Genomic DNA, 57671 nt, shown 5'->3' on the forward strand with positions numbered 1-57671 from the left:
TTGGAGCTGACAGATGGGTTTAAGACGGTAAAACAGGGCTCAAAGCTTAAGACAGGCATTGTTTGCGACAAGTTTAAGGAAACACAGCAAATGCACCTTCTCTTTGCCCACGATGGGACACCTCTGGCCGATGAAGAGAACGTGTATGCTGCGATGGTTTTGAAAACGCTGCTTGGAAGTGGTATGAGTTCGGTCTTGTTTGAACAAATCAGGGAGAAAAAAGCATTGGTCTACGATATCAGTGTATCCCACCTTCAAAGCAAAGAATGGGGAGTGTTCTTGATATACGCCGCAACCTCCACTGAAAATGCTCCAAAACTCGTTGATGAACTCTACTCACTTTTGAAGAATTTCAAACTCAACAAAAAAGTTTTCGATTACGGAAAAAAGCGTCTATTAGGGTACCTTGAGCTTCTGACCGAGAGCACGTCTTCGCTCATTTCACTCTATACACAGTATCTGGCAAACGATGTACAGGCAAAGAGCGTAGACGAGATTATAGAGCGTGTGAAGACTGTTAGTGAAAAAGATGTGGAAAGAGTTTTCGAAAAGATGATAGCGGGGCAGTGGTCACTTGCCTACGTAACACCTGAACAAGAGCTGCAAGTTGGGCTCCCAGATATTTGTGTTTAGGCATAGACACATCACAAGCACTGGAGGTGCTTAAAATGGGCGATTTTGCAAACTTGACGAATTTTGACAATTTGACACCTCGCCAAATCGTTGCAGAACTTGATAAGTACATCATCGGACAGTACGAGGCAAAAAAGGCTGTTGCGATAGCGATAAGAAACAGAATTAGAAGGCAAAGACTCCCAGAAGAATGGAAAAAAGAGGTCATACCGAAAAATATTCTCCTCATCGGTCCAACTGGTGTTGGTAAGACCGAGATTGCAAGAAGGCTTGCACAATTATCTGGTTCACCATTTTTGAAAGTTGAAGCGACGAAGTTCACAGAAGTGGGATACGTCGGCAAGAATGTGGATTCGATGATAAGGGATTTGGTAGAGATAGCTGTGAACATGGTGAAACAAGAGAAGATTAAAGAAGTTGAGCCAAAGGTGAAAGATTTGGTCGAAGAGCGTATATTGGAAGCATTGGTACCGAGCAAAAAGCAAAGTATACCATTTGCAAATATCTTCGGATTCCAAGCAGCATTTCAAGGTCAACAGGAACAGCAAGAAGAGATAGACGTTCGCAGAAAGAGGGCAGAGCTAAGGGAAAAACTAAAAAACGGCGAGTTGGAAGATATGGAAATCGAGCTTGACATCGAAGTTAACCAGCCCGGCGTAGGTTTCGTTGGAATGCCGGATATGGAAGACATGGGTATCGATTTTTCGCAGATACTTGGAAATATACTGCCAAAGCAGAAGAAAAGGCGGAGAATGAAGGTCTCAGAAGCAAGAAGGATACTTGCTCCTATTGAGTCGGAAAAGCTCATTGATATGGATGAAGTCGTTCAAAAAGCACTCGTTTTAGCGCAGGAACGCGGAATCATATTTATAGACGAGCTCGATAAGATAGCGGCAACCGGACAAGGTCATGGACCCGATGTCTCAAGACAAGGTGTCCAAAGGGACTTGTTGCCTATTGTCGAGGGGACGACGGTAACAACAAGATACGGACCCGTTAGGACAGATTATATTCTCTTCATAGGTGCTGGTGCATTCCATATGTCCAAACCTTCAGATCTCATTCCAGAGCTCCAAGGAAGGTTCCCGATAAGGGTGGAATTGGAACCTCTCAAAGAAGAAGACTTTGTAAGGATACTTACAGAGCCGGAAAATGCACTGCTGAAACAATACAAGGCACTGCTTTACACGGAAGGAATAGAACTAGACTTCACCGAAGATGCGATAAGAGAAATCGCAAAGATAGCGTACAAGCTTAATGAAAAGATGGAAAACATAGGTGCTAGGAGACTCTACACCGTCGTCGAAAAGCTCCTCGAAGACATTATGTTCGAAGCACCCGACGTAGAGAAGAAGGTAGTTATAAACAAAGAATACGTCAACAAAAAGCTGAGCGGCATAGTCGAAGATGAGAACGCAGCAGCTTACATCCTTTGATGAGCTTAAAATATACTTGAGGGGTGGGATTGATGGCACGCATTAAGGCAAGTCGGGTAAAAGAAAGTCTCTTAGCGTATTTGTTTTTGCTTCCATCACTTGTTGTGCTTGGTATCTTTACATTCTGGCCCATCGGCTTTTCATTCGTGCTGAGCTTTTTCAAATGGGACTTCAGAAATATGAAGAACCCGTATTTTTACGGATTTGGAAATTACAAGGAGATTTTGAAATTCGACTATCCGGTGAAGTTCCCGTTCTACAAAGGACTGATTTACAGCGCTCTTTACATAGTGCTCTCTATTTTGCTCTTGATGGTTATCTTTTCGTTTGTTGAGATGATTAACAAGAGAAAGTTGGAATGGAGAAAGTTGCTATTAATAGCTTCATACATTCTAGTTCTTGTTGGCTATGGATTTACAAGAGCACAACTTTCTACAGGAAGGTTGGTTGTTTCGCTAATCGTTTCAGCTGGTTTGCTGGCTTTGTTCTTGCGAGCAAGGCTAGTCAGTTCAAAAACGCTCGCAGACCATGCATGGATTGGATTTGCAATATGGCTTGTTACCTACGTGCTCTTTGAATTTAAATTCACAGGGGCTTTCAACGGCCAAAGCTACGGCATTGTGGACTTTTTGATCGATGCGGCCGAGAAGAACTTGTTCTTTAAAGCGTTAGTGAACACAACATATTACGTGATTCTCACAGTCCCAATCGGATTAAGCCTTTCTTTACTAATTGCGCTTCTTTTGAACAGTATAGAGCGGTTTAAGGCCTTCTTCAGAACGGTCTTTTTCATACCATTCGTCACTTCGGTTGTTGCAGTCTCGCTAATTTGGAAGTGGATTTTCAACGATGATGTCGGTTTGCTCAACTACATACTCGTTTCTATGGGATTGGAGCCTGTGAAGTGGTTAAAGGACGCGAAATGGACGATACCGACCGTCAGTATAGTCTCTATTTGGAGGCATGTTGGGTATAACGCAATGATCTTCTTAGCCGGCTTGCAGAATATTGATACGTTTTACTACGAAGCTGCCGATGTGGACGGTGCGAATAGTATGCAGAAGTTCTTGAAGATCACATGGCCCTTACTCTCACCGACCACGTTCTTTTTGCTTATAGTCTCCGTTATAGGTGCGTTTAAGGTCTTCCAAGAGGTCTTCACCCTCTACGATGGTCTACCGGGACCTTACGGCAACAGCGGTATGACGATGGTTTACTATGTATTCGATTTGTTCTACCGCCAGCAGAGGATGGGAATCGCAAGTGCGGCGGCGTATCTGCTCTTTTTAGTGATTCTTGTCTTTACATTCATTCAGTACAGGGTCGGCGACAAAGTCGTCGAATACGTCAGCTGACGCTTCGAGGGGGAACGGTGTATGAGAGAATTGAAAAAGCTTATAATATACCTACTTTTATTACTTGGTACAGTTATTATGATCGCCCCTTTCGCTTGGATGGTGGTCACTTCTTTCAAGCTGCCTTCCGAGGTTAACACATGGCCACCGAGATGGACGACGAAGTCTTTTGCGTCAAGCAGAGACGTTAGAGTTGTCCCTTCAACAGGATCAGTATCGACCGTAAAAGGTTTGAGTTTGCGAGAAGCACTTTCATTTGTTGCGAAAAAAAGCACGGGTCTGAACTTAGTTGTTAACGACGATCCGTTTTACAGAGGAACCTTAACGATTCCATTCAAGGGAACGAAGTACTCGAAAGGTGTTTCACAAGAGGAATTCAACGATTTCCTATCGCAGATATCACTTCCGAGTGACTTTAAAGCCGATGCGAATAATCCGGAACAGTTTTTCGAAAATCTCTTGCTTTTCTACAAGACCGGTTCCAGTCCGTACTTCAAAAGGGACGTTTTTGTCGACAATTTGGTCGGCTCGCTCGATTCTTTAGCCGATATCGTAGATACTATCCTCACATTCGGAGTCGACAGGATAAGCGATGAAAACGAGAAGGCCAGGTTCGAGAAATTTTTGGACGATGCTCTCAAAAACATCGAGGTGCTTAAGGCAGAAGTCGGAAAATACAAAGCTGGGACAGAACTTGTTCTAACCGACGAGGAGATAGATTCAATAAGGGATATTTTGAATAAGTACGATTTTAGATATCCACGCATAAACGAAGCGAGCGAGAATTACAATAACGCGGTCAGCAACGGTGTTGGGAAGTACGTTGAAAACATAAACTTCTATGTAAAGGCCAAGGATTACTTCTCAAAGGTGCAAAATGAGGTAAGTGATTCTGACATAATTGCTGTTCCACTCAGCAAACAAGAGCGCGTGGAGTTGCTGATAGAGCGTGTCCAAGACCTTAAAGATAAAGCTTTACTCGAACAGATTATAAGAAAAACAGCTCTGAAAAACGCTGTTGAGGAATTCGCTAAAAAGCTTGATGAGGAAGTTGCAACGAAATTTAACGTGAAAAGTCAAGACTTGTCGACGCTTAAGACACTTTTGGGTAACCTAATCAATATCGCTGCAGAAAACGGGTTAGATGCTCAGGCTTTGCTGAATGAGTCTTACGAAACCTTTATTAACGCCATAGAGTCACATGTGGGATTCAATCTATCGTACTCAGCCACAAAGTCCAAACTTGATGCGTACGCCGGAGAGATAACTAACGCAGAAGAATTATTCAGAACAGTTGCACTCAACTCACTTGAACTGCAAACTTTTAGGGCTATATACGAGCAAACGGTCTACGCCTGGCGCGTTGTATCGGCTCCGAAATTTGTTAAAGACGTTCTGGTAAAAGAAGGCAAGAACATTGAAATCATCCTTGATGGTGTACATCCGGTCTATTTCGTTGACGATGGTATTAAGACAGTCCATTTGAAATTTAGCGCCGGCGATGTGTTTAAGAACGTATTTCAGAACTATGTGAACGCTTGGAATGCAGCTCCATTTGGAAGGTACTACTTCAATACGGTCTTTATCGCAGCGGTTACGACGATTCTGGAAATCGTGGTCTCAGCTATGGCGGCATATGCGTTCTCTTGGATGAACTTCCCAGGCAAAGGCATAATATTTAGCATATTCCTCGCAACGATGATGGTTCCCGGGGAAGTCTTGCTTGTGCCAAATTTCATCACAATTACGAAGTTCGGATGGATCGATACGTACTACGCACTTATTGTTCCATGGATCGTCAGCGTCTTTTCGATCTTTCTTATGCGTCAGCATTTCATGAGTATACCTTCAGAACTCTTCGATGCTGCGAAGATCGATGGTTCGTCGCATTGGAGGTTCCTATGGCAGATAGTCGTACCGCTAAGCAAACCTGTGATCATTACGAGCGCACTCCTCAAGTTCGTCGGCAGCTGGAATGCGTTCTTGTGGGTATTGATAGTGACAAACAGTCCGAAGTATAGAACTCTGACAGTTGGGTTGCAGGCTTTCAGTTCGGAAGTAGGTACGCTGTACAACATGCTGATGGCTGCGGCAACGTTCAGTATACTGCCTGTTGTCATTATCTTCCTGTTCGCTCAGAAGTACTTCGTTAGAGGCATCGCAAGAACCGGTCTAAAGTAATACAAAGCCTGCGAAGGAATCGAAGAAATAAACAAGTGATTTTAGATAAATCGAACATACAAATTGCCCCAGGATTGAGTTCTTCCTGGGGTAATTTTTAAAATAGATAGTTCAAAAAACGAACAAATCGTGATAGCATTTTATTGGTAGGCATTTTCAAAGGGGGACGGAGAATTAGATGTCTGACGAAAAAGTGGACAAGACAAAGGGAAGCTATTCAGAAATACCGAAATTGAAGAGCTATTCGAGGACGATGAGGTTATCGGTCGTGGAAGGAGCACTTTACACATTGGCATTCAACGCAACGCAGGGGTTCGTGTACTCTACACTGGCACTATACTTCAATTTCGACCCTGTGCTTATTTCCGTTTTAGCAGTGCTGCCCGCTTCTTCCCAGTTGATTCAGTATTTCACACCAGTAATATACAAAATCATACCTTCCAGAAAAAAAGCGATTTTCTGGCTTGCTTTTATCGCAAGGTCGAGTTTTGTAATCATACCGCTTTCTTTGGTAACGGGTGTTAGGAATAAAATCATCGTAGCACTACCATTTATCGTATTTAGTATCTTAAACAGCTTGGTGGGAAGCCTCTGGACCTCAGCGATGAAACAGATCGTTCCTGAGCAAACGAGGAACAAGTACTTCGGAATGAGAAATACCGTGGCTACTTTTGCCGGATTGGTTGCTTGGGTTTCTTATTCTATGATACTTCAGTACCTCGAACGAAAAACTGCACTTTTGCTTATTTATCTTGCTTCTTCTTTGGTTTTCCTCTATACCGCCTATCTTCTGTACTTGCACGAAATCCCGGAAACTAGTGTTGCGGAATACGGATTGACGATGCCGCTGAGGACTTTGAAAAATAAGAAATTTAGAAATTTTATCGTCTTTGTTTTTATATGGAATTTTGCAATACAATTTGCAGGACCTTTCTTCAGCTACTTCGAAGTATCACAACTGAAGGTGCCGTATTCGTTCCTTGGAGTGTTGAATATCATAAACTCTTTGCTTGCGATGTTTTTCTACACATTTTATGGTAAAGTTGCCGAGAACGTTGGGGAAAAGAACATGATTAGGTACGGAATCACGGTGGTGTTAGCCATACCATTTCTTTATTCGATGATGACTCCCAACAATTACAAGTACTTACTCATCATAGACGTGATTATTGCCGCGATGGGATGGAGTGCGATAAATCTTGCGTACTTCACATTACTTTTGAAGCTGGCACAGGAACCAAGCGAAATATACATATCCATGCATTCGTTCGTTGCTGGTATTTCTTCACTCATCGCTTCTTATCTTGGTGGACTCACCTTGAATGCAATAAAAGATTGGCGGTTCTTCGGGCTTACGGGATACAATGTGATGTTCATGTTGGCCTTTGTGTTAAGAATAATTGCTTTAATTTCGTTTGTGAGGCTCGATTTTGGGATGGAAGGTCATAGACCTTTGAAATTTGTGGAAATTGGTCAGGTCTTTTTGAGAAGGTCGAGAGATTAGCAAAGTCAAGAAGATAGAGCACATGTTTGGAAAGGGTGAGAGGTGGAACTGAGATGAGCATTTTAAATGAAATGACTAACTCTGGAAAGGTTAATGGTACGTTTGTCACGGTTGGTGTGTTCGATGGTGTGCACAAAGGACATGCTAAGATACTCTCAAGACTTTCGCAACTCTCCGAGGAAAATAACGCCCAGGCAAAGATTTACACTATATTGTACCCGATGGAGTACTACGTTGGGAAATTCGAAGGTTTAATAGCATCTATTGAGGATAGATTGGAACTACTCTCCATTTATGGAGAAGTGCAGATATTGGAATTACCGCAGATCAAAGACCAATCACCAGAGGATTTTTTTGAAGAAATTTCGGCTGGAGCCAAAGGTATTGTTGTTGGCCACGATTTCAGATTTGGTAAGGACGGAAGAGGAGATGTGGAATTACTTGATAAGCTCTGTAAAGAAAAGGGGCTAAAGCTGGAGGTTATACCTCCAGTCGTTGTAGACGGAGTAAGGGTTAGTAGTAGTTACATCAGGAAGATGATAAAAGCAGGGCAGGTGAAGGATGTCAAAAGGTTTCTGGGAAGGAATTATTCCATACATGGAGTTGTGTACAAAGACAAACAAATCGGAAGAAAGCTTGGCTTCCCAACTGCAAATGTGAAAAGGCCTGAACTACATTTAGTAGAGCCCGCGACGGGTGTTTATTTTGTAAAAGTCTATACTCCCAAACAGTACTACGGATTGATGAATGTAGGATTCCGACCCACAATAGAACACTCAAGGAAGATAAAATACGAAGTCTACATCCTTGATTTTTCAGACGATTTGTACGGGAAAGAGATACGTGTGGAGTTTTTAGAATATCTGAGGCCGGAGATTAAATTCGATACTTTAACTCAACTCATTGAGCAGATGAAAAATGACGAGAAGACTGCAAGGAGGTTGATAAAAGAGTATGAGAAAAAAGATGCAAAAAGCATCTGAACTCGATTGCAAAGATGTTAATAGGATCGCCGAGTTGATAATAGATAGATTTCCACGGCAGCATGAAGAGAAGGACCCTTTTAGGGTTCTTATCACAACGATCCTCAGTCAGCGGAGCCGTGATGAAAACACGGAAATCTCAGCTAGGAACCTTTTCCGTGTTTACAAGAATGTATCGCAGTTGGCGAATGCAAAACCAGAGGAACTCTACGAACTCATCAAGCCGTCTGGATTGTATCGGGAAAAGGCAGAAAGGATAGTTGCCGTTTCAAGGTTGATATTAGAAAAATACGGTGGAAAGGTCCCACATAATTTGGAAGAGTTGGTTTCACTACCGGGGGTTGGTAGAAAGACCGCGAACATTGTTCTGCACGTGAGTTTTGGTCAACCTGCTCTTGCGGTTGATACTCACGTTCATAGGATATCCAATCGCTTGGGGTGGGTTAACACAAAAACTCCGGAGCAAACGGAAGAAGCACTCAAAAAGATACTGGACCCCGATTTGTGGGGTCCAGTCAATGGTTCTATGGTTGAATTTGGTAAACAAATTTGTCGACCGATTTCGCCTAAGTGTGAATTGTGCTTCTTGACAGAGTGTTGTAGATATTTTAAAGAAAAGCCGAAATGATAAGCAAATATCCTTTTACTTTCTCTGAGTGAATGCCTGTGCCATGAATGCACCTTGGGCTTGTAGTTTTGATAATGCGCTTTCGAGCGATGAGTACTTTGCCCAGAGTTGCTGTTCTTTCTTCTCAAGGTATTCCATCATCGTGACCATGCGTTTAGAAAGGATGCGCTTTTCTCTTTCAAGCCTTCCACTAACACCAGCCACGGTGTCTATTTCACCGTTGAATTTTGTAAGGTTAAAGCTGTATTCTTTGAGCTGGATACCTAATCCTTTGTAGGTGTCGTTGTTGCCAAAGAATTTCCAAACTGCATCTGGTCCGTTTTCATCGATGAATTTCTTCAGTTTGTCTTCGTTTAACGTAATCCTACCTTTCATCGTGTTTTCAAAACTCTTACCTACGTCGCCAGATTCGATACCTAAATCTGCCAATTTCTTTCCATCAATTGTGGTTGTTAAGAAACTTCTGAATTTGTCGAAAATGCGTCTCAAGAAGGAATCATCCTTCAGCAGGCCTTGCAATTTTTCGTCTTCGTTCATCTGATCAGGTGATTTGTTTGTAACTTTCTTTTCCGTTAGCTTGGTGTAGAGGAAATCGGTGAGTTCATTCCATTTGTTGACAAAGTCTTTGACACGTTCGACGATCTTGTCTTTGTCTGTTCCAACTGTGACGATAGCACTACCTATCGCTGATAGATTTAAAGTCACGCCGTTGTAAGTTAGTGAATTTGATTTCGATGTGATTTCTTCTATATAACCATTAAACGTAACTTTCACATTGGCAAGTTGGCCAAGTGTGAAAGTGGAATTGGTATCATCGAGTTTTAAAACACCTAACAAACCGCTATCGCCCTCAACGGATATTAGGTTATCTCCTGTCGTCTTGCTTGTAAGTACTATCTGACCTGACTTATCGTCATAGGTTGCGTATACATCGGTTATGGTGTTGTTGATTTTCTGAATGATCGTTTGCAGTGTATCTGAAGGTTTCAACGTGATTTCTTTTCCATTTATCTTTATTGTTGCATCCGAAGTAACTCCAAGGCTTGAAAGAGTCTTGAACGTAGAGTAAACGCCTATATCACCGCTGCTTTCAAGCACGAAATTTGTTCCCGCCTGTTTCAAGCTTGCATCGTTCAATCTGAAGACGAACGTGAAGTTTCCGGATGCGTTGGAGATCTGGAATGCTTTATTTGATTCGATTTTAAGTTTGCCATCCTGGAATACGATGTTGGCAATTGCTCCCAAGTCGGTGAACGCTTGCTCTAGTTTTCCGATGATGTCGTTAATCGTGTCAGAGTGCGAAACGGTAATTTGTTGTTCTTGAGAACCAACTTTGATCTTGACTACAGAGTTATCAACCGGCGCATATCGTGTATCGATACTTGCAAATGTATCGGTCGGTTGGATTTCTCTTCCCAGCTTTCCGCTTTTGAAGAGACTATTCGTTGCAAGTGATACTACATCAACAGAATACGCACCATCTAAAGCGGATGGTGCAGCACTTGCGTTAAGTACGTTTGTGGCAGACGAAGTTGCGGTTTTCGGAATTAAGTTTGCCTGCAATGAAAAATCTGAGATGTAGTTATAAAACTCGCGGATTTTTGAAGAAACTTTTTGATACGCCTTCTGGAGATTGGCGTACTGTGTGTACTTATCGTTAAGCCTTTGGAGTGGTGCAGCCTCCAGTTCCATAAGTTTTTCTATGATCGATTGTGTATCAAGACCACTTACAGCGCCACCAACCTGCAGTCTTGAGGACCGCTGATATCTGTAATTTATGTTGTTGGCTATGCTTGAAAGGTCCATAACCTCACACCCTTTCGTCCATCAGTACCCCCAGGAGTTCTTGGATGTTCTTTGCAAGTTTAAGAGCGAGTTCTGGAGGAATTTGGCGAAGAACTTCCCCTGTTTCAGGGTCTTTGATTTTGATCACAACCATGTTCGTATCTCTGTCGATTTTAAACTCTGCTTCCCCTCTAAAAATCTTCTTCAGCTTCTCGAAGTTTTCCTTAAACATGTCGAGTTCTTCGACTCTATCCTTTCCTATACGCAGGGTATCATGTGTCTCATTTCTTCCGTGGCTGTGTTCTCCTACAGCGGGATTAACAACTGTTGCCGCGTTGTTTTGCACTTGATTTTTGTTGATAAAATCCTGTTCAACTACCGTTCTTCCTACGCCAACCCCTTTAATCCCATCCATAGCTCACCACTCCGTGATGAAAGTATAGTTAGAATATCCCTATTTATTATCGTCACTCTTTTCTTTTTCTTTAATCGAATCTAAAAGTTGTGCGATCCGCACGGTTGCTTCGATACCTTTGTCTTCTTTGAACCTGAGTTCAGGTGCTACGTACATTCTGATGCTTTTCGCTACGTATGTTCTAAAGTAACCTTTTTTTGAGTCCAGGTATTCCACAACTTCCCTTCTCTTTGATTCATCGCCAAGGACACTAACGTAAATATCCGCGTACCTTTTGTCTTTAGAGACTTCTACTCTCGAGAACGTGATTAACGACCTCACAGTTTCTATGTACGGATCTTTCATCTCCATTAACGCTTCTGATAAAACCTTTCTCAGTTCCGATTCAAGCATTTTAAGCTTGTATTCCTGCTTCATCCTGAACACCTCCGTAGATCATGTCTCTGGACCTTTCAAATACTCTTTCTAATTCGTGGAACATTACCTTCAAATCCCCTGGTTTCATCCCCAAAACGTTGAAAGTTAATGGATCAAGGTAAGGCGAACCGTAAGACAGAGAATAACCTGGCATAAATATGTTAGAAAAGACGTTTGCAAGGTGGACAATGCAAATCATCTCTATGTATGGCGAATCTGGGTTAAGTGAGGGTTTCTCATGGTACTGTGCAACAGAAACGTACTCATCTGGAAATTTCCAAAGTTTTAGGAGTTCTCCTCCTAACTCCATATGGTCTTCGACTCGACATTTGTATTCAATTAAGAAGAATGGTGTTTGCTTTTCTTGGCTCAATTTCGACAATTCGTACGTATACACTGGAAAAACCAAATCAAGTGCTATCTTCCCAACATCGTGCATCATTCCAGCTAAAAAGACTTCTTCCCTATTCATGAATCCGATTCTTTTGGCGATGTGTTCCGAAAAGATTGCGGTTGTCATAAAATGCGACCAGAGTTTGTCATGGTCGATGAATGTATGTTTTGAGTGGAGCGCAGAATATGTGAAGACACTCAGTGCAAGGTTTCGAACTGTTTTGAATCCAACGATGACGATAGCCTCACTGAGCTTTGTTATTTTTCTCGGCAGTCCGTAGTATGCCGAGTTCACAAGTCGCAGAATTTTCGTCGAAAGTCCAACGTCCATCGCAATGACCTTTTCAAGGTCTTTTGCACTGGCATTTGGATTTGACGCAGTTGATATGATTTGTTGGACAACGATATCGGGTGTCGGTATTTCAGAAATCGTTGATAGTAATTCTTTTATCATCCGTCTTCGCCCCAGTTGGTCTGAATTTACGCGCTAGTGTCCCAACTACCTAAGGATAAAATGTTCGTGCATCAAGCACCTTGCTCTTTAGGTAGCACCACTTCAAAGATGCTTCCCTCACCGACCTTGGATTTAACGTGAATCTCGCCACCGTGCATCTCCACGATTTCTTTGACTATCGCTAAGCCAAGGCCGGTTCCCGGAATTGAATATGTAAGTTCATTGTCAACACGGTAGAACTTATCGAAAATCCTATCGAGTTTATCCTCTGGTATACCAATCCCGTTGTCTTCAACGGATATCCTTACCTTTTCACCCTCATCACTCGCAGTGATTTTGGTGAACTTATTCTCTTTTTGTTGGTCCGAGAATTTTATCGAATTGCTTAAAAGGTTTACTATCACTTGCTCAATTCTTCTGGGATCACACTTTATTACCACTGGAGAACATTCTTTCATTATTTGTACGTTCTTTTCTTCTGCAAGCTTTTGAACGACCGTTATTGCCTGGTCAACGATGTCACACAAATTTGCACTTTCTAAAGAAATACGCATAGTCCCAGATTCGAGCTGTGAGAAATCAAGTAGATCATTCAGCAACTGTTCTAATCTCAGCGATTGTTCGTGAACAATTGAAATGAACTCCTGTATTTCTTCGTAACTCATCGGCATGCTGAGTATTGTTTCAACATAAGCTTTTATTGCAGCGAGCGGTGTTCTTAATTCGTGGGAGATGTTCGCAATGAAGTTTGCCTTTATCTTGTCCACTTCTTTTAATTTCTGGATTTCCTTTTCTGTCGTGATGTTCCTGATATTTACAAGAACCCTGTCTTCACCAAAAAGTTTTATATGTTTTATTGACACGCTGAAGAACGCATTCGCTTCTTCAAATTCGAAGAACTCTACACCGTTTTGTGTGTTTTTCAAAATCTCATCGAGTAGTCTGTTGTGTTCGCTGATTACTTGTTCTGCCCTTAAGTTTTTGAATTCAACTTGCCCATCTTTGAAGACGATAATACCATCGTTTGAGACATTTATTATCGTCTCGTAATACTGACGAGAATCATCAACGATTTTAAATAGCCTCAAGTTTTCGAGCGTTATTCCAGAGAGGTAAGCGATCAATTGCAAGTAATCAATCACTTCAGCCGTTGGTTCGGTTGTTGTCAAGATTACCGCAACTGACAAGATCTTGGTCCCTTTGAAGATAGGGATAAGTCCAACGTAGACATCCTCGAAAGGAAGGAACGTTGGATGCAACCTTTCTTCTATCCACTGAAGGTAATCGGCATAGTATTCTTGTGCTATAGTTACATCCTGTGGTTCCGAATATATCACTTCGTTGTTGCTCAGGACGTTCAGCACTTGGAAATCAACGATGCGTTTTAGAATGCCTACCAAGGCACCATACAACTTGTTTTCGTCATCAACCTTAGATATCTCAAGCATATATTTTGAAAGAAGCTGTTGGATTTCCATCGACATTCACCTTCTCAGCTAAGTCTTTCAACTACACAGTTCAACAATTTCACATTTTCTCAGGGGCACTTACACCGAGTAGTTTCAACCCTTCTGCAAGTATAATCTTCACACCGAGAGCAAGATTTAGTCTTGCGTTGGAAAGCTCTGGATTTTCTGGATCCACTATCTTGTAATCTGCGTAATACTTGTGGAATGCCGCAGCAAGATTCTCAAGATAATCAGTTAAGTAATGTGGTGATAGTTTGTCCCGGATGCGCTCTAAAACATCGTCGAACGTTGATATAAGCTTTACGATTCTCAATTCGGCTTCATTTTCGAGTAGCTCTATGTTGTCCAGCAGTTCGAATTTCAAACCTTTGGCTTGTGCGTTTTCAAAAAGACTCGAAATCCTTGCGTGTGCGTACTGGACGTAGTACACGGGGTTGTCCGTTGTCTGTGCTTTGGCAAGTTCAAGGTCGAAATTGAGGTGTGTATTCACGTCGACCATTGCAAAGAAATACCTTGTGGCATCTTTTCCGACCTCGTCTATCAGCTCATCCAGTGTTACGAACTCACCGGCACGTGTGCTCATCTTCACTATTTCGCTTCCACGTTTAAGTGTCACGAATTGGTGTAAGACAAAGAAGAGGAAATCCTCGGGAATACCAAGTGCCTTTATCGCTGCGTACATCCTTGGTAAATGCCCGTGGTGATCACTACCGAAGATGTCAACGGCGATGTCGTATCCCCGTTTGAATTTATTATAGTGGTACGCAATGTCTGTAAGATAGTAAGTATAGCTTCCATCACTTTTAATTAAGACCTTGTCGTTATCATTTTCAAATTGAGAAACTCTGAACCACAACGCACCTTCATGTTCGTACACCAGGTCTTTACTCTTAAGTATCTCAAGTACTTTTTGAACGGTTCCGTTGTCTATTAGACTCTTTTCGCTAATGACACTGTCAAATTTTGCATCGAGCTTTTCCAGTGTAGTATCGAACATCTTCGTTATCTCTCGAAGTGCGTATTCTTTAAAGATTTCCTCAACCTCGTCGTTCCAAATACGGAAGAATTTGTCGTTGTGGTCTTTCAAAACAAGTTTAGCAATGTCGATAACGTACTCTCCACGGTAGCCATCTTCTGGGATCGGTTCGTCGTATCCGAGGAGCTGGTTATACCTTGCCCAGACAGATTTGGCAAGCAGTTTTATCTGTCTACCTGCATCGTTTAGGTACATCTCTTTTGTTACATCGTAGCCTATGTACTTTAAAACGTTTCCGAGTACATCCCCGATGACGACCTGTCTCCCGTGCCCCACCGTTAGCGGACCTGTTGGGTTTGCACTACCGTACTCAAGAATGATTTTACCTTTATTCTTGAAATTCCATACGCCAGATGGATTTCTAAGGAACTTCTCGAGGAAATCTCTGTAGAATGTTTTAGAAACCTTGAAATTGATGAATCCAGGTCCAGCTATCGTTATTTCCTCGAACATGGGATGTCCTTGGAGCTTTTCAACGAAATATTTCGCCACTTCTCTCGGTGGTTTCTTGAAGTGTTTTGCGCCAACTAAGGCAATGTTTGTAGAAAAGTCCCCAAACTGCTCTTCAGGTACTTCAACAACAAAGTCGTATTCGTATCCACTTTCCATCAAAAAGCTCTTTAAAAGGCTTTCTATTTCTTTTCTAATCATTTATGCGGTTACCTCCTGATTTTTAGTTTATTAGTTTTTCTTTTTACTCCTTCGAGAGCTCTTCAATTATAACATTCCATATCTTGTCCAGGCCTTCCTTTTTAACCGACGAACACGGGATGAGCTCGCGGATGCTGTAACCAGATAATACTTCTTCAAAGTATTTGAGTTGTTTACTCAGTTCGGGAGAGCTGAGCTTATCTATTTTCGTCAACACAACGAGGGGAGAAATACCTATCATTTCCAACCATTCAAGCAACTGTGCATCGGATTCCATTAGTTCATGTCTGGAATCTATCAGTGCAAAAAGCGCCTTCATATTCCATGTTCGTTCGGAAAAATACCTTTCTATGACCTTCCTCCATTCCTCTCTGTCCTTTTTTGAAGCGCGTGCGTAGCCGTAACCGGGAAGGTCGACGAAGTAGAATTTATTGTTTATTAGGTAATAATTGATTGTTCTGGTCTTCCCTGGGTTTTTGCTTACAAAAGCCACCTTTTTTCCAATGAGTGCGTTCAAGAGGCTCGATTTTCCAACATTAGAACGTCCAACAAATGCAAATTCCCCGTGGAGTGGCTCTGGGAATTTATCATTCGGCTTTGCTATTACTTTCGCGAGTTCTACGTTTTCTACCTTTATTAGCCTGCTTGTGTCCGTCTTTTTCACACAAAGCCACCTCCAGTACTTCGTCGATCGTTTCAACAAAAATGAACTCCATATTCTTTCTTACTTCTTCTGGTATCTTTTCCAAGTCTACTTGGTTCTTCTTAGGTAGTATAACCGTTTTGATGCCCTTTCTGTAAGCTGCCAAGACCTTTTCCTTTATGCCGCCAACGGGCAGTACTCTTCCTCTAAGCGTTATCTCTCCGGTCATCGCTACATCGTTTCTAATTGGGACATCTTTTACAACAGAAACCAAAGCCGTTGTGATGGTCACACCAGCACTTGGTCCATCTTTTGGAACAGCACCTTCGGGTACGTGGATGTGGATATCGTGCTTTGTAAATCTATCCGAGTAATCCTCGCCACACAGTTTTCTTGACAAGCTTAGCGCGATTCGGACGGATTCTTTCATTACATCTCCCAGTTGCCCAGTGATTATGAGTTGTCCATTACCGGGAATGAGCGCACTCTCTATGTAAAGCGTTGTTCCACCGTTTGGAGTCCACGCAAGCCCCGTTGCGATACCAACCAACGGTTTTTCGAGAGAGTCTTCCTCCCTTATCTTTTCCGGTCCCAAGTACTCAACTACCTTTTCGGGAGTGATTACCACTATTTTTCCCGTCTTCGTGAATTCCAATGTTGCCTTTCTGACCACGCTTCTCAGTTGCCTTTCTAGTTCACGAACGCCAGGTTCCATCGTGTATTCGTTAATTATCTTTTTAATTGCGGAATCCTTGAATGCGAAGACCTTTGCCTTCTTTTCTGTGAATTCCTCGTATATCTTCGGAATTATATGGTTCTTGGCGATGTAGAATTTTTCCACGTCGGTGTAGCTTGAAATCTCAATCACTTCCATACGGTCTCTAAGTGCTGGTGGTATCGTGTAGAGAACGTTCGCTGTTGTAACAAAGAGTACCTCCGATAGGTCAAAAGGTATTTCTATATAGTGGTCAACGAAATCTTTGTTCTGCTCAGGATCAAGCACTTCAAGTAGTGCAGATGCCGGATCTCCTTGGAAACTGATACCCATTTTGTCTATCTCATCGAGGAGTATGACAGGGTTCTTGACGCCAAGTTTCCTTATGAGCTGAATAATCCTACCAGGCATTGCACCCACGTATGTTCTTCTATGACCTCTGATCTCAGCCTCATCCCTAAGACCACCAAGCGACATACGACCAAACTTCCTATTCATCGCACGTGCAATGGATTTTGCAAGGGAAGTCTTACCGACACCAGGAGGTCCAACAAAGCAGATTATAGGTGCTTTCGCTTTATCTGAGAGCTTCCTTGTCGCAAGGTATTCGAGTATTCTTTGCTTTGGCTCTTCCAAGCCGTAGTGGTCCTCGTTCAAAACTTTTTCTGCGTACTCTATATCGACCGTGTCCTCGGTCTTTTCGTACCAAGGCAGATTGAGTATCCAATCAAGATAGGTCCTTATCACACTTGCTTCAGGTGCGTAAGGTGACATTTTTTCAAGCCTTTGCAGTTCAGCCTGGGCCTTTTCCTTGACGTGTTCAGGGTAGTTACCTTTCTGTATCTTTTCCCTGATCTCTTTGATTTCGACGTCTTCTTCGCCACCAAGCTCGTCCCTTATTACGCGAAGTTTTTCCCTCAGATAATATTCCCTCTGACTCTTCTCGATACGTTCCTTAACCTTTTGATCCAATTGCTGTTCTATCTCGAGTAGTTCCGTTTCCCTTGCCAAGATATCGAGGATTTTTTCAAGACGGTTCGCTGGGTGTACTGTTTCGAGTAAATCCTGCTTTTCTTCGATACTTCCGGGGCATAAGGATGCTGCGATATCTGCGAAGACATCCGCGTTGTCAACATCCTCCAGTAACATTAACGTCTCTGGGGGTATCTTTCTTGAATATTGCACGTATTTGTGGAGCTCTTCCTTAACCATCCGCATCAGTGCAATAAGGCGCTTTGACCTACCGTAGCGCGCCCTTAGTATCTCGAGCTCGAATTCGAAGAACTTCTCCCCGACGTTCTTTAGCCACTTCGCCCTTGCGATACCTTCAACAAGAACTTTGAACGTACCATCGGGTAATTTTCCAACTTGGATTACCCGAACAATTGTCCCGATTTTATAAAGGTCATTTTCGTTTGGATCTTCTATCGCTGGGTCTTTTTGGTTCACAACAAAAACAAGATTATTAGTATGCTCCATGGCATGTTCAAGAGCCATGAGTGATTTCTCCCTTCCTACGTAGAAGGGAACGACGGTATTTGGAAATATCACCATGTTACTGCGCATCGCTATTCCAGGCAGCACATTCGGGATCGATATCCTCTCTTCTCTACTCTTTTTCGCTTCTTTTTCCAATTTTGCGAATTTCTTTTGATTGTTTCTCTTTTCGGTCTTATCCAACGTTCATGCACCTCCTTATTAGTTCGACTCTTGTCTGATCTGCTGTGATACTGAGTTTTCTGTGGCTTTCATCAATATGCTCGAAGAAAATAGTTACAAAGTCTTCTAAGAAAAACTCTTTCACGAGTTCTCCCCATTCAATTATGAATATCCCATCCTTCTCCTCGATTTCTCCTTCAAGCACGTAGAATATCTCTTCCAAGTTGTTTAGACGATAAGCGTCTATATGGTAGATCGTTTTCAAGCACGAATAGACGTTCATCAAGGTAAATGTGGGACTTGTGACGATATGTTCGCTACAGCCAAGTCCTGTTACCAAACCACGAACAAACGTGGTCTTACCACTTCCAATTTCACCGGACAAAATCACTACGTCACCATCTGAGAGGCAGTACGAGAATTTTTTTGCTACGCTTTTCAGTTCTTGTTCATTTAAGATTCCCAATTCAATGCGCGGTTGACTGCCTGTTTCCACTTGTTGAACTCCTCCTCACGAGCCTGTTTTGGTGTGAATATTCTATCTATTTTCCTAATCTGCTGCAATTTTTCTTTTGTGACGATGCCAAGGGCAATCGCCGCAAGACTGGCGGCACCAAGTGCCGTTGTCTCTCTGTTGACAGGCCTTTCAACAACGGTGTTCACGACATCGGAAAGGATCTGCATTATCAAATTGTTCTTTGAGACACCTCCATCAACCTTCAAGGTGTTTATCTTTATGTTGCTTTCTTTTTCCATAAGCATAACAAGTTGGCCGACAGAAAATGCGATACCTTCAAATGCTGCATAGATTATGTGCCTTTTGTCCGTTCCCGGGGTGAGCCCGATGATTAGACCACGCGCATACGGATCCCAATACGGTGCACCAAGTCCTGTAAGGGCTGGGACGAAGTAGATACCGCCGTTATTACCCACTTGAAGTGCCAGTTCAGTCAGTTCGCTGCTATCTTTTCCGAATCCAAGGTTCTTGATAAGGTAATTCACAAGCGTACCCGTTATGAACACGCTTCCTTCGAGCGCATAGGTTACCTCATCTTTGATCTTCCAACCAACAGTGCTCAGCAGATTGTGTTCGGAACTTATGATTTCATTTCCCGTGTTCATCAAGATAAAGCTGCCAGTTCCAAGCGTACATTTTACGTCGCCTCTTTGGAAAGCGGTCTGGCCAAAGAGAGCAGCCTGCTGGTCTCCGACCAAGGAAGCTACCGGGATGCCGTCGGCTGTGTACCCTATGAATTGCGCCGTATCGACCACTTCCGGAAGGAATTCCCTTTTAACTCCGAAAAGTTCCAGAAGCTCTTCATCCCAATCAAGAGTGTTTATGTTGAATATCATCGTACGCGATGCATTTGAATAATCTGTCACATGCCTTCCGGTCAATTTCCATGCAAGGAAGCTGTCTATAGTTCCAAATCTTAAAGTCCCTTTGTTGTAAGCTTCTTTAACTTCTGGAACGTTTTGAATTAGCCACTCGATTTTGGTTGCCGAAAAATAAGGGTCAACAACCAGACCTGTCTTTTCTTTTATCGCTCGTCCGTATTCTTTTCTTAGGAAGCTCGACCTCTCAGCTGTTCTACGGCACTGCCAAACGATAGCGTTGTAAAGAACTTGCTTTGTTTCAGAATCCCAAGCAACAACGGTTTCCCGCTGGTTTGTTATACCTATAACATCTATTTTCTTCCCTTTTGAATCCGCAACACGCTTGCATTCTTCAAGAACTTCAACAACAGTTTGCCAGATATCCTCAGGATTGTGCTCCACCCATCCTTCTTTTGGATATATCTGGCGAAATTCTCTTCGCGCCTCGTGCACAACTGAAAAATCATCGTCGAATAGAATCGCCCTCGTGCTTGTCGTTCCCTGGTCTAAACCAACGAACATCACCACCAACCTCCCCTATCCCGCAAATCTATCAGCCGTCTTTTATTTAAAGAACCTACTTATGATGTTCAGCACGACGGTAAGTACCACACTTAGAATGATCATCGTTGTTATTGGGAATATAAAAACGAAGTTTTTCTTTCTAATCACGATGTCACCGGGCAACCAATTCAAATCACTCATCTTCGATATCAGAAACATCATCAAGCCCATTGTAATAGTTATCACTCCGACCGCTATCAATAATTTTCCAATTTCCCGCATTCTCTCCCTCCTTAAAATAGGAGAATGGAAGTGCGACCATCTCACCGTCGTCCGTTTGTAAGGTGACCCTTGAAAGGAAGACGTTAACTGTTATCACCTTCGCAATTTTTCCATCGTAGTATATTGTAGACCCTTCATCTGGTATATTCTTCAGAGCTTCAACGTAGAAGTCGTGCTCAAATGTTAAACAGCAGAGCAACCTACCGCATGGTCCTGTGATCTTTGCGGTGTTTATCATCATCTGTTGTTGCTTTGCGTGTTTCAGGGTTACGCTATCAAATTCTCTCAAAAAGTACGAACAACAGCTCTTTCGTCCGCAAAGTCCCAGCCCCTTTATGAACTTCATTTCATCCCTTGCACCAACCTGCCTCAATTCAATACGTGTTTTAAACTCTTTCGCTATATCTTTTACGAGTTCTCGGAAATCAACCCTTGTTTTGGAACTGAAGTAGATGACGAGTTTACTTCGATCGAATATGTACTTAGACTGCAAGACCTTCATTGGAAGGTTGTGCTTCTTTACAAGTTCTACGGTCACTTCGCGCGCTCTTTTTGCAATCTCTTCGTTTTCTTCAATAATCTTCAGGTCCTCGGCCGTTGCTTTTCTGATAACCGCTTTTAGTTCGTAATTGACATCGTCTATGCTTATATCTTTTGGACCTAGCAGTACTTTACCGTAATCTGTTCCGAATTCACTTAGAACAATTGCGTAATCGCCGTATTTGAAGGTTTCGCCGTTATCTAAGTAGTACACGATCTTCCCTAAAGGCATCAATTCTACTCCGTAAACGGTAGCTTCTAAACTCACAAATTATCACCTCTTAATCCAAGTAGTAGTGTGTAATACGTCAACTGGTAGTTGAAGTTTGCGATCTTAGATTTCAATATGTCATCACATATGCGAAGGTATTTTATCTTCTCATTTTCGGAAAGCGTCGTATCTTTGTAAATCAACCATGCGACAATCTTAGCAACAAGCCGGAGGAATTTAATGTTGCTTTTCTTGGATAGTTGTGAGATAAAACGTACGTATGCCGACAGGTCCTTGCTTAAGTATTGCTCCAGAATCTGCTTTAGCGACATGATGACGTCTAATTCCACACTTGACTCGTTGATTTCATCTGTTTCTAAGAGTTCTTCTTCGGAAAGTATCGAATAATTCTTTCCTTTTAACCTTTCAAGGAAATCGTAATTCCAATATACAAGATACCTTTCGAATTCGTCCAAATCAGGATCGATGAGTAGTTGCGCGTGCAGTTTTTGCAACCTGCTTCTTATCGTTGGTAGTAGAGAGAACCATCTTGATGTGACGAGTATTATTATCGCATACGAAGGTGGTTCTTCGAGCGTTTTCAAAAATGCGTTCGCAGCTTCTTGAGTCATCTTGTCCGCATCGTACAAAATCACCTTTTTAGTCTCACCTTTCGGTGAAAAGTCAAGAAATTCCACAACAGTTCTAATTTCGTCGATGCCAATATTCGTGTCTGGTTCGATAACTAAAGCGTCCTGGATATCAGAAGTCTCAATTATACCTTTGATTAACGCTTTCGCGTACGCTTTGTTCGGAACAACAAGACCAAACGATTTACCACTTTCAAGCTGCCTTGATATTTTATTTCGAATTTTCTCTATTGTCACTACCATCACCACCGAATAGACCAAAAATGTTCTATTTCAACATGGATGTGTCAAATTCTTCGTAGTTTCTACTTGCATTTCAATTATATCACAAACAACGAATTTAGACCATTATCAAGTTGTGTGATATAATCGTTAACATGAACATCAAAACAGGTCAAGGGGAGAATGAATTTGGATATGCTGAGTACGGTGAATATCGAGATTCTAACAGAAAAGGTGAACGAAACAATTCGAGAGTTATTACAGGAGTTGATCGAAAACACTCCGGACACACTGAAGGCGTATTCTCAAGAATTCGCAAAGTTCACTCTGCGACCGGGGAAGCGAATTAGGCCTCTCTTGCTCCTGTTAACCTACTACGGTTACAAAAACTCAGCAGGTGATGATGCTGATCGCTCAGCCTACACTTTAGCAGGAATACTGGAAATAATGCACTCATTCTTGCTGGTACACGACGATGTAATAGACCAGTCTTCGCTCAGGCGCGGAGAACCAACGCTCCACAAGATTTACGAACAAATCACAAACGATGAGAAAATGGGTAAGGACCTTGCAATCATCGTCGGTGATATTGTAAGTTTTTATTATTTCGGAAAACTTGCAGATATGAATGCAGGTAGTGGAAACGAATTGCTCCCAAAGATTTTAAGACTTTTCGCCGACTGCTATGTGAAAACCGGATACGGTCAGCTGCTCGATATACTTTTCACAGGGCGCATGTCTCGTGATGCAATGGTAGACGATGTCCCGACGAAAATCAGCCTCTTGAAGACCGCTTATTACACCTTCGTTTATCCGATGCTCTTTGGGTATTATTTGGCAGGTGGAGTGGATGGTGAAGAGGCGGAAAAGCTTAGGGTGATAGGTGAAAAGGTGGGAATCGCATTTCAATACAGAGACGATATTCTTGGAACGTTCGGTGGTGAAGCAAAGAGCGCAAATGATATAGCGGAAGGTAAGACAACGATCCTGGTGAAGAGAACGTTCGATAAACTTTCTGAAAGCGAAAAGCAGAGGTTTTTGGAGTTGATGAACAAAAAGCAGAAGTCTGAAGACGATATCGAAACGGTGAAGTCGTACATGCTAAAATCTGGGGCTCTGAGTGAGATAATTGAGGACATAAGAAGTTTAGTTGAGCAAGCTCTATCGATGCTTGCGCCATTGCAAATGAAAACGCATTTTAAAAAGCAGATGGAGAAGATTTTCGAGAAGGTTTTAGACCTTCCGAAAACATTTTAAAAATTAATCGGTGGTGGTACAAATGGCTGATTATCCACTTCAGTATAAAAATCCGGGGCCTGATGTGGTATTAAAAACCAAACGCGGTTATCCAAGGCTCGGTGCAACACCTGACGAGACAGGTGTCAATTTTGCGATATTCTCACGCCATGCGACAAGGGTTGTGTTGGAGTTGTACCAAAATTACTACGACGACAAGCCATCGCACGTCTTTGAGCTCGATCCTGTAAAAAACAAAACAGGCGACGTATGGCATATCTACGTTTACGGTGTAGGGCATGGTCAGTACTACGGATGGAGGATCGATGGACCGTACGATCCTATAAACGGAAAGAGGTTCAATGTCAACAAATTGATTATAGATCCTTACGCAAAGGCGATAACGACGTTTTTTGACTGGGACGACGATTCGGTCTATGGATACGACAGGAACTCTCCGATGGGCGACCTTTCGTTCTCCACCTTGGATTCAGCAAAAAGTATGATACGGTCTATCGTTATAGACGATTCCAAGTACGACTGGGAAGATGACAGGCAGCTCCACATACCTTGGAACGAAACGATAATCTATGAAATGCACGTGAGACTCTTTACAATTAGTCCAACGTCAAAGGTAAAGTTCCCAGGCACGTTCTTAGGTATAGCTGAAAAATTGGACCATTTGAAGGAACTCGGCGTCACAACTATAGAACTGATGCCTATTTTCGAGTTCAACCTCAATTCGAATCCTAATATCAATCCGCTTACAGGTGAACGTTTGAAGGATGTCTGGGGATACAACCCTCTGAATTTCTTCGCGGTCACCGGAAACTATTCCGTTGGTCTGAAGTTGGGAGAGCAGGTCTTCTTGTTCAAAGACTTTGTCAAGTTGATGCACAAAAACGGTTTTGAAGTAATTCTTGATGTTGTCTACAACCACACCGGCGAGGGTAGTGAAAAGGGACCAACGCTTTGTTTCAGAGGGATAGATAACGAAATTTACTACATGCTCGATCCAAGGAACAAAAGGTACTATCTAAACTACTCTGGCTGCGGTAACACTCTGAACTGCAATCACCCCGTTGTCAAAGAGATGATCATTGACAGTTTGCGTTACTGGGCCACGGAGATGCACGTGGACGGCTTTAGATTCGACCTTGCTTCCGTACTTGGCAGAACACCGGATGGTAGGTGGATTGGTGACTTCTCGCTTTTAAAGGATATAGCCGAGGATCCGATTGTTGGCAAGTTGAAGCTCATAGCTGAAGGCTGGGATGCTGCAGGTGGTTATTATCTTGGACAATTTCCAGAAGGTTGGGCGGAATGGAATGGAAAATACAGAGACTGCGTGCGAAGATTTGTTCGCGGTGACAACGGCACCATTCCAGAGCTGATGCTCAGGATAGCTGGGAGCCCGGACCTCTATTTCAATAGAAAGCCGCACGCGAGCATAAATTTCATAACTTGCCACGATGGTTTTACAATGAGGGACCTGGTTTCGTATAACCAGAAGCACAACGAGGCGAACGGGGAAGGTAATAAGGATGGTGCAGACGAAAACTTTAGTTACAATTACGGCGTCGAAGGCGATACGGACGATGAAAGTATTATCAAAATACGTAAACAGCAGATAAAGAACTTCTTTGCCATACTCATGGTTTCCCATGGCACACCGATGATACTAATGGGCGATGAAATGTTCAGAACGCAAAAAGGTAACAACAACGCCTACTGTATTGACGATGAAACAACGTGGGTTGATTGGACACTTAAAGAAAAACACAGGGACCTCTTCGAATTTGTGAAGAAGATCATACATTTTAGGAAAGAACACAGTGCGCTTAAAAGAGAATGTTTCTATCAAAGGTACGACAAGTTCGGTAACGTTGTGACGGACATCACATGGCATGGTATTAATCCTTTCGAACCGGATACCGGTTACTACTCTCATTCGGTAGCTTTCATGATCTCAGGATTCGATCCTGTAAAAGGTGTAAGAATCGATAACGATATCTACGTTATCTTAAACCAATGGATTGAACCGCTCAGATTCATTTTACCACCGTTGCATGGGCAGTCTTGGTACAGAGTCGTAGATACAGCACAAGAACACCCAAACGATTTCTTAGAACAGCCTGTAAAAGTGGAAGGTCATTACATTGCCAAACCGAGAAGTACGGTGATATTTATCTCAGATTCCCCCGAAGACAAATAAAAAATCGAAGGAGGAGATAGTCTTGGTTGCACCGCTTGGTTTTCTCTTAGGTATGGTCTGCTTTTTGATGGGGTTTTACCTGCACGCAAGAATCATGAATTTGCTCGTTTCTAAACTGATTGTTGGTGCTATGCTTCTTGCGATGGGATTTTTCCTGAGAAATCCGTACCTTGTGGTCTTCCTGACGATTTTAATGCTCTTTTCAAGGCACATGTACACACCAGTCCAAAGTGATCTGGTTTCAGATCTGAAACGTTACCTTTTTAATAGAACGATGCTCAGGAGCAAAACGTACCTGATGCTTGTTAGCACGGGTGGGATCTTTCTTGGACTCGCACTTCCGGCTGTTGTGAATTATCCATTAACTATAGTTTTAACCACGTTATTTGTAGTAATGCTCATCTGGGTAGTTGAATTCTCAAACTACAAAAGCTTTGAAGAGAAAATTAAAAAGGCCGCCGAAAAAGGAGGCGACCTTAATGATCCAATCGAAGCCCTTAGGTACGCTTACACGCTTATGAACCCATTCTCGAATACCGATGTGGAAGAGGTTATAAAAAACAGAATAGAACTATTCAAGAATGTTCAAGATCGAAAGGCTGCAAGGTAGCAAAGAGTAGCAAATCGAAAAAATCATTAAGCTTCCACGATGAATTCCATTTCAACAAGTGCACCTTTCGGAAGGCTTGCAACTCCAACGGTGCTCCTTGCCGGGAAGTCTTTTGTGATAGCTTCGAAGTGCTTTTGGTAAACTTCGTTAATTTTTGCGAATTCGTCCAATTTCGTGGTAAATATCGTTGTCTTAACAACATTTTTTAACGAAAGACCAACCTCAGAGAGCATAAGAGAGAGGTTTTTTAGTATCTGCTCTGTTGCATGTTCAACAGAATCGTTCACAAGCTCTCCGGATTCTGGGTCAATTGGTAAGATTCCGGAAAAGAAGATGAGGTTTCCCACTTTCACAGCGGATGAGTACGGCCCCACGGCTTTTGGTCCCTTTTCGAATTTCAGAATTTCCATAGATCGCACCTCCATTTCAAAATGAATTGAAAATCAGACTTTTGAGGCGAACTGCCTGTGAATTTTTTCGCGGTAGAGTTTTATGCCATCATTTGGATTGCCATCGAAAACGATAGTCCCAGCATCTATGTAGATGCATCGATCTGCGTAAGGGCTGAAGAGGTTCAGTTCATGTGTTGCTACGATAATACCTTTGCCTTCTTCCTTCAATTTAACAACTGCATCAACAACTTCGCGCTTGCCATTCTTGTCGAGCATCGCCGTAACCTCATCCAAGAGGAGAAATTCAGGCTGCAAGGCGAGTATAGATGCGATGGCAAGCCTCTGCTTTTGCCCACCGGACAGGTAATAAGGGTCGGTATCTTTTAACTCTTCGAGCTCCAATAGTCTAAGCACATGCATTGCCCTTTTCTCCATCTCGTCTTTTTTAAGTCCTATGTTCTCCAATCCGAATATCACATCTTCCCAGACAGTTGAACCGATGATTTGAGTCTCGGGATTTTGAAACACGTATCCTGTGACTTCCGATACATCGCTTACGCCTTCTGGCAGTACGATTTCTCCATCATATTCAATTAGTCCAGCAAGTACCTTGAGCAAGGTAGACTTCCCAGAGCCGTTTGCCCCGATAACCATCACAATCTCTCCGGTTTCAAACGATGTGGAAATATCCCTCAAGATTTGTTTGCCCAAATAAGAAACGCTTATGTTCTTCAATTTTAATACCAACAGAGCCTCTCCCCTTATGCGATTTGAACTTTTCATCTACTACTGGTATAATGATACCACGGAAAGAGAAGTTATCAAACACAAAAGAAACAAAGAAAGGAGGAAGAGGTATGTTTAAGGTATCTGAAAATTACGATTTTAAAGAGCAGGTGAAAGAATACGTCCTTTCCACGATTGGTGTTCTCTTAACCGCTCTTGGACTTGTTATATTCTTCATTCCTAACAACATCGCGGCCGGCGGTGCGTCCGGTATTGCGATGATACTTCACAAGCTAGTTCCTTCCGTTTCTGTGGGTATCTGGATGTACATTATCAACGTCACACTCTTCATTCTTGGCTTTCTACTTGTTGGTAAGGATTTCAGCTTTAAAACGATATACTCGACCTTCGCACTGAACTTCTTCGTTGACCTTTTCGACCGGATTATCGATATACCAAAGTACACGGGTGATGATTTAATGCTTGCCGTTTTCTTTGGTAATATACTCGCTTCTATAGGTATGGCAATTGCGTTTGCAAACAACTCTTCAACTGGTGGAACCGATATCATTGCAAAGATCATCTCAAAATACTTCCACACACCAATTGGAACAACGCTGCTGATGGTCGACTTTGCGATAGGTATATTTGCAGGGTTTGCATTCAACGCAAGGATAGCGATGTACGCACTACTTGCGATAATCATCAACGGTATAACGATAGACTTTGTGCTCAAAGGTCTTGAACTCTCTATAACGATGATGATTATCTCAAAGAAAGTAGATGAAATTAAAAGGTACATCTTGGAAAAAATGGAACGCGGAGCGACGATATTGAAAGCACAGGGAGCTTACTCGGGCAAGGATATCGACGTACTTTATGTGGCGCTAAGACGAAGAGAACTCGGAGAGGTGCTGAATGTAATTCGTCACATAGATCCCGAAGCTTTTGTAATAGTTACGGAGGCAAGGTACGTGCTTGGTGAAGGTTTTAGAAGAATAGACAAGGTAGTCTAAAGAATAAAAAAGGGCTTCCCCGCAGGAAGCCCTTATTTTTTAGTTTTAAATTTTGAATCTTCTCACCGTTTCAACGAGCTTTTCTGCGATATCGTCAAGATTCTCAGCCGTTTTTGCAACATTTGAGATAGCATCCGCCTGTTGTTTAATTGCCATCGTTACCTCGTTCATCTGTTCTACCACGCTGATCATGGACTTACTCGCACTGTCCATCGCACTGCTCATTTCTTCAGCGGCTGCGCTCTGCTCTTGTGCGCTCGCAGCCAAGTTCTCCGTCATCTGCGACATGCGCACGATACTTTGGAGAATCTGTTCGAACTGCGATTTCACCAAGTCTGACTCACTGTAGGCTTTGTTGACGATTTCCACCGTTTCTTTCGTTGCATCACTCGCCTTCATGCTGCTATCTACTATGCCACGCAGTATGTTCGCGATGTTTTGTGTCGCTTGTTTACTTTCTTCTGCAAGTTTTCTGATTTCATCAGCGACAACGGCAAAGCCTCTTCCAGCTTCTCCGGCCCTTGCCGCTTCGATTGCTGCGTTCAGTGCAAGTAAATTCGTTTGTTCCGCTATCGAGTTGATCGTATCGACAATCTCACCGATGTTCTTAGCGCTTTCGCTGAGCTGTTCAACAATTCTGAATGTTGCATCCGCTTTTTGACGTGTTTGAACGATGACGTCAGAAATTGAAAGTATCGCCTTCTGACCTTCGTTTGCTAAGTTTGAAACTTTTTGAGCTTCTTCACTGAGCTTTTGTGAAGCATGTGCGACATTCTGCGCACTTGCCGCCACTTCCTCTATACCACTCGTCATCTCTTCTATCGCAGCCGATGCGTTATTGACGTTCGTATTGACGTTGTCCACCTGTGCGGTGAGTTCTTCGATTGTCGCACTGACTTCTTCGGATACCGCTGCAACTTGTGAAGCCTCTTGTTTGACTGTTGCCGAATCTCTCTCGATATTCAGTGCGATTTCCCTAAGTGAATTGACCATCTTACTCAAGGCAGTTGCGAGTTTACCGATTTCATCCTTTGCTGTATAGTCTATCTTTGTCGTCAAATCACCATTGGCGATTCTTTCGGCTGCTTCGACCAAAAAGGTTATCGGCTTGACAATAAAGTTTCGTGTAACAAATAAGGCAACGACGATACCAAGTAAAATTGCTATGATAGTTATAGAGATGTTGATAAATGTTGCTCTGTTAACATCTTTCATTAGACTTTTTTCCAAAACCAACGTAGCGAAAATCCAACCGTTCGACAGTCTCTTATATCCTGATATCCTCTTAACACCGTTGAGTGTGTAGTCAAACACACCACTTTCATCACCAGACATCCACTTTTTAAAGAACTCTTCATTTGCAACGTTTTTGCCAACCAACGTCTTATCCGAATGCATGATGATGTTTCCTTCCTTTGAAACGACTGCGTTCAGATAACCAAGCTCTTTACCCTTGGTCATGAGCTTTTCCGACAACTTAGAAATATCAAAGTCTAAAGCAACAACACCGACGATGCCTTCATCCGTTTGGATGGTTTTGGCAACGGTAACAACAAGCTGACCGGTTGAAGCATCTGCGTACGGTTCTGTGATTATCACCTGTCCAGGCTTTGCCACAGCTGCTTGATACCAAGGCCTTATCGTTGGATCGTATCCTTCCGGAAGTTCTGTCTCTGGGATGAGGTACATCCTTTTGTCTTTCAATCCAACGTAAACGTACATCACGTCTGGATAGATCTTGAGAACGGTGTTGAAAAGCTTTTTCATCCACACGTCTTCTTCGTGTTCGTTTTTATACACTCCCATAACGTTCGCATCTCTGGAGAGCATATCTATCAACTTTGTATGCTGCTCGATGAAGCTCACAAGGTTTTCTCCACTGTTTTCTGCAAGAGCTTTTAGATTCTGCATGGTTTTTTCAGTGATGTTGTTACGCAGTGCAAAAGTTGAGTAGACACCTATAACGACCATACCAAGCGCGAGGATTAAGACGATTATCATAACTTTCATGAAGATACTCATGTTACGCATACAAATCCCTCCTTTGAGAGTAGCTTTTTTCGAAAATGTGATGAAAACGTTTGGAAATTTCTGAAAACTGTAATTTCGAGCTCCGTTGTAAAAAGCTCAGCCGTTGTGAAACAAGTTTACTGTACCACAAGAATATCATGAAAACATTATACCACAGGCAATCACTTTCTAGGTTATTTTTTGTGCATTATTTTGAAAACTTGCAAAAACATGCTTTAATCTTGAGCAGTGGCGATGATATTGATTTTTCAAAATTTTCCAAGTAATTTTAAATGTTCTTAGGTGATTATGAGCTTTGACATGGCACTATGAAAAATGGTCTAATTGTATTGGTTAATGTGATAGGTGATTCATGTTTCACATGAGCTGAAAAGCTGGAAAACATTTAGCGTGGAATCAAATAATTAAGAGATTGGATTTGTCGTTTTTCGATTCGGTTTTATTTTTGAATCAAACATGGGATGTTGAGTAGGCTGGAAGAAGGTGGAGGTGGTTGTTGTGGTCTATATTCTTGGTGCGAAAAGAACAGCGATAGGTACGTTCGGAGGTTCTTTGAAAGATGTTCCCGCAACACAACTTGGAGTGGTTGCAGCCAAGGCTGCAATAGTGCAAGCAGGTGTTCCTGTCGAGGATTTCGATGAGACGATTGTTGGATGCATACTCACAGCAGGTCAGGGGATGGGACCAGGTAGGCAGGTAGGAATTTACACTGGTATCCCTGCAGAAAAGCCCGGATACACGGTGAATATGCTTTGCGGAAGTGGTATGAAAGCGGTTATGATCGGTGCAACAGATATTGAACTTGGTGAAGCGGACCTTGTGCTTGCTGGTGGTATTGAGAGCATGTCGCAGGCACCATTTTTGCTCTCGTACCGTGCAAGGTTTGGATTGAGATTTGGAAGTCAGGAACTGCAGGACCATATGATAATTGACGGGCTAACAGACGTTTTCAATAAGGTCCATATGGGACTTACTGCGGAGGCACTTGCCGAGGAGTTCAAGATATCTCGTGAAGAGCAGGACGAATTTGCGTACAACAGCCAGATGAAGGCAAAAGCTGCAATTGAGGCTGGTAAGTTCAAAGATGAGATAGTTCCTGTTGAGATTCCGGACAAGAAAGGCGTTAAGATTTTCGATACAGACGAACATCCCAGATTCGATACGACGCTCGAATCGCTCGCAAAACTTAAGCCCGCTTTTAAACCGGACGGTACGATAACTGCCGGAAATGCGAGTGGTATAAACGATGGTGGAAGTGCAATAGTGCTTGCAAGCGAAAGGTATATTGAAAAGAAGAGCCTGAAACCACTAGGAAGGATCGTTGCATGGGCTCAGGCTGGCGTGGATCCAATGAGGATGGGATTTGGACCTGTACCAGCAACGGAGAAGGTCTTGAAAAAGGCAGGATTGTCGTTCCAGGACATTGAACTGATTGAATTGAACGAGGCATTTGCGGCGCAAAGCTTAGCGGTTATCAAGGGTTGGGAAAAAGCGTTCGGCGTTACAAAGGAATGGATATTGGAAAGAACAAACGTCAACGGTGGAGCGATTGCACTTGGACATCCAATCGGTGCGAGTGGGAATAGGATTATAGTAACATTGCTTTATGAAATGAAGAAAAGACATGCGAAATACGGTTTGGCAACGCTCTGCATAGGTGGCGGTATGGGAACAGCTGTGATCGTTGAAAATATTGAATAAAAATTTGCACTTTTTAAGATAAGGGGGTTAGAAAGATGAGATTGGAAGGTAAAGTGTGTATCATAACCGGTGCAGGTAGTGGAATTGGAAGATCAGCTGCTGAGTTGTTTGCAAAAGAAGGTGCAATCGTAATCGCTTGTGATGTGAGCGAAGCAACGTACGACCATCCAAATATCCATTTCTACAAACTCGATGTAACGGACAGGAGCAGGATCGCAGAAGTTGTGAAAGAAGTTGTCGAAAAATTCGGCAAAATCGACGTACTCGTGAATAACGCAGGTATCACGCGCGATGCACTAATCCAGAACATGACCGAAGAAGATTGGGACAAAGTCATCAACGTGAATTTGAAGGGCGTTTTTAATATGACACAAGCAGTAGTTCCGTACATGCTTGAGGTAGGAAAAGGTAGTATAATCAATACGTCGTCTGTCGTCGGTGTTTACGGGAACATAGGTCAGACAAACTATGCTGCGACAAAAGCGGGCGTTATTGGAATGACAAAGACATGGGCTAAAGAATTTGCAAGGAAGGGCGCACAGATAAGGGTAAACGCTGTCGCACCGGGATTCATAAAAACTCCAATGACAGAGAAGGTACCGGAAAAGATATTAACGGCGATGGCGGAAAGAGCCGCACTGAAAAGACTCGGAGAACCTATCGAGGTCGCTTACTTGTATCTCTTCCTCGCATCCGATGAATCATCGTATATTACTGGTCAAGTAATAGGTGTTGACGGAGGACTCGTGCTCTGATTCTGATAGAAAATAACGATAAAGAAGGCAAAGGCTCCGGGATGAACCCGGGGCTTTTTAGTTTAGTAACTACCTACGTACGATACCACGATGCGCCGGACGGTACCATTGGTCACAAGTTTGGCAATTGCCTCGTTGAGTCTTTTTTCTAAAGAGTTGTTAAGTATAACTGCTCCCACGCTAATGGTGTAAATCAAGTCTTTGTGAACGTAGAAACCATACTTATTGGACAAATAAAGCGCGTTTATGTAATCAAAGAACGCTCCATCGATCTTTTTGATGAGTAAGTTTGTCACGATCTCTTCATTAGATACGAAAGACGTGTACTTTACCTTCTTTCCGCTCTTAATCCATTCTTGCACGATCTTTTCTCCGGTTGCACCTTTCTTAACCCCAAATGTTATCTTTTCCACATTTCCGTCCCATTTTATCTCGCTTCTGACAACTATAGCAAGTCCAGAGGTTATGTACGGCTGTGTGAATTTGAAAGTCTTTTTTCTCTCCTCGGTCATATGTATCCCACCAGCGACAACATCCAACCCTAGCTTTGGAAGGATTGCGTTATCAAGCGCTGCAAATGGCAGGACGTAGAATTCGACCTGTAATCCCAACTCGTCACCAATGGCACGCCAAAGGTCGAATTCGATTCCGGAAAGTTTGTTAGAAACCCAAAAAGCGTAAGGTTCACCAAGCAACAAGCCCACCTTAAGAAACTGACAAAAAGCAAGAGATGTTAAAAGTGTAATTATCAGAAAAACCAACACTTTGCAGACTGTTGACAAAGTATAACTTGTTCAAGTATAATCTCTTCAAAAGAGGATCCTTTCCAAACAGGATCCTCTTTTTTTACACAAATAGTAGGAGGAATATACATGCTGACCATCAACAAAGATAAATCACGCAGAGAACAAATCGAATCCGTCTCCATCGAGCAACTCGTCCCTCATGACCACCTCGTCAGAAAAATCGAATCCGCCATCAATTTCGATTTCATCTACGACCTTGTCAAAGACAAGTACTGCCTCAATAATGGCAGACCTAGTATTGACCCCGTTGTGTTAATTAAAATTACCATTATCCAATATATGTTCGGCATAAAATCCATGCGTCAAACCATAAAGGAAATACAAACAAACGTCGCATACAGATGGTTTCTCGGATTCGGGTTTTCTGATACCATCCCTCATTTCAGCACGTTCAGTAAAAACTACGAACGTAGGTTCAAAGGAACCGATTTGTTTGAGCAAATCTTCAACAAAATACTGCAGCAAGCAATCGAGCATGGCTTGGTAAATATGGATGCCGTGTTCATGGATTCAACACACATCAAAGCAAGTGCGAACAAGAAAAAGTACGAGAAGGTATTTGTAGAGGAGCAAACCAAGACATACAAACAAGCTTTAGAAGAAGAAATAAACAAAGATAGGCAAAAACACGGATTGAAGCCTTTGGATTTCACACATGAGAAAGTAAAACTGAAGGAAATAAAAATAAGCACGACAGACCCAGATAGCGGGATGATAAACAAAAATGAAAAAGAACACCAGTTCGGATATTCTGCACACATAGCATGCGATAAGAACGGGATAATACTAAGCTGTATAACAACACCAGCAAATGTCCACGACAGCATGGTGTTTGAGAACTTATTCAATAAAACAAAAAAGAACGCTGGCAAATCGAAAAGGGCAGCTTTGGATGCAGGATACAAGACTCCACCGATATGTAAGCTATTGATGGACGAAGGTATAGTCCCGTGCATGCCATACACACGTGCACAACACAAAGAAGGGTATTTCAAAAAAAGACAATTCGTATACGATGAATATTACGATTGCTACATATGTCCACAAGGGCAGATATTAGAATACTCAACAACAAACAGAAAAGGGTACAAAGAATACAAATCGGATCCGAAGGTATGTGAGAAATGTGAAGATTTAGGTAGATGTACAAGCAGTAAGAATCACACGAAGATAATCACCCGACATGTATGGGAAGAATACATGGAAGAAGTAGAGTATTTAAGGCACACGAAAGAATGTAAAGAGTTGTACAAAGAAAGAAGCAAGACGATAGAGAGGGTATTTGCGGACTTGAAGGAGAAGCACGGTATGAGGGTGACGATGCTGAGGGGGATAGAAAAGGTGCACATGCAAGTGTTATTGACTTGCACATGTTTTAACATGAAAAAATTAGCGAATTGGATATGGAAAAAGGGGAAGGGAGGTCCAGGGAAGGGCAAAAATTTGGAAGTTTTATTAGAATTTTTCTCAAAAGTTGTATTGGCGATAATAAAACCCCACCTTTCGTTTATCGAAAAGTGGGGGTTTGTCAACAATCTGCACTTTGAAAGCGAATTTTGTTAGCATCATACACTCGCCTCCATATACGGTGTCTCTTAATCACCCTCTACATTTTAGACTCCGTAAAAGTTCTTTTCGTTCGACTTCGCATAAGCCCATTGAACGAAAAAAACTCTGGAGGATGGTACCTCCAGAGGCTTTTTGTGGTTCGTTCGTGCGCTTGTTATCCGATAACAGCTTTTTCCCACTTCTTAAGTATCTCGTCTAATCTGTCGTTGATTTTTGGATCGAGTTTCAATATCTTCTTTATAGTCGGTACGTATTTGAATACGTCTGGCAGTTCGATATTGATAACAGGGAGCATCCACTGGTTCAGCGGGACTTCTTTTTGGAAGTCCGGTGTGAGCATGAATTCTATGAACGCACGGGCAAGAGCTAAGTTTTTAGCTCCTTTGAGGATTGCTGCGTATTCTTCAAGTACGTAAGCTCCTTCTTCGAAAATGACAGGCATGTACTTTATTGAACCATACTTGTACATGCTGTAAGCACCGTCCGTCGCGTAGCTGACTATCATATCCGCTTCGCCGGTCTCAAGCATCTTAAATGCTGCGCTCCAGCCACTTGTGAACGTGAGCACGTTGCTTTTTACCTCTTTCCAGAAGTCCATTGCCCCGTCTTCACCGAGAGCAGCGATGGTCCACATCAAGAAGGTTAAACCTGTGCTCGATGTCCTTGGATCGATGAGCACAAATTTACCTTTATACTCTGGTTTCAGGAGGTCTTTAAACGATTTTGGAGGGTTCTTTATCTTCTCAACGTTGTAAATCATCGCTAAAGCACCATAGTCGTAAACCGTTCCGTAATCATTCACAAAACCCTTGTAAACAAGGTTCTTTGAGTTATTAGCACGGTATTTCTCGAGTAAACCTTCTTTTATTGCCTTTTGAAGCTGTTGAGGGTTCAATCCAATGACTACATCGGCTTTTGGCGAACCTTTTTCAGCTATCATCCTTGCCAACACATCACCCATCGAACCGAAGCTTACAACTTTGACTTTGCATTTGTACATCCTTTCAAATTTTGGAACGACCACTTTTGCAATTCCTCCAGCAAAGCTGTCCGATGTGTAAATAACAAGTTCAGCAGAGAATATGAAAACCGTCGTCAGAAGTAAAAGCGCTACCATCAGTTTTGTAAACCTTGCCATGCTAATCCCTCCTCCACGAAGACTTTGAAAATAAAAAACCCCTCCGCTTATTTGCTTTACGCTAAGCGGAGGGATGATTAAATGAGTGTCTTTTATCATTGCCCTGGTCCCTCCGCCGGTATTACCCGGATCAGGTTCGAAGGGTCGGGAACTTGACGTTCCCCTCTCAGCCCCGCATTCAGGAGCTCCCCTCCAGGAAATGTGGTTTTCAAGCTTATTGTAACACGAGCTTAAGCCGCTGTCAATGAAACTTAATTCCCAATGTGATTATTTTCTTGCTATAATTAATGAAGATGAGAAAAAGAAATCTGATATATAAGGTAGAAAGAATGTATGAAGAATAAAAACTTTCGGATTTGCATTGCTATCCTATCAACTGTCGTTATACTTTTTATCGTCTTTTCAAATTTCACTTCTTGTAAGCCAAAAAGTGTGCAAAACGAAAAAGAGATGCTTCAGTTAAATGATGCAAGAGAAGAGAAATCTGGAATATTGTTGGAGAAGTCAGTTGCTTCTGCTCATAGCGATTCGAAGTTGTTTAAGCCCGTAATTGAGTCGTCTACGACTATAACGACTGCGTACGCTTCCGATGTTGAAACGACAACCGAAATGGCTACTTCTGATGTTGTGAATGATTCATACAATTTGGATGTGTTGTACAATTTGAATGATAAACCAACCACTGCAATTCAGACCACAAAGTTTGCTTCAGGTTCAAAATGGGAACTTGGTAAACTGTACACGAAACTACCATCAGAAGAGCCTAAACTACTGTTGACAATTGATGATGGCCCTGGAAATTACACAGGTGAGATCCTTGATTATTTAAAGGAGAGCAACATAAAGGCGATATTTTTCGTCTCGGGAGATACGGTCAAAAGCTATCCTAACATCGTGAAAAGGCAGTACGAGGAAGGGCACGAAATCGGCACTCATACGTATTGTCACAGAAGTTACTATAAGTTAGAAAAGACAGCAACTATAGATGAGATGAAAGAAACACTTGAACAAGACCTCCAGCGCACGGAAAATAACGTTAGAGATATAGTGCCTGAGATAAAGATAAGGTTCCTCAGAATGCCCGAAGGTTATTACAGGGACTGGGTTGGTGAGATAGCGAAAAAATACGGTTATGTTACATTGAATTGGTCAGCTGCTGGTGATTGGCTTGAAAAACCCGATGAAGAGGTCATAGCGTTCTTTAAATCGCAAATCAGACCTGGGACGATAATTCTGCTCCACGATGGACGAAACAGAGGTAAAAGAGCGCTGAAAATCCTCAAAGAACTCGTCCCATATGCGCTATCAAAGGGATATATGTTTGTTGATCCAAATGAATTCTTTTAGTACGAAGGGAGCGTTTAACTAGGTATGATAAGACACAAAGAACAGATATTCCATAAACTGCACTTACTTTCGTTTGTAATATCTATTCAGGCTTATCTTTACAGTACGTACATAAACTCTGCAGCGGCAAAATTGGGGTTAAGTTTTACGGGAATTGGTTTGATCAACTTCTTTTTGTCCATCGCATATGCTGTTGCAAGCATCACACTGGGGCATCTTGGTACGAAGGTCGGATACAAGAAGATGATATCTATACTATCGGCCTACCTGTTTTTTGTCTCTATAATCGGATTTACTGCAGATTCACCGGGAAGGCTTGTTTTATTTGCGATTCTCCAGGGGGTATTTTTCGGAGCGTTCTTTCCTCAAGTGGAAGGGCTCATAGCAAAATCCGAGCGTTTGTTGAATATAGACCCGCCTTCGATAACTGGCAGATTCACATTATCATGGAGTACGGGGAATATAATCGGTGTGGCGTTTGGTCCGTTCCTTACCGTTAAGGCTCCGCCTGTGATATTCACTATGGGATTGATCGTTTCTAGTCTGACAAGTGTGTTGATTTACATAGATTACAAAAAGCAGAAAGACATTATTATATTTCCTCCATCCAAAAAGCTTCTTGAGCATTCTCAAAACGCCGCAGTTGTTATGAACAAGCAGGCTATGAGAAGACTAAGGCTGGAATACAGGATCATTTTGTTCCTTGGTGGTCTGATTTACACATCCGTTCTGGCAAGCTTTCCTAAATTGATGATGCTTGAAAGGCTAAGGCTCGAAAATGCGGGCTTTTTGACCGTCGGAGCTAATATAGGGGTGTTGCTTACCTTTGTTGTCCTCCAGTCGTGGAAAGGTTGGGTTGGTAACGAACTTGTCTGCGGGTTACTTCTTTCAGTCGCTCCTCTTACTGGGCTGATAGCGTTTTTCGCAAAGACACCGGTGATGTTCTTTATTACTGCACTTTTTGCAGGGCTGAGCTATGCAGTTCCGTACACATTTGCAATTTTCTACGGACTGCTGTCGGAAGAAGAAGACCACGGAAAGCAAGGTGCTTTGCACGAAATGGTCATTGGTCTTTTGTTTGGCATTGGCCCGCTTGTGGGAGGATTATTGTTCGACAAGCTGGGCGGAAACTTGGGATTGTTGGTCTACGCCCTTTCGATAGGAGTGGTCATATATACCGTTCACTATATCTTTAACTCGTTGAACAAAAAGCAAAGCTAAACAACACGTTTTTTATGCCAGTCGGATTTAACGAAAGCGATCCACATGATGAGCACTTCTGCAAGTTCGGAAAGTGGGAATGACAACCACAATCCAACGGGACCCAAACGGAGTAAGTATGAGGAGATAAAAACAAAAGGAACCATAACTCCCCATCTACTTACAAGTCCGGAAACCATAGGCACAGAGGTCTTCCCAGAGCCAAAGAACGCACTTGAAAGCCCTGCGCTAAACGATATGAAAAAGAGTGCACAAACGATGTATGGAATACTTTGCATACCTATGTTCATAACCGTTTCGTTGGAAGTGAAAAGGTGAAAAATCTGCTTACGCAAGAAAATCAAAGGCATAAGGATAGCTGAAATGACTGTAACACTGTAAAAAGTTGCTAGGATTGTAACTTCTTTTGCAGCTTTCTCGTTATTTCTTCCCAATTGAAATCCCACCAGTGTGCTTGCCCCCATCGAAAGTCCAAATATAGGGATAATCGCAAAGCCAAACATCCTCTCGTTAATACCGAACACGGTCACGTACTCGGAGCCAAAAAGAGAAGAAATCTTAATAAGTACAGTGTAGGACAAGTTCCTCAACAACATCTCGATACCTGAAGGCAGACCTATGGTTATCAGCTTTTTGTCTATACTCTTATCGAGTGATAGCAACCCCTTGAGTGAAATCTTCACACCTGAGATACCTTTGAAAAGCACGTATATTCCCCAGGTGAGGGGAACAAAAGTAGAAATCACCGTTGCCCATGCGGCACCGGAAACCCCAAGTCCAAGACCGGGGATATCGATCAACGGGACTTTCTCGAAAATAAAAACGGGATCTAACAAGATATTCGCAACTGCACCACTTGCCATAGTAAGAGTTGCAAGTGTCGCATGACCGACATTTCTTAAGGCAGTAAATGTGGAGTAGGTCATGAAAAATATAGGCATGAAAAAGATGCGTATGTAACCGTAATGAATTGCATAAGTGACAACGTCCAAATCTTTAGAGAAAAAGTTGACTATTGGTCTAAAGAAAAGCAACAGAAAACCGGATGCAATAAGTGCGACGAGTGCTTTAAAAACGAGGGTTTGCTCGATAATACGCGATGTAAGCGGTTTATCACCCTTACCAAATGCTTGAGAAATCAAAGAAACAGATGATGTACCTATGATTTCGTTCAATATCTCAACAAGCCAGAATATCGTTGAAAATATCACAACCCCAGCTATTGCTTTGTACGAAATCTTTCCGATCCAGAACATATCGATGATGTCGTACAGTGACTGTACTGCAAAACCGATCATGCCGGGAACGGATAGTTTGAAAAGATTCCTTGTCAACGTCTTTCTGTCAGTTCCTTTTTCAAGCACATCTTTGACTTCGCTCAGGTTATCCATAGTCTCCACCTGGTCAATCTTTTAAATGTTTGTACATTCTTATCATAACATACGCATTGGCAAAGTAAAAAATGGAACTTACAACGAATATCCACGTATATCCGTTCTTGAATCTGGTGAGTGCGGCGAACAAATCTGCAGAGAGTGCTCTCGCAACGTTGCTAAGAAATGTGTTCATTCCATTGATCGACGAAAGATAACTAGCAGGTATGTTTGAAAAGACCAAAGCGGTAAGCAGAGGCCCTACCATGTTCATAACCGCGAAGCGTAGGATGTATACTGATGTGAAGGTTATCGGTTCCCTAACAAAACTCAAAAGCACAATTAAGATGGGGACGAAAACATATGAAAATATCAAGACGTTCATGTCCCCGAATTTCCTTCCCAGCTTGTACGAAAAGATGGCACCTATGCTTGTTGCCAACTGCGCCATGGCAAGGATCGTTCCAATCAGCGAAGGGCTAAGATGGAAAAGGTCGTAAAAGATGACGTTTCCAAATGTGACAAACAGACCAGCTCCAAAGCCAACACTCATCGTGGACAAAAAATAGTAAAGTACAACCTTTTTTGCTTGTTCGTTGAGCTTTTTCAAAGTGGAAAAGAACTCTAATACGTTGGTATCGGTATCTGACTTGTAAAGCCTAGTATCGCTGAACTTTTCAATGCTAAGTCTTTTGACAGGAATTAAGGCGAGCAATCTGGAAATACTGGCGCTTATTAGTACAGCTTTCAAAGGGAAAACATCGCCAAGCACACCGCCCAGTATATTCCCCAACACACCCGTGAGCATTCCCACACCGAAGTTCAGTCCCAAGACCTTCGTTCGATTATCTTTTGAGGTTTTCAATATAAGAAGCGTTGACAAAACGATACCTGTAGCAGTTGAAAACCCACCGAAGAGGAAGGAAGAGATACCAAGCTGGACGTACGATTTCGATAGAACCCTGTAAGTTCCGAAGAATACACTCAGAAGATGCGTTGTAAACATGAGCTGTTTTTTATTTACCTTGTCCGCGATAATACCGAACACAAGTCCCAGCAGTGCACAACCCCATAAGAAAAAGGAGGTAATCCGACCAACGTAGGAAGTTGGCATCCCGGAGGTTCGGAGCATCAGATTGAAGATGGTTCCGTATATGCCTTGAGCAAGTCCATCGGTAAAGGTGAAAATAGTGATTAAGCGAGCAGCTGAATTAGTTGATGAAATGTCGGAAATGTGAGACATATTATCAAACGTCCTCCTCGTACTTTGACCCAGTCTAAGTCTGACTTTTAAGCAAGTGGCAAAATTTTGAAATTAAGTTAGCATATCGAACCATATCCAAATCAATTCTAACATCGCCATTCTTAAAATCAAGTACGGTTTATTGGTAAACATTTTTCTTTGGCCAGGAATTTTTTGAATTTTTTTATTAGCACTCTTGACAACTGAGTGCTAATATGGTATACTACTGTCGGAAAAGAAAATTAAACAAAATAGAAATAAAAAGAAGGGAGTGGTTGAGATGACATTCAACCTTGAGGAATTCACGGAAAACGCTCAGGAGATATTACAGTCTGTAACAGATGTATTGAATCGTTACAGGCAGAATCAGATGGCACCTGAGCACATACTTTTGACTATGCTCGAAAACACAAAGAACGCGGCTTACGACATACTAACGCATCTAAACGTAGATGTTGATAGTTTGAGAAAAGATGTTGAGCGCGCTATCACTTCCAAAGGTGGCTATTACTACTCTTCCGGCGGAACAGGGCAGATCTATGTGACACCGGATACGACAAAAGTTATCAACGAAGCCAAGCGAGAAGCAAGGCGCATGGGTGACGAAAAAGTCGGAACAGACCACTTGCTACTTGCTATGGCAATCGTCCCAGAAACGACTGTCTACAGGCTGTTGGCAAGGTACGGGGTCACCCAAGACAAGCTCTATACAGCTATCAAAGAGCTTAGGATGAAGAGAACGTACTCAGAAGAGGAGAACATCGACGTCTTAGCAAAGTTCACAGAAAACTTGACAGAAATGGCGAAAAACGGCCAGTTAATGCCGGTCGTCGGTAGAGAAAACGAAGTCAATAGGATGATTGAAATCCTCGGAAGGAAGATCAAGAACAACCCGGTTCTAATCGGAGATCCCGGTGTTGGTAAGACGGCTATCGTTGAAGGTCTTGCCCAGAGGATTGTTGCAGGGAATGTCCCTGACTTTTTGAAGAATAAGACTATCCTTAAACTCGACCTTGCAAGGCTTGTAGCTGGGACAAAGTTCAGAGGAGAGTTCGAAGAAAGGCTTAAGAAACTCATCGATGTGCTCAAAAAGAGAACAGATGTTATCCTGTTCATCGACGAACTGCACACAGTTGTAGGTGCAGGTGCTGCTGAAGGTGCATTGGATGCTGGTAATATCTTAAAACCAGAACTTGCAAGAGGTACGCTCAGAGTGATAGGTGCAACAACTGTTGAAGAGTACAGAAAGCACATTGAAAAGGATAAAGCGCTTGCAAGAAGATTCCAAGTCATATTCGTATCAGAACCTTCTGTAGAAGAGACTATCGAGATTTTAAAAGGTCTCAGGCAGAAGTTCGAAGAGTTCCACGGAGTAAAGATCAGCGATAAGGCTATAGAGGCAGCTGCTAAATTATCATCGAAATACATAACGGATAGGTTTATGCCTGACAAGGCTGTAGACCTCGTAGATGAAGCTGCTGCACGTGCGAAGATCGATGGTAAGAAAGAAGTTCAGGAAGAAGACATCGCAAAGGTTGTCGAACGCTGGACTGGAATACCCGTTGGTAAGATAATGGGGGATGAGAAGGAGAAGATCAAAAATCTCGAGAAGCTCATCCATGAAAAGTTCGTAGACCAAGAAGAGGCTGTAAAAGTTGTAGCAAATGCAATAAAGATGTCGCGCGCTGGTATACGCAATCCAAAACGCCCGCTTGGAGTATTCCTGTTCCTTGGGCCAACGGGTGTTGGTAAGACAGAACTTGCAAAGAGACTTGCCGATGTTTTGTTTGGTAGTGAAAAGGCACTGATCAGGATCGACATGAGTGAATACATGGAAAAGCACTCGGTTGCAAGGTTAATTGGTGCACCTCCGGGATACGTTGGTTACGAAGAAGGTGGCCAATTGACGGAACAGGTCAGAAGAAGACCGTACAGTGTCGTGCTCTTTGACGAAATTGAAAAAGCACATCCAGAGGTTTTCAACGTACTGCTGCAGCTCTTTGACGACGGTCGGTTGACCGATGGTAAGGGAACAACCGTCGATTTCAGAAATACGATAATCATTATGACAAGTAACATAGGCTCAGACATAATTATCCAGGACATCGAAGATGGTTTGGAAAGTGTGATACCAAGACATATCGAAGAGGAGATGCGCAGGTATTTCAGGCCGGAACTGATCAACAGGATCGATGCAGCAGTCGTGTTCAAACCGCTCAAGAAGGAGCACATCAAACAGATAATCGATATCTACCTCAAAGAACTCAACGAAAGACTTGCTGACAGAAACATTGTTGTTGAGTTGGATGAATCGATGAAAGAGTACTTGGCTACGGAAGGTTACGTGCCAACTATGGGTGCAAGGCCTCTAAGAAGGCTGTTTGAGAACACTGTCGAATTCAAGCTTGCAGAACTTATAATCGATGAGCAAGTAAAAGAAGGTCAAAAGGTGAAGTTTTACTGGAAAGACGAAGGACTTTACTGGGAGATTTCGGATAATAAGTAAATAGAGTGGACATTATCCCGAACCCTCCTCAGGATGTGAATTTTGAGGAGGGTTCTTTTTTTGAATTTTCTATACGATAAAGTTTGTGTTGTTGCACCCTGTTGACAGATAAAAGGTTATGTGGTAGAATGTAACACGCAATGGGGCGACGTAGCCAAGGGGTCTAAGGCGGAGGTCTGCAAAATCTCTATTCGAGGGTTCAAATCCCTCCGTCGCCTCCAGGCGAGTGGGCTCGTAGCTCAGTTGGCAGAGCATCCGGCTCATAACCGGACGGTCGGGGGTTCGATCCCCTCCGAGCCCACCAGAAGATAAAGATGCAGCGGGCATACGCCCGTCTTTGTTTTATGTTTTACAGAAGTTCAATCACAAAATTCCCGCTCTGCTTGACTGAGTAAAGCAGGGCCGATAGACCGAGGGAGGAGGTGCTTTATGAGGATCTACGAAACGATGTTTATCATCAAACCAGACGTACCAGAGGAAGAAAGGAACAAGTTGGTAGAGAACGTTAAGAAGTTCCTGGAGGAAAGAGTCGGAGCACAAGTGGAGAACGTTGACAGATGGGGTATTAGGAAACTTGCCTACAAGATTGGGAAGTACTTCGAAGGTGATTACACAGTTCTCTACTTCAGGTCAAATGGGCAAGGGCTTGAACAACTGGAGAACTATTTCAAGGTGCACCCAGAGTTCATGAGATGGCAAACGTTCAGAAGAGAAGACCTTGAGAAGAAGGAAAGAAAAGCAGCAAGGGCTAAAAAAGAAGAGGTTTCCAACGAGGAAGTTCAACAGGAGGGTGCTTCTGAAGAGAAGGTGGAATAATGTCGTATAACAAAGTGGTGCTTGTTGGAAGGTTAACGCGAGATCCTGAGACAAGGCAGACAATCGATGGAAATTTGGTAACAACATTTACGATTGCGGTCAACCGAGGTAGCAACGGAGACGAAGCTGATTTTATAAGGGTTGTAGCATTTAGAAAGTTGGCGGAATTGGCCCACAACTATCTCCAAAAAGGACGTATGGTCTTGGTTGACGGCAAGCTTAGGATAAACAAATGGAAGACAAACGACGGACAGACAAGATCTACCGTTGAAATATGGGCAGATAATATCGTGTTTGTCGATTCAAGGAAAGGCGAAAGAGAGATTCCAGAAGAGATACCTTACGAAGAAGTTTTTGGAGAAGATGCGGAAGAAGAAGATATTCCCGGCGATGATGAGCCACCATTTTGATGAATTAGGAAACTAAAATAGGAGGGAAGTAGGATGCCAAGAGTAAGGCAGAGAAGAAGAAAAGTTAAAGCTTGTAAGCTGTGCGAAATGAACGTTGAATATGTTGATTATAAAGATACAAAACTACTCAAAGATTTCTTGAACGAAAAAGGTAAGATCCTTCCAAGAAGACTGACGGGAAACTGTGCAAAACACCAGAGAATGGTAAAAACAGCAATCAAAAGAGCAAGACAGATGGCATTGTTACCATACCTCAGGTACTAATTAAATTGAGAATAAACGAAGTCGCCAGTCACCGATTGGCGACTTTCTTTTTCTTTTCATTACTTCAAAAGTTTAATCAAAGAGGTGTTCAAATATGGAAAATAGCATCACTTCAAAGATTGTTTTTACAACCGTCATTGTTGTCTTTTTATTTCCTTTTATCTTAAACCTTTTTGCTATTGAAGTTCCACAAGATTGGATATTATATACGAACGGACCAAAATTAGAAGAGCTGATGCCGGTAAAAACGGATCTGGTTGTCATAGACTACTCAGCTGACGGTACTGATAAAAAGGCTTTTAAGAGAGAAGACTTAGCGCCTTTGAAGGCGCAAGGTAAGAAAGTATTTGCCTATTTGAATTTTGCTGTAGCGGAGGACTGGAGATTCTATTGGAAATCTTTAAATAAAGCTCTTATACTAGGACCACTCGGTGATTGGCCCGGTGAGTACTACGTAAAATACTGGTACTCGGAATGGTATGATGTGGTGAAGCAATACATGAAGAAGATCACAACAGCAGGTTTTGATGGTGTTGTACTGGACTGGATAAACGTCTATCAGCACTCTAAGCTACAGCAGTTGTCTGGGAAAAGTGAGAATGGACTGAAAATGGCTATCGTGGAAAATCTTAGAAAGTTAATCAAAGATTTTCCCAACATCGAATACGTGTTGATAAATGGTGAGGATATCCTGATTGAATTTCCGGAATTCAGGGAAAAAGTGAAATACGTTCTTGTTGAAAGCCTCTTTTTCCACAAAGCTGTTCTCGCGATAAATACGAAAGAGTTTTTCAGCAGACTTAATAAGCTTACTGAGTTGCAAAAATACGGCATAACAATACTTTCTGTTGAGTACATCGATAACGGAAATCCATTCGATAGTACGAACGCAGAGCGTATAAACACGTATGTAAGCTTGGCAAGAAAATATGGATTTCGATACTACATCGCACGTCTGGATATGAAGCTCAACGCTGTTAATGTTCCAAGGGTACCGACAAGAAAAGACTAAAAAATAAGTGGTGTTTGGCTTTCTCAATCTAAATCATCACGCATGCCTACTTCGTTGAGGATTATAAAATCCTTGTTCCTCCAATCCTTCTTGACCTTCACATGGAGGTCCAAATAAACCTTTGAACCTAAGAAGTATTCAATGTCCTTTCTTGCGCTTTCTCCGATTTTCTTTATCATTCTACCTTCTTGTCCGATGATTATGCCTTTCTGACTCTCTCGCTCAACGTAGATGTTGGCTCTGATGTAAACAACTCCATTTGGCCGTTCTTTAACCTCCTCTACAATAACGGCAACGGAATGGGGGATCTCTTCGTACGTGAAGTGGAATATCTTTTCCCTAATCAACTCAGCGGCGATGAACGAGAGAGGTCTATCGACTATGATATCCTCTGGATAAAGCTGAGGACCTTCAGGTAAGTGTTGCTTGATCTTTTCAACGAGCTCGTTCAATCCTTCCCCAGTTACAGCTGACGTTCGGACCACGTCCAGAAGATTGTTCACGTGTTTTCTGATTAGTTCTTCTATAAAGTCGGCACGTTCACCATCAACAAGGTCTATCTTGTTGATCACACCTATCGTTGGTGTTCCAGATTGGTTTATGTAATTCGATATGTGTTCTTCCGGTGTTTCAAATCCTTCCTTTGCGTCGATTGTGAAGAGCAACAGGTCAACGTTTTTCAATGCTTGGACCGCAGCTTTGACCATGTACTCGCCAAGCCTGTGCAACGGTTTGTGTATACCCGGTGTGTCGACGAATATAATCTGGGATTCAGGGTCGGTGTATATAACATTTATTCGGTTCCTCGTTGTTTGCGGTTTGTCCGATACGATAACAACCTTTTTCTTCATTATTGCGTTAATTATAGAAGATTTTCCAACGTTTGGTTTACCGACAAATGAGACAAATCCACTTTTCACCTTAACACCTCCTACATAAAAATATGGTATAAATAATTTAGCTTAAAAAAATTGAGGGCAGGACAACTTATGTCACCTTGGCTTTTAAGCCATTTTGGGAGTCTGTTGCCTGCCTTTAACCATGATTAGTTGGTTGGGCTTTCAGCCCTCGTCAGCATGGAGGATTGGTTCAGTAGGCTCCCTGCCCTCATCAATTGAAAGGAGGTTCTTGTATGAATAACTTCTCCATATTCGTCGGCATCGATGTTTCCAAGGATAAGTTCAACGTCTGCGCTATCTCTAATCCCAGTTCCATCATCTTCGAATCTTCTTTCGATATGTCCCAGCAAGGCTTTTCCTCCTTCGCAAACAAACTCTCTGCCTTCCCAAAACAATCCATCATCATCGCTATGGAATCTACTGGCTGTTATCATCTCAACCTTCTGGCTTTCCTTTCTTCCAACGACTTTGCTTGCGCTGTTTTTAATCCTCTAACTGTTAAAAACTTTGCTTCTCTTCGAAAGACCAAAACCGACAAAATCGATGCTCGCATTATCGCTACTGCTTTGTTTTACCTACAACATCAAATTCCTTCTTCTGCTTTTGTCAACTCTGAGCTTCGTGATATTGTCAGAGCACGCGAAAACATTATCCACCGCATCGCAAAAGTTAAAGACAATATCGAAAAACTGCTCAACGTTCTTTTCCCTGAACTCGAAAGAGTTACCAATATCTACAGTGACACTATCCTCAATCTTCTTTCTCATTTCCCTTCTGCCAAGGCTATTCAAAAGGCTCGTAATCTGGATGTGTTCTTTTCCAAAGACCGTGGCAGAAGTACAAAACTTAATGCTCAAAAACTTAAAGAACTCGCTAATAACTCGATTGCTCAATATTGGCCGATGAAAGAAAAGATTCTTGTGCAAAATATCAAAGAACTACAATTTTTACAGCAACAGCTTGAAGAATACGACAAGATGATGAAAGAATATTGCGAATGTAGTGCGATAAACCTTGATATCGAGATACTCACGTCAATACCAGGTATTGGTGAAAACAGCGCGATGCATTTCTTGGCAGAAGTTGGAGATATCTCAAGATTTAGTACATACAAAAAACTCATTGCGTATTGTGGACTCGATCCAAGCATTGCCCAATCAGGCAAAAGCAAAGTAGAAGGACACATATCGAAAAGGGGCAATGCCCACCTAAGACGAATACTATGGCTAATGGCAGTGAGTGTAGTGATTCACAACGAATATTTCCGAACATACTATGAACGAAAAAGGCAGCAAGGTATACCGTACAAAAAAGCGATAATGTCAGTAGTACACAAGTTATTGCGAACGTTGTACGCAATGTTGAGAAAGAAAGAGAAGTTCAATATTGATTATGCTATCTCACACTCAAAACAAAAATTTAATTTTGCATAGTTGACTCCTAATTCTTTTTTATTGATTCACTTGTCCGGAATCTTCAGCTTGTTGTGTATCCTCTTCAAACGTTCTTGCGAATTCACCTGACGCGAGTTTGGTTATAAACGAACTAACGAGGATTTTTATATCGTCGCTGAGCTTAACTCTTCTGTCGATGTAGTAAAGATATCCGATGATGTTCCTGAGCATTTGTGGAGAGTATATTAATACGTGGTTGACAGGTGTGTATTTAGAGTCTTTGAATGAAAATCCCAGAAATCTTGCCGCCCGAGGAGATGAAATCCCAAGCTCTTTGGAAAGGTTCGCAATATCGGGCCATTTGTATTCCTTCTTTTTCGGAGCAAAGACCACAATGTTTAGTAATTCTATGAAGTGCTTGGAGATGGCGTATGAAACGATGATAGGCTCGTAATCTTTGGAGATTTCATCTAGCATATCATTTGCTTTAGTGTAGTTCTGTTCTGAGAGAGCAAAGCAGAACTCGTCCAATCTACTTATGGTTCTTTTATAGACCACATCCTCAACATCGCGTGGAGTTGGATGGTCACCAGCATAAAGCTGAAGTTTTTCTAGTTCGTTTAGTATAGCGTATTCATCCGGCCCTGTGAATTTAAATACGGCTTTTGCCGTTTCTTCTGAACATACTATACCGATTTTGCTTGCGACATCGCTTATAAACTTGAGCCATTTGTCTTCTTCCCATTCTTTTGGTTTTTCAAACGTTAAGACCTCTACCTTTCCCGGTAGCTTAGTGACTTCTTTGCTCACCTTCTCTGTACGTACAAAGACAGTGACCCAACTTGCGGATAAGTCAGTAGAGTAAAACTGTGTCTTTTCGTCTTTAGACCACTCATCGAAATCAACCAAATCGTAAACCTTAGCATTTGCAAACAAACCTAAGCTCACACCTGCGTTCTTTAGTTCTTCGATTTTGTTATCATCGTCGGCATATATTTTGTGATACTCCACATCTTTTCCTTTTAAGTATTCTCTTATATAAAGTTCCTTACCGAGCTGGGAATCACCTGTGAGGTAAACAACCATATTCTGCCACTTTCTCCCCTTCAAATGCCTTTTGTGGTATTCTCTATGACCTCTACAATCCTACCGTTTTCCATTCTCATTATCCTGTTTGCTATCTGAGCAACATTTTGGTCATGTGTTACTATAACGAATGTCGTTCCAAACTCTCTATTAAGCTCGATTATTAGCTTCTTTATCTGCTCGCCGTTTTTCACATCGAGTGCACCTGTTGGTTCGTCCGCCCATATGATCTTTGGTTTTGTAGCGAGCGCACGAGCAATTGAGACCCTTTGTTGTTCTCCACCAGATAACTGTGAAGGGTATGCATCTTTTCTATGGGAGATTCCCATCAATTCGAGCAACTCTAAGGCCCTCTTTCTTGCGTCTGCAACGGGAACCTTGTTTAAGAGAAGTGGTAATTCTGCGTTCTCTACAGCGGTTAGTACCGGGATCAGATTGAAGAATTGGAATATGAATCCCATACTCTTTGCCCTGAATTTTGCCTTTTCTTCTTCGGACATCTTGGTTATCTCCTGGCCGTCAATGACTATCGTCCCTGATGTGGGAATATCGAGCCCTGCCAACAAGTTCAACAAAGTAGTTTTTCCCGAACCGGAGGGACCTAAAATCGCAACAATTTCTCCCTTTTTTATCTCCAGGTTCACAGAATCGAGCGCAACAACCTTTGAACTACCAGAACCGTAAATCTTGGAAAGATTCTCCGCTTTCACTATAGCTTCCACGAGCTCCCCCTGGCCGACATTTTTTAAATCCATAATTTCACCTCATCTCATTATCTTAAAATCTTAAATTACCAAACTTTTCGCGTAACTTTCTTTCCACAACTTCAGGGACCCATTGGGAAACCTGTCCACCGAAAGATGCAACTTCTTTAACAAGACTGGAGGAAAGAAACGAATAATTTTTGTCGGTCATAAGGAAGACGGTTTCTACGCCGTTGCATATCTCTTTATTGGCAAGTGCCATTTGAAGTTCGTATTCGAAATCCGTAACTGCCCTTAAGCCTCTTATAACTACGTTTATATTATTCTTCGTAGTGTATTCCACCAAAAGTCCCGAGAATGTTTCAACACGTATATTTGGGATATCCTTAAGACATTCCCTTACCATCTCTACACGCTCTTGGATTGTGAACGTGTAGTTTTTTCTTTTGTTTTCCATAACCACTACGTACAGTTCATCGAATAGCTCGGCTGCTCTCCGTGCTATGTCTATGTGACCGTAAGTTATAGGGTCAAATGACCCCGGATAGATTGCTTTAACCATACTCTTCCGCTCCTTGTGTTTTATTGTAGTTTATTTCAGCTTTCCGAATGGAATACATCAGGTTCGAAGAAGTTTGTAAACGAGGGGTTGAACATAAGCGTTATTGTACCGATGGGTCCGTTTCGCTGTTTGCCGATGATTATCTCTGTCTCGTGTGGTAGGTCTACATGCTGCTTTTTGTAGTATTCCTCCCTGTAAAGGAATATCACAACGTCCGCATCTTGTTCGATAGCTCCGGATTCTCTGAGGTCACTGAGACGTGGACGCTTGTCTTCTCTTTGCTCAACCGCTCTCGATAACTGAGATAGTGCAATGATGGAAACATCAAGTTCCCTTGCCAGAAGCTTCAATGAACGTGAGATTTCGGATATTTCTTGCTGCCTACTATCTCTTCTACCATCACCTAAATCCATGAGCTGCAAGTAATCTATGAATATGGCATCTATATTGTATTCTTTTTTCATCCTCCTGGCTTTTGCCCTCAAGACTCGCGGTTCCAGATTAGACTCATCATCTATTATTATATTCGCTTTCATCAATCTGGAAGCCCCTTGAACAAGCCTTTTCCACTCTTCGTCACTTAACCAACCTCGTCTGACTTTTTGAAGGTCTACAAGTGATTCCATACACAGAAGCCTTTGGATCAGCTGCTCTTTGCTCATCTCCAGACTGAATATCCCGACTGAGGCTTCCCCAACTGTTGCCATGTTTTTTGCTAAGTTCAGTGCGAATGCCGTTTTTCCCACGCTTGGACGCGCTGCTATGATTATCAAATCGGACTTGTGAAATCCGGATGTCATTTCATCGAGCTTCTTAAAGCCCGTTGGAATGCCTGTTACCAAACCTGTGAGTCCTTTAAGGTGCTTTGACCTCAAATCTTCAAGATGTTCAAAGACCTCAGTCAGAGCACTCCGGATGTCTATGTACGTCTTTGTAGCACGTGACTCCGCTATCCTGAAGACCAGCCGTTCTGCTTCGTCAAGTACTTCGTCTACGTTGAGTGCTTCATTGTAGGCCTTCTCGACAATAAGGCTACCGGCAGTAATCAGTTCTCTCAAGATCGCCTTGTCCCTTATTATCTGGGCATACATCTCAGCATGTGCGGATGTCGGAACGTTATCGGCAAGTTGAGCAACGTACAATTCTCCACCAATCTTGTCAAGAACACCCATCACCTTCAGCCTGTCGCAAACGGATATTATATCAATTGGGAGTCCCTCATCGTGCAGCTGCTCTATGGCGGAGAAGATGTAACGATGCTTAGGATCGTAAAAGTCAGAGGAGCTGACTATCGAAACGATGTTATCAATCTTCTCTGGCTCAATCAAAATACTTCCTATCAACGCCTGTTCCGCTTCTATACTGGCAGGTACATTTTTCACGTTTTCATCCTCCTAGAGTTAATCGAATATCGTCCTCTTCTTCTTTGCTGTAATGCCTACAAGTATCGTCAGAATCAGTGATACGAGGACTATATAATCGCCGTATGTCGCATAAAATGTTACTTTGTCGTTCGGTTTGACGTACAATAGTCCCCAAGTAGTTTTGTTCTCAGGTAATGTGACGAAATTACCGTATTCATCAACAACACCGCTGATACCTGTGTTGGAAACTTGGACGACGTTCCTGCGTGTTTCAACAGCTCTGAAAATCGCCTGGACAAAGTGCTGAACTAATGGAATTCTTGAGTCGTACCATCCATCGTTTGTAATGACTATCAAAATGTTCGCTTCTTTTGACATCTTTCTTGAAATATACGGGAAAAAAGACTCAAAGCAGATTTGCAATCCCACTTTCCCGTAGCCTTCGATATTAAACGTTTTTATTTCTCCGGGGGAGAAATAGTACATTCCCCTCAGAAACGCAAGCCGACCGAATATTTCTTTGTAAGGTAGGTTCTCTACAAATGGAAAGAGATGGACCTTGTCGTACTTGTCTAAGAACTGTCCATTCGCATAAATTACAGCGCTGTTGAACGCGTTATTTCCAACCAGAGTTGGATAACCAATCACGAATACCCTGTTTTTAAATTTTTCAAGCAATTTTCTTTCCACTTCCGAGTTTCTTATATCCGTACCTGAGAAGACTGCTTCAGGAAATATCGTTAATAATGCTGGAGCATTTGAAAAGCTATTTTCAAGGTAATCGATTATTGTGTTTGGATCATATGTGTACTTTACCTTCTGTGGTGTGTTCGTCTGAGCCAAGACGACAGGTTTATCTCCCACTTTCTTTGGTAGGAATGATTCTACTGTTCCATTTATCAGAAAAATAAGGGCTACGATTGCTAATACAAACACAAAATTTTGCTTGTTTGCACGCAGAAGTTTGTAACCTTCGTAGTTTAAAACAACTATGAGAAACACAAGTCCGAGAGTCCCTGTGTACGGGAGTATCTGGAGTAAGCCCCTAAAATTATAGAGTGCATCACTCAGTCTTCCGCCCGTAAAACCCAAATCACCTATTCCACGCAAGTAATCGGCAATAACGTAAATAGAAGCTACAAAAAGCGGTTCAAGGAATCTGAATCTGACCTTTTCAGCCCAGAGACCATAGAAAAAACCAAAGAGCAAGAATGGAAGAGCTTCCAGTATGCAGAAGAGTATAAAAACAAAGAAGCCTGTAGTAGCGTTAAATCGACCGAATAGTTCTGGTAGACTGGTCGTCAGTGTGTTAATTAAATAGTGAAAGTTCGAGAAAGAGAACACAAAAAAATACAAAAAAGACACGGTTGCAGAAATAAAAGGTCCTTTCTTCTCAAGGGCAAAAAACAGAGGGATTAAAGAAAAGAACACCAACCCCCCGTAAAGATAGCCTGGCATTGATAACGTAGTAATTAGCGAGGCTAATAAAGTGTTAAGCAATGTTTGAACCATGATGACCTTTCCCCCTATCACCTGTTATATTCCAAAACTACTTCAAAAACTTTTCTAAAACGGCACGTAGTTTTTCAGCGACGTACTCTTGCTCTTCTAGTGTCATGTCAGTGTAAAATGGGATAGCTATCGTCCTTTGGGAAATTTCTTCAGTTACAGGCAGCATACCTTCTTTCCACCCCAACTCTCTGTACGGTTTTTGCAGATGTACAGGAGCAAAGTAATTTCTGCATTGAACACCTTCACTCTCTAAGTTCTGCATTATCGCATCGCGAGTGAAACTTGTTGTACCTCTCGGCAATCTAACAACGTACACAAACCAGGACATCTTGGTAACATAGTCCTTCACAACAGGTAGTTGCAAAGGTAAGTCTCTTAAAAGCATTTCATAGCGCTTAGCTACTTGCATGCGCTTTTCGATAATCTCGTTCAACCTGCACATCTGTGACCATCCGAGCGCTGCCGACATTTCATCGATTCTGTAATTGTAACCAACATAGTCGTGAGAGAGCCAGCCCTGGCCTTCACCTCGACCTTGGTTTCTCAGCGAAACTGACATTTTGTGTATCTTTTCGTTGTTTGTGACAACGATTCCACCTTCACCCGTTGTTATCTGCTTGTTTGGATAAAAGGCAAATGCTCCAGCCATTCCGAACGTACCAACTTTCTTACCCTTGTACTCACTTCCAAGTGCCTCGCAAGAATCCTCAACAACTATAATATCGTATTTTTCGCTTATTAAGTTTATTTTATCCCAATCCAGTGGATGTCCAAATACATCCACGGCCATTAAAAATATCCTCCGAAATTTGTTGTAATTCTCTTCCGCTACCGTTTTGAAATGTTCGATATCCATGTTCATCGTCTCAGGTTCTATATCAACGAAGGTAACACTGCCGTTTTCATACAGTGCCACGTTAGCGGAGGCAACGAACGTGAAGGAAGGAACAATCAACAAGTCTCCTTTCCCAAAATTGAGAGCTTTCAAAATAAGATGGAGAGCGCTTGTGCCACTGGAAACGGCAGCAGCGTATTTTGACCCCACGTAATTTGAAATAGCATTTTCAAACATCTCAGTGTAAGGTCCTATGCTAAGTCTTCCCGATTTGAGTACGTTAACTACAATATCTATATCTTCGTTTGTTATCTGTGGTTTCGACAGCGGGATAAAGCGCTTTTCGTATGTTTTATCCATATTCTCTATCTCTCCTTTTGGCATTTAAAAAGGATTCTCTCTCAAAAACATTATACCACCAAAAAAGTAATCATTATTCAAGCTTTATCCTTTTCAAGAAGTTGTACTCGTTCATCGCCTCTTCAAACATGCCCGCCTCTTCGTAAAGCTGTGCAAGGCGCAATCTTTTTTCTTCGTTCAGAGGGTCTTTGTCTACAATTTTTCTGTAAGTCTGCGCAGCGAGTTTTTTCAAGCCCAGGAGGTAGAAAATTTCGTACCTTGTGTACCTTATTGAGAAAAGCACTATTACAACAAGTACCACGAGAAAAACGGTACTGAAGAGTAGATTTTTACCAACGTTCAACAGGTGAGAGAAAAACTCCTTGACGGAAGACCAGATTACAAACCACAATTTGTTTTTCTTGGCTAATATACGCTCAAATCTTTCGTCTACGAATCCGTGAGCTTTAAAGTCTTTGTACAGCTCCAAAATTCGAGCTTTCATCTCCTTGTCGGCATCTGCGTAACGTTGGTACAGTTCTTCCAGTACGTATTGCACAAACGCGTTTCTTTTTTCCAAATTCTTCAACACTTCGCTGAAGAGTTTTTCTTTGGTTTTTGTGTCTTTTGATATTATTTCAAGCACGTCTTTTGCATAATCCTTCACATCGATGGTGAGAACATTTAGAATCAACAAGGCATCAATATTCCGTGAAAGGTTACTGTTTAAGTAATCGATGAGTTTTTCTTCTCCGAAAATCTCCAAAATATAATATTTCAGATTCGGTTTCAGAGTAGATGTCTTCAAAAACTTTATAAGTCCATCTACGTCTTCTTTGAGCGCAAAATCAAAATCTTTGAGTTTCCTTTTGGCATTAAGAATCCTTCCAAGCTGTTCTATCCTTCTGCTTTCTTCATTTGAGACATATGGACTCAATTGTGATATGTAAGATAGGTACATATCCCAAGCAAAATCTGGGTCTTCTTTCGATTTTTCTAGAATTTCACCAAGGGAGAGGCAGAAAGATGTTGCAGGGGTTAAAAGAATCAGGGCAATTATGAATGTAAGCAAACCAAAAGCAAAAGGTTTCCAGGGACCTGAAAACAGTTCTGGTAGATTATTCATTTTTTCTTTCGTCCTTTTCGAAACTCTCCTTTGTGAGTCCAAAAGGCTCGTGTTCATCGTTCTCCTCCGGCTCAACGTGGATAACCACATCGTAAATCTCTTTTGTTTCACACAGGTGCTTCTTTATGCATTTTGTAATCTCATGTGCGTCTTTAACATTCATTTTACCATCTACTTCGATATCCATGTCTATGTCGAATTTTCCTCCAACCTTTCTTACACGCACCTTGTGGGGATTGTGCGCGCCGCATTTTTGGCAAGCTTCGAAGACCTTTTCGTAAATCCACATCTCTTCTTTTCTAAGTCCATCCATTAAGTCATGGGCGTTCTCTTCAAAAACTTCCCACGCTACCTTTATTATTATACCAGACATCACGATTCCAACCAAAGGGTCCATCCACGCCAGACCGATTTTATTAAGTGCAACTCCTACAAAAACCAAGCTTGACATTATGATGTCGTTTCTCATGTTCTTGGCTTCTGCAACCATAGAATTGCTCTTGTACTTCTTGCCAGTTGTGTATTCGATCAGAAAGAGGAATGTTTTTCCACCTACGGAGAGAATAGCTGCGAGCAATGGGAGGATCCCCATCAAAACTTCGTACTCCCCTGTTATCAACCTTTTCGCACTCTCAATAAGCAAACTCACACCTGCGTAGAAGATGACGAAAGATATTATTTTTGCACCTATGTTCTCAGCTTTATGATGTCCGTAGGGATGGCCTTTATCAGGGGGTCTTCTAGAAATCAAGGTTGCGACTAGCATTGTAGAAGATGTTAGGATATCCGTTGACGTATCAATACCATCAGCCAGAACAGCCATACTCTTGAAAATGAGGCCGATGCTGACCTTGAGTACCGCAAGTAAGATGTTCGTAAAAACAGCGATAAGTGCCACCTTTTTGATAGCTTTGTCTGCGTTTAGCTCGCTCAAAAAGGTCACTCCTTTCTGCTCAAAATAGAAAAATCAAGGGGCTTTGCGCCCCTTGATTTTGAGAATCATTATCAATTATTTTCCGAGAGCTGTCTTTGCGATCTTTACGTACTCTTTGAAGCTTTCTGGATCGTTTACCGCAAGCTCAGCAAGCATCTTTCTGTTGATTGTCACATTCGCAAGTTTAAGCCCGTGGATAAGTTCGTTGTATTTGAGTCCTTCATTTCTTGCTGCGATGTTAATTCTTGTGATCCAGAGTTTTCTGAAGTTACCCTTCTTATTTCTTCTACCATCAAATGCGAACTTGAGTGCTCTGTAGTAAGATTGCTTTGCAAGTGAATACCTTCTGCTGAGTGCTCCTCTGAAACCTTTGACAAACTTCAGAA

The 57671-nt window shown here is 42.2% G+C and carries 52 protein-coding genes, 2 tRNA genes and 1 riboswitch (2 of these 55 running past the window's edge); of the genes, 24 read left to right on the plus strand and 30 right to left on the minus strand.

The features are described 5' to 3' along the window. The 7 genes from CBS1_RS08925 to nth all read left to right on the plus strand — a co-directional run. A protein-coding gene (locus CBS1_RS08925) for a M16 family metallopeptidase (protein ID WP_090222655.1) crosses the window boundary here: on the plus strand, positions 1-633 show its 3' portion. Its footprint begins 588 nt before the window's first position; only the last 633 of its 1221 coding nucleotides appear in the window; its start codon lies beyond the left edge, outside the window; it ends in the stop codon at positions 631-633. Positions 634-686: 53 nt separating this feature from the next. Continuing rightward, positions 687-2069 (plus strand): ATP-dependent protease ATPase subunit HslU, encoded by a 1383-nt coding sequence (gene hslU, locus CBS1_RS08930; RefSeq protein ID WP_164969299.1) that lies wholly within the window; start codon positions 687-689, stop codon positions 2067-2069. A 32-nt stretch (positions 2070-2101) separates the two neighbouring features. Further along, a complete protein-coding gene (locus CBS1_RS08935) occupies positions 2102-3424 on the plus strand; it encodes a carbohydrate ABC transporter permease (RefSeq protein WP_090222658.1) in 1323 nt (440 codons plus the stop codon). 21 nt (positions 3425-3445) lie between these two features. Next, positions 3446-5605, plus strand: a complete 2160-nt coding sequence (locus tag CBS1_RS08940; protein WP_176759496.1) for a carbohydrate ABC transporter permease — start codon at positions 3446-3448, stop codon at positions 5603-5605. A gap of 178 nt (positions 5606-5783) precedes the next feature. Next, on the plus strand, positions 5784-7109 hold the full coding sequence (locus CBS1_RS08945; RefSeq protein WP_241685517.1) for an MFS transporter: 1326 nt from the start codon (positions 5784-5786) through the stop codon (positions 7107-7109). Between the two features lie 53 nt (positions 7110-7162). Continuing rightward, complete coding sequence (gene ribF, locus CBS1_RS08950; RefSeq protein ID WP_084383999.1) at positions 7163-8092, plus strand: riboflavin biosynthesis protein RibF; 930 nt, start codon at positions 7163-7165, stop codon at positions 8090-8092. Then, on the plus strand, positions 8064-8720 hold the full coding sequence (gene nth / locus CBS1_RS08955; protein ID WP_090222659.1) for an endonuclease III: 657 nt from the start codon (positions 8064-8066) through the stop codon (positions 8718-8720). The genes ribF and nth overlap by 29 nt, the downstream gene beginning before the upstream one ends. A gap of 15 nt (positions 8721-8735) precedes the next feature. Here nth and fliD read toward each other — a convergent pair whose 3' ends face one another. The 13 genes from fliD to CBS1_RS09020 all read right to left on the minus strand — a co-directional run bounded on the left by fliD (position 8736) and on the right by CBS1_RS09020 (position 22158). Next, entirely contained in the window at positions 8736-10526 is a 1791-nt protein-coding gene (fliD, locus tag CBS1_RS08960) for a flagellar filament capping protein FliD (protein WP_033191417.1), read from the minus strand. A 4-nt stretch (positions 10527-10530) separates the two neighbouring features. Continuing rightward, entirely contained in the window at positions 10531-10920 is a 390-nt protein-coding gene (locus CBS1_RS08965) for a flagellar protein FlaG (protein ID WP_033191416.1), read from the minus strand. Positions 10921-10959: 39 nt separating this feature from the next. Then, positions 10960-11337, minus strand: a complete 378-nt coding sequence (rbfA, locus tag CBS1_RS08970; protein ID WP_033191415.1) for a 30S ribosome-binding factor RbfA — start codon at positions 11335-11337, stop codon at positions 10960-10962. Further along, a complete protein-coding gene (locus CBS1_RS08975) occupies positions 11315-12184 on the minus strand; it encodes an HDOD domain-containing protein (protein WP_033191414.1) in 870 nt (289 codons plus the stop codon). Before CBS1_RS08975 ends, rbfA begins: the two co-directional genes overlap by 23 nt. 71 nt (positions 12185-12255) lie before the next feature. Further along, positions 12256-13662: a sensor histidine kinase gene (locus CBS1_RS08980; RefSeq protein WP_033191413.1), complete on the minus strand. Its 1407-nt coding sequence runs from the start codon at positions 13660-13662 to the stop codon at positions 12256-12258. Between the two features lie 49 nt (positions 13663-13711). Next, positions 13712-15340, minus strand: a complete 1629-nt coding sequence (gene argS / locus CBS1_RS08985; RefSeq protein ID WP_033191412.1) for an arginine--tRNA ligase — start codon at positions 15338-15340, stop codon at positions 13712-13714. A gap of 43 nt (positions 15341-15383) precedes the next feature. Then, positions 15384-15977 carry a ribosome biogenesis GTP-binding protein YihA/YsxC gene (gene yihA / locus CBS1_RS08990; protein WP_033192510.1) on the minus strand — a complete coding sequence of 198 codons (594 nt, stop codon included), beginning with the start codon at positions 15975-15977 and terminating at the stop codon, positions 15384-15386. Next, positions 15928-18378: an endopeptidase La gene (lon, locus tag CBS1_RS08995; RefSeq protein ID WP_033191411.1), complete on the minus strand. Its 2451-nt coding sequence runs from the start codon at positions 18376-18378 to the stop codon at positions 15928-15930. Before lon ends, yihA begins: the two co-directional genes overlap by 50 nt. Continuing rightward, the gene (tsaE, locus tag CBS1_RS09000) at positions 18371-18853 is read right to left on the minus strand and encodes a tRNA (adenosine(37)-N6)-threonylcarbamoyltransferase complex ATPase subunit type 1 TsaE (protein ID WP_033191410.1); all 483 of its coding nucleotides are present in this window, start codon (positions 18851-18853) and stop codon (positions 18371-18373) included. Before tsaE ends, lon begins: the two co-directional genes overlap by 8 nt. Beyond that, positions 18811-20256, minus strand: coding sequence for a glycerol kinase GlpK (gene glpK / locus CBS1_RS09005; protein WP_033191409.1), 1446 nt, complete (start codon positions 20254-20256; stop codon positions 18811-18813). Before glpK ends, tsaE begins: the two co-directional genes overlap by 43 nt. Positions 20257-20298: 42 nt before the next feature. Continuing rightward, positions 20299-20469 (minus strand): DUF2905 domain-containing protein, encoded by a 171-nt coding sequence (locus CBS1_RS09010; RefSeq protein ID WP_236938430.1) that lies wholly within the window; start codon positions 20467-20469, stop codon positions 20299-20301. Beyond that, a complete protein-coding gene (locus tag CBS1_RS09015; protein WP_090222661.1) occupies positions 20432-21328 on the minus strand; it encodes a PSP1 domain-containing protein in 897 nt (298 codons plus the stop codon). The genes CBS1_RS09010 and CBS1_RS09015 overlap by 38 nt, the downstream gene beginning before the upstream one ends. Then, complete coding sequence (locus CBS1_RS09020; protein WP_090222662.1) at positions 21325-22158, minus strand: hypothetical protein; 834 nt, start codon at positions 22156-22158, stop codon at positions 21325-21327. Before CBS1_RS09020 ends, CBS1_RS09015 begins: the two co-directional genes overlap by 4 nt. A gap of 180 nt (positions 22159-22338) precedes the next feature. On the opposite strand from CBS1_RS09020, the gene CBS1_RS09025 reads away from it, so the two are divergent. Genes CBS1_RS09025 through CBS1_RS09035 form a run of 3 tightly spaced genes read left to right on the plus strand, consistent with a single transcriptional unit; the run spans position 22339 to position 26204 of the window. Next, complete coding sequence (locus CBS1_RS09025; protein ID WP_236938709.1) at positions 22339-23400, plus strand: polyprenyl synthetase family protein; 1062 nt, start codon at positions 22339-22341, stop codon at positions 23398-23400. 22 nt (positions 23401-23422) lie between these two features. After that, on the plus strand, positions 23423-25594 hold the full coding sequence (glgX, locus tag CBS1_RS09030) for a glycogen debranching protein GlgX (RefSeq protein ID WP_090222664.1): 2172 nt from the start codon (positions 23423-23425) through the stop codon (positions 25592-25594). A 22-nt stretch (positions 25595-25616) separates the two neighbouring features. Beyond that, positions 25617-26204 (plus strand): hypothetical protein, encoded by a 588-nt coding sequence (locus tag CBS1_RS09035; RefSeq protein WP_090222665.1) that lies wholly within the window; start codon positions 25617-25619, stop codon positions 26202-26204. 26 nt (positions 26205-26230) lie between these two features. Here CBS1_RS09035 and CBS1_RS09040 read toward each other — a convergent pair whose 3' ends face one another. Next, entirely contained in the window at positions 26231-26614 is a 384-nt protein-coding gene (locus tag CBS1_RS09040; protein WP_033191403.1) for a Rid family detoxifying hydrolase, read from the minus strand. 33 nt (positions 26615-26647) lie between these two features. Continuing rightward, positions 26648-27343, minus strand: a complete 696-nt coding sequence (locus CBS1_RS09045; RefSeq protein WP_090222667.1) for an energy-coupling factor ABC transporter ATP-binding protein — start codon at positions 27341-27343, stop codon at positions 26648-26650. A 110-nt stretch (positions 27344-27453) separates the two neighbouring features. On the opposite strand from CBS1_RS09045, the gene CBS1_RS09050 reads away from it, so the two are divergent. Further along, positions 27454-28338, plus strand: a complete 885-nt coding sequence (locus CBS1_RS09050) for a YitT family protein (protein ID WP_090222669.1) — start codon at positions 27454-27456, stop codon at positions 28336-28338. Positions 28339-28383: 45 nt separating this feature from the next. Here CBS1_RS09050 and CBS1_RS09055 read toward each other — a convergent pair whose 3' ends face one another. Beyond that, entirely contained in the window at positions 28384-30369 is a 1986-nt protein-coding gene (locus CBS1_RS09055; RefSeq protein WP_090222671.1) for a methyl-accepting chemotaxis protein, read from the minus strand. Positions 30370-30867: 498 nt separating this feature from the next. On the opposite strand from CBS1_RS09055, the gene CBS1_RS09060 reads away from it, so the two are divergent. After that, entirely contained in the window at positions 30868-32070 is a 1203-nt protein-coding gene (locus CBS1_RS09060) for an acetyl-CoA C-acetyltransferase (RefSeq protein ID WP_033191400.1), read from the plus strand. A gap of 35 nt (positions 32071-32105) precedes the next feature. Next, entirely contained in the window at positions 32106-32825 is a 720-nt protein-coding gene (locus tag CBS1_RS09065; protein ID WP_033191399.1) for a beta-ketoacyl-ACP reductase, read from the plus strand. Positions 32826-32887: 62 nt separating this feature from the next. Here the strand turns inward: CBS1_RS09065 and CBS1_RS09070 are convergent, their stop codons facing one another. After that, complete coding sequence (locus tag CBS1_RS09070; RefSeq protein ID WP_241685518.1) at positions 32888-33529, minus strand: substrate-binding periplasmic protein; 642 nt, start codon at positions 33527-33529, stop codon at positions 32888-32890. Between the two features lie 168 nt (positions 33530-33697). Between CBS1_RS09070 and CBS1_RS09075 the strand changes: the two genes are divergently transcribed. Then, positions 33698-35194 carry an IS1182 family transposase gene (locus tag CBS1_RS09075; protein ID WP_128998152.1) on the plus strand — a complete coding sequence of 499 codons (1497 nt, stop codon included), beginning with the start codon at positions 33698-33700 and terminating at the stop codon, positions 35192-35194. Positions 35195-35354: 160 nt separating this feature from the next. Here the strand turns inward: CBS1_RS09075 and CBS1_RS09080 are convergent, their stop codons facing one another. Further along, positions 35355-36338, minus strand: a complete 984-nt coding sequence (locus tag CBS1_RS09080; RefSeq protein ID WP_090223316.1) for a thiamine ABC transporter substrate-binding protein — start codon at positions 36336-36338, stop codon at positions 35355-35357. Positions 36339-36428: 90 nt separating this feature from the next. Continuing rightward, a riboswitch (TPP riboswitch) is annotated at positions 36429-36540 on the minus strand. A 131-nt stretch (positions 36541-36671) separates the two neighbouring features. Here CBS1_RS09080 and CBS1_RS09085 point away from each other — a divergent pair. Continuing rightward, on the plus strand, positions 36672-37685 hold the full coding sequence (locus tag CBS1_RS09085) for a polysaccharide deacetylase family protein (RefSeq protein WP_090223314.1): 1014 nt from the start codon (positions 36672-36674) through the stop codon (positions 37683-37685). A gap of 24 nt (positions 37686-37709) precedes the next feature. Continuing rightward, positions 37710-38906: an MFS transporter gene (locus tag CBS1_RS09090; protein ID WP_090223313.1), complete on the plus strand. Its 1197-nt coding sequence runs from the start codon at positions 37710-37712 to the stop codon at positions 38904-38906. Here CBS1_RS09090 and CBS1_RS09095 read toward each other — a convergent pair. Beyond that, positions 38903-40297, minus strand: coding sequence for an MATE family efflux transporter (locus CBS1_RS09095; RefSeq protein WP_090223311.1), 1395 nt, complete (start codon positions 40295-40297; stop codon positions 38903-38905). The genes CBS1_RS09090 and CBS1_RS09095 overlap by 4 nt on opposite strands. A gap of 13 nt (positions 40298-40310) precedes the next feature. Further along, positions 40311-41522: an MFS transporter gene (locus CBS1_RS09100; protein ID WP_090223310.1), complete on the minus strand. Its 1212-nt coding sequence runs from the start codon at positions 41520-41522 to the stop codon at positions 40311-40313. Positions 41523-41802: 280 nt separating this feature from the next. Here CBS1_RS09100 and CBS1_RS09105 point away from each other — a divergent pair, with 280 nt between their 5' ends. The 7 genes from CBS1_RS09105 to CBS1_RS09135 all read left to right on the plus strand — a co-directional run bounded on the left by CBS1_RS09105 (position 41803) and on the right by CBS1_RS09135 (position 46530). Then, positions 41803-44028, plus strand: a complete 2226-nt coding sequence (locus CBS1_RS09105) for an ATP-dependent Clp protease ATP-binding subunit (protein ID WP_033191394.1) — start codon at positions 41803-41805, stop codon at positions 44026-44028. A 144-nt stretch (positions 44029-44172) separates the two neighbouring features. Next, positions 44173-44249 (plus strand) — tRNA-Cys (locus CBS1_RS09110). A 7-nt stretch (positions 44250-44256) separates the two neighbouring features. Then, positions 44257-44332, plus strand: a tRNA-Ile gene (locus CBS1_RS09115). A gap of 125 nt (positions 44333-44457) precedes the next feature. Beyond that, positions 44458-44844 carry a 30S ribosomal protein S6 gene (gene rpsF / locus CBS1_RS09120; RefSeq protein WP_033191393.1) on the plus strand — a complete coding sequence of 129 codons (387 nt, stop codon included), beginning with the start codon at positions 44458-44460 and terminating at the stop codon, positions 44842-44844. Then, positions 44844-45254, plus strand: a complete 411-nt coding sequence (locus CBS1_RS09125) for a single-stranded DNA-binding protein (protein WP_033191392.1) — start codon at positions 44844-44846, stop codon at positions 45252-45254. Before rpsF ends, CBS1_RS09125 begins: the two co-directional genes overlap by 1 nt. Positions 45255-45287: 33 nt before the next feature. Continuing rightward, the gene (gene rpsR / locus CBS1_RS09130; RefSeq protein ID WP_033191391.1) at positions 45288-45518 is read left to right on the plus strand and encodes a 30S ribosomal protein S18; all 231 of its coding nucleotides are present in this window, start codon (positions 45288-45290) and stop codon (positions 45516-45518) included. A 94-nt stretch (positions 45519-45612) separates the two neighbouring features. After that, complete coding sequence (locus tag CBS1_RS09135; protein WP_033191390.1) at positions 45613-46530, plus strand: glycoside hydrolase family 191 protein; 918 nt, start codon at positions 45613-45615, stop codon at positions 46528-46530. Positions 46531-46553: 23 nt separating this feature from the next. Here the strand turns inward: CBS1_RS09135 and era are convergent, their stop codons facing one another. Beyond that, positions 46554-47450: a GTPase Era gene (gene era, locus CBS1_RS09140; protein WP_090223308.1), complete on the minus strand. Its 897-nt coding sequence runs from the start codon at positions 47448-47450 to the stop codon at positions 46554-46556. Between the two features lie 212 nt (positions 47451-47662). On the opposite strand from era, the gene CBS1_RS09145 reads away from it, so the two are divergent. Continuing rightward, a complete protein-coding gene (locus CBS1_RS09145; RefSeq protein WP_128998116.1) occupies positions 47663-48862 on the plus strand; it encodes an IS110 family RNA-guided transposase in 1200 nt (399 codons plus the stop codon). An 18-nt stretch (positions 48863-48880) separates the two neighbouring features. Here CBS1_RS09145 and CBS1_RS09150 read toward each other — a convergent pair whose 3' ends face one another. The 9 genes from CBS1_RS09150 to rplT form a co-directional block, all read right to left on the minus strand. After that, the gene (locus CBS1_RS09150; RefSeq protein ID WP_033191375.1) at positions 48881-49909 is read right to left on the minus strand and encodes a DNA polymerase III subunit delta; all 1029 of its coding nucleotides are present in this window, start codon (positions 49907-49909) and stop codon (positions 48881-48883) included. Between the two features lie 20 nt (positions 49910-49929). Next, the gene (locus CBS1_RS09155; RefSeq protein WP_052107102.1) at positions 49930-50664 is read right to left on the minus strand and encodes an ABC transporter ATP-binding protein; all 735 of its coding nucleotides are present in this window, start codon (positions 50662-50664) and stop codon (positions 49930-49932) included. Positions 50665-50686: 22 nt separating this feature from the next. Then, entirely contained in the window at positions 50687-51175 is a 489-nt protein-coding gene (coaD, locus tag CBS1_RS09160; RefSeq protein WP_033191374.1) for a pantetheine-phosphate adenylyltransferase, read from the minus strand. Positions 51176-51210: 35 nt separating this feature from the next. Next, positions 51211-52557 (minus strand): replicative DNA helicase, encoded by a 1347-nt coding sequence (gene dnaB / locus CBS1_RS09165; protein ID WP_033191373.1) that lies wholly within the window; start codon positions 52555-52557, stop codon positions 51211-51213. A gap of 18 nt (positions 52558-52575) precedes the next feature. Next, positions 52576-54051, minus strand: a complete 1476-nt coding sequence (lnt, locus tag CBS1_RS09170) for an apolipoprotein N-acyltransferase (protein ID WP_090223138.1) — start codon at positions 54049-54051, stop codon at positions 52576-52578. Between the two features lie 37 nt (positions 54052-54088). Beyond that, positions 54089-55246: a DegT/DnrJ/EryC1/StrS family aminotransferase gene (locus CBS1_RS09175; RefSeq protein ID WP_033192500.1), complete on the minus strand. Its 1158-nt coding sequence runs from the start codon at positions 55244-55246 to the stop codon at positions 54089-54091. A gap of 73 nt (positions 55247-55319) precedes the next feature. Further along, on the minus strand, positions 55320-56408 hold the full coding sequence (locus CBS1_RS09180; protein WP_033191371.1) for a tetratricopeptide repeat protein: 1089 nt from the start codon (positions 56406-56408) through the stop codon (positions 55320-55322). Then, positions 56344-57285 (minus strand): cation diffusion facilitator family transporter, encoded by a 942-nt coding sequence (locus CBS1_RS09185; protein WP_033191370.1) that lies wholly within the window; start codon positions 57283-57285, stop codon positions 56344-56346. The genes CBS1_RS09180 and CBS1_RS09185 overlap by 65 nt, the downstream gene beginning before the upstream one ends. Before the next feature lie 75 nt (positions 57286-57360). Continuing rightward, positions 57361-57671, minus strand: the 3' portion of a protein-coding gene (gene rplT, locus CBS1_RS09190) for a 50S ribosomal protein L20 (protein WP_033191369.1). It continues 46 nt past the right edge of the window; only the last 311 of its 357 coding nucleotides appear in the window; its start codon lies off the right edge, out of view; the stop codon is at positions 57361-57363.

The sequence above is a fragment of the Fervidobacterium changbaicum genome, from assembly GCF_004117075.1.
GTDB classification, from domain to species: Bacteria; Thermotogota; Thermotogae; order Thermotogales; family Fervidobacteriaceae; genus Fervidobacterium; species Fervidobacterium islandicum.

Coding starts and splice junctions, on each gene's coding strand:
- CBS1_RS08935 (WP_090222658.1), top strand. CDS start 2,102: ATGGCACGCATTAAGGCAAGTCGGGTAAAAGAAAGTCTCTTAGCGTAT.
- CBS1_RS08940 (WP_176759496.1), top strand. CDS start 3,446: ATGAGAGAATTGAAAAAGCTTATAATATACCTACTTTTATTACTTGGT.
- CBS1_RS08945 (WP_241685517.1), top strand. CDS start 5,784: ATGTCTGACGAAAAAGTGGACAAGACAAAGGGAAGCTATTCAGAAATA.
- ribF (WP_084383999.1), top strand. CDS start 7,163: ATGAGCATTTTAAATGAAATGACTAACTCTGGAAAGGTTAATGGTACG.
- nth (WP_090222659.1), top strand. CDS start 8,064: ATGAGAAAAAAGATGCAAAAAGCATCTGAACTCGATTGCAAAGATGTT.
- fliD (WP_033191417.1), bottom strand. CDS start 10,526: ATGGACCTTTCAAGCATAGCCAACAACATAAATTACAGATATCAGCGG.
- CBS1_RS08965 (WP_033191416.1), bottom strand. CDS start 10,920: ATGGATGGGATTAAAGGGGTTGGCGTAGGAAGAACGGTAGTTGAACAG.
- rbfA (WP_033191415.1), bottom strand. CDS start 11,337: ATGAAGCAGGAATACAAGCTTAAAATGCTTGAATCGGAACTGAGAAAG.
- CBS1_RS08975 (WP_033191414.1), bottom strand. CDS start 12,184: ATGATAAAAGAATTACTATCAACGATTTCTGAAATACCGACACCCGAT.
- CBS1_RS08980 (WP_033191413.1), bottom strand. CDS start 13,662: ATGGAAATCCAACAGCTTCTTTCAAAATATATGCTTGAGATATCTAAG.
- argS (WP_033191412.1), bottom strand. CDS start 15,340: ATGATTAGAAAAGAAATAGAAAGCCTTTTAAAGAGCTTTTTGATGGAA.
- glpK (WP_033191409.1), bottom strand. CDS start 20,256: ATGTTCGTTGGTTTAGACCAGGGAACGACAAGCACGAGGGCGATTCTA.
- CBS1_RS09010 (WP_236938430.1), bottom strand. CDS start 20,469: ATGGGCTTGATGATGTTTCTGATATCGAAGATGAGTGATTTGAATTGG.
- CBS1_RS09025 (WP_236938709.1), top strand. CDS start 22,339: ATGCTGAGTACGGTGAATATCGAGATTCTAACAGAAAAGGTGAACGAA.
- glgX (WP_090222664.1), top strand. CDS start 23,423: ATGGCTGATTATCCACTTCAGTATAAAAATCCGGGGCCTGATGTGGTA.
- CBS1_RS09040 (WP_033191403.1), bottom strand. CDS start 26,614: ATGGAAATTCTGAAATTCGAAAAGGGACCAAAAGCCGTGGGGCCGTAC.
- CBS1_RS09050 (WP_090222669.1), top strand. CDS start 27,454: ATGTTTAAGGTATCTGAAAATTACGATTTTAAAGAGCAGGTGAAAGAA.
- CBS1_RS09055 (WP_090222671.1), bottom strand. CDS start 30,369: ATGCGTAACATGAGTATCTTCATGAAAGTTATGATAATCGTCTTAATC.
- CBS1_RS09065 (WP_033191399.1), top strand. CDS start 32,106: ATGAGATTGGAAGGTAAAGTGTGTATCATAACCGGTGCAGGTAGTGGA.
- CBS1_RS09075 (WP_128998152.1), top strand. CDS start 33,698: ATGCTGACCATCAACAAAGATAAATCACGCAGAGAACAAATCGAATCC.
- CBS1_RS09080 (WP_090223316.1), bottom strand. CDS start 36,338: ATGGCAAGGTTTACAAAACTGATGGTAGCGCTTTTACTTCTGACGACG.
- CBS1_RS09085 (WP_090223314.1), top strand. CDS start 36,672: ATGAAGAATAAAAACTTTCGGATTTGCATTGCTATCCTATCAACTGTC.
- CBS1_RS09090 (WP_090223313.1), top strand. CDS start 37,710: ATGATAAGACACAAAGAACAGATATTCCATAAACTGCACTTACTTTCG.
- CBS1_RS09095 (WP_090223311.1), bottom strand. CDS start 40,297: ATGGATAACCTGAGCGAAGTCAAAGATGTGCTTGAAAAAGGAACTGAC.
- CBS1_RS09100 (WP_090223310.1), bottom strand. CDS start 41,522: ATGTCTCACATTTCCGACATTTCATCAACTAATTCAGCTGCTCGCTTA.
- CBS1_RS09105 (WP_033191394.1), top strand. CDS start 41,803: ATGACATTCAACCTTGAGGAATTCACGGAAAACGCTCAGGAGATATTA.
- rpsF (WP_033191393.1), top strand. CDS start 44,458: ATGAGGATCTACGAAACGATGTTTATCATCAAACCAGACGTACCAGAG.
- CBS1_RS09125 (WP_033191392.1), top strand. CDS start 44,844: ATGTCGTATAACAAAGTGGTGCTTGTTGGAAGGTTAACGCGAGATCCT.
- rpsR (WP_033191391.1), top strand. CDS start 45,288: ATGCCAAGAGTAAGGCAGAGAAGAAGAAAAGTTAAAGCTTGTAAGCTG.
- CBS1_RS09135 (WP_033191390.1), top strand. CDS start 45,613: ATGGAAAATAGCATCACTTCAAAGATTGTTTTTACAACCGTCATTGTT.
- CBS1_RS09145 (WP_128998116.1), top strand. CDS start 47,663: ATGAATAACTTCTCCATATTCGTCGGCATCGATGTTTCCAAGGATAAG.
- CBS1_RS09150 (WP_033191375.1), bottom strand. CDS start 49,909: ATGGTTGTTTACCTCACAGGTGATTCCCAGCTCGGTAAGGAACTTTAT.
- CBS1_RS09155 (WP_052107102.1), bottom strand. CDS start 50,664: ATGGATTTAAAAAATGTCGGCCAGGGGGAGCTCGTGGAAGCTATAGTG.
- coaD (WP_033191374.1), bottom strand. CDS start 51,175: ATGGTTAAAGCAATCTATCCGGGGTCATTTGACCCTATAACTTACGGT.
- lnt (WP_090223138.1), bottom strand. CDS start 54,051: ATGGTTCAAACATTGCTTAACACTTTATTAGCCTCGCTAATTACTACG.
- CBS1_RS09175 (WP_033192500.1), bottom strand. CDS start 55,246: ATGGATAAAACATACGAAAAGCGCTTTATCCCGCTGTCGAAACCACAG.
- CBS1_RS09180 (WP_033191371.1), bottom strand. CDS start 56,408: ATGAACACGAGCCTTTTGGACTCACAAAGGAGAGTTTCGAAAAGGACG.